The sequence below is a fragment of the Dyadobacter luteus genome (assembly GCF_003383615.1).
GTDB lineage: Bacteria > Bacteroidota > Bacteroidia > Cytophagales > Spirosomataceae > Dyadobacter > Dyadobacter luteus.
This window is the reverse complement of record NZ_QNUL01000021.1, coordinates 1-57,671: the sequence shown is the minus strand read 5'-3', so window position 1 is coordinate 57,671 and position 57,671 is coordinate 1. Positions and strand designations below refer to the sequence as shown.

General features: G+C 43.3%; 49 protein-coding genes and 1 tRNA gene (1 of these 50 running past the window's edge). 26 read left to right on the top strand and 24 right to left on the bottom strand.

Features of this window, described 5'->3' with window-relative positions; genetic code table 11:
• Positions 1–799 carry the end of a translocation/assembly module TamB domain-containing protein gene (locus DSL64_RS21165; protein ID WP_115832932.1) on the top strand. It extends 3,782 nt beyond the left edge of the window, so only the last 799 of its 4,581 coding nucleotides appear in the window; its start codon lies beyond the left edge, outside the window; the stop codon is at positions 797–799.
• Here DSL64_RS21165 and DSL64_RS21160 read toward each other — a convergent pair.
• Together DSL64_RS21160 and DSL64_RS21155 are read right to left on the bottom strand one after the other, a co-directional pair.
• Positions 789–1,316, bottom strand: a complete 528-nt coding sequence (locus DSL64_RS21160) for an acyl-CoA thioesterase (protein ID WP_115832931.1) — start codon at positions 1,314–1,316, stop codon at positions 789–791. The genes DSL64_RS21165 and DSL64_RS21160 overlap by 11 nt on opposite strands.
• A gap of 45 nt (positions 1,317–1,361) precedes the next feature.
• On the bottom strand, positions 1,362–1,754 hold the full coding sequence (locus DSL64_RS21155; protein ID WP_115832930.1) for a hypothetical protein: 393 nt from the start codon (positions 1,752–1,754) through the stop codon (positions 1,362–1,364).
• A gap of 266 nt (positions 1,755–2,020) precedes the next feature.
• Between DSL64_RS21155 and DSL64_RS21150 the strand changes: the two genes are divergently transcribed.
• The 3 genes from DSL64_RS21150 (at position 2,021) to pafA (DSL64_RS21140) (ending at position 8,386) form a co-directional block, all read left to right on the top strand.
• Complete coding sequence (locus tag DSL64_RS21150; protein ID WP_115832929.1) at positions 2,021–4,831, top strand: M16 family metallopeptidase; 2,811 nt, start codon at positions 2,021–2,023, stop codon at positions 4,829–4,831.
• A gap of 188 nt (positions 4,832–5,019) precedes the next feature.
• On the top strand, positions 5,020–6,687 hold the full coding sequence (gene pafA / locus DSL64_RS21145; RefSeq protein WP_115832928.1) for an alkaline phosphatase PafA: 1,668 nt from the start codon (positions 5,020–5,022) through the stop codon (positions 6,685–6,687).
• A 43-nt stretch (positions 6,688–6,730) separates the two neighbouring features.
• Entirely contained in the window at positions 6,731–8,386 is a 1,656-nt protein-coding gene (gene pafA, locus DSL64_RS21140; RefSeq protein WP_115832927.1) for an alkaline phosphatase PafA, read from the top strand.
• Positions 8,387–8,463: 77 nt separating this feature from the next.
• On the opposite strand, the gene DSL64_RS21135 is transcribed toward pafA (DSL64_RS21140), so the two are convergent.
• The 3 genes from DSL64_RS21135 to DSL64_RS21125 form a co-directional block, all read right to left on the bottom strand.
• Positions 8,464–8,904, bottom strand: coding sequence for an NfeD family protein (locus DSL64_RS21135; RefSeq protein WP_115832926.1), 441 nt, complete (start codon positions 8,902–8,904; stop codon positions 8,464–8,466).
• Positions 8,905–8,907: 3 nt separating this feature from the next.
• The gene (locus tag DSL64_RS21130; protein WP_115832925.1) at positions 8,908–9,819 is read right to left on the bottom strand and encodes an SPFH domain-containing protein; all 912 of its coding nucleotides are present in this window, start codon (positions 9,817–9,819) and stop codon (positions 8,908–8,910) included.
• A gap of 122 nt (positions 9,820–9,941) precedes the next feature.
• Complete coding sequence (locus tag DSL64_RS21125; RefSeq protein ID WP_115832924.1) at positions 9,942–11,108, bottom strand: acyl-CoA dehydrogenase family protein; 1,167 nt, start codon at positions 11,106–11,108, stop codon at positions 9,942–9,944.
• A 203-nt stretch (positions 11,109–11,311) separates the two neighbouring features.
• Here DSL64_RS21125 and DSL64_RS21120 point away from each other — a divergent pair, with 203 nt between their 5' ends.
• Together DSL64_RS21120 and DSL64_RS21115 are read left to right on the top strand one after the other, a co-directional pair.
• Positions 11,312–12,628, top strand: a complete 1,317-nt coding sequence (locus DSL64_RS21120) for a UDP-glucose dehydrogenase family protein (protein WP_115832923.1) — start codon at positions 11,312–11,314, stop codon at positions 12,626–12,628.
• A gap of 39 nt (positions 12,629–12,667) precedes the next feature.
• Positions 12,668–13,660: a UDP-glucuronic acid decarboxylase family protein gene (locus DSL64_RS21115; RefSeq protein ID WP_115832922.1), complete on the top strand. Its 993-nt coding sequence runs from the start codon at positions 12,668–12,670 to the stop codon at positions 13,658–13,660.
• Between the two features lie 66 nt (positions 13,661–13,726).
• Here DSL64_RS21115 and frr read toward each other — a convergent pair whose 3' ends face one another.
• The 4 genes from frr to dusB form a co-directional block, all read right to left on the bottom strand.
• A complete protein-coding gene (gene frr, locus DSL64_RS21110; RefSeq protein WP_115832921.1) occupies positions 13,727–14,287 on the bottom strand; it encodes a ribosome recycling factor in 561 nt (186 codons plus the stop codon).
• A 23-nt stretch (positions 14,288–14,310) separates the two neighbouring features.
• Positions 14,311–15,030, bottom strand: coding sequence for a UMP kinase (gene pyrH, locus DSL64_RS21105; RefSeq protein ID WP_115832920.1), 720 nt, complete (start codon positions 15,028–15,030; stop codon positions 14,311–14,313).
• A gap of 64 nt (positions 15,031–15,094) precedes the next feature.
• Positions 15,095–15,616: an acyl-CoA carboxylase biotin carboxyl carrier protein subunit gene (locus tag DSL64_RS21100; RefSeq protein WP_115832919.1), complete on the bottom strand. Its 522-nt coding sequence runs from the start codon at positions 15,614–15,616 to the stop codon at positions 15,095–15,097.
• Positions 15,610–16,599 (bottom strand): tRNA dihydrouridine synthase DusB, encoded by a 990-nt coding sequence (gene dusB, locus DSL64_RS21095; protein ID WP_115832918.1) that lies wholly within the window; start codon positions 16,597–16,599, stop codon positions 15,610–15,612. Before dusB ends, DSL64_RS21100 begins: the two co-directional genes overlap by 7 nt.
• 107 nt (positions 16,600–16,706) lie before the next feature.
• On the opposite strand from dusB, the gene DSL64_RS21090 reads away from it, so the two are divergent.
• The 4 genes from DSL64_RS21090 to DSL64_RS21075 all read left to right on the top strand — a co-directional run bounded on the left by DSL64_RS21090 (position 16,707) and on the right by DSL64_RS21075 (position 19,601).
• Entirely contained in the window at positions 16,707–17,660 is a 954-nt protein-coding gene (locus DSL64_RS21090) for a CPBP family intramembrane glutamic endopeptidase (RefSeq protein WP_115832917.1), read from the top strand.
• Between the two features lie 37 nt (positions 17,661–17,697).
• Complete coding sequence (locus tag DSL64_RS21085) at positions 17,698–17,910, top strand: putative signal transducing protein (RefSeq protein ID WP_115832916.1); 213 nt, start codon at positions 17,698–17,700, stop codon at positions 17,908–17,910.
• A complete protein-coding gene (locus DSL64_RS21080; protein WP_115832915.1) occupies positions 17,891–18,724 on the top strand; it encodes a phosphatidate cytidylyltransferase in 834 nt (277 codons plus the stop codon). The genes DSL64_RS21085 and DSL64_RS21080 overlap by 20 nt, the downstream gene beginning before the upstream one ends.
• Before the next feature lie 139 nt (positions 18,725–18,863).
• A complete protein-coding gene (locus tag DSL64_RS21075) occupies positions 18,864–19,601 on the top strand; it encodes a carboxypeptidase-like regulatory domain-containing protein (protein WP_115832914.1) in 738 nt (245 codons plus the stop codon).
• Positions 19,602–19,608: 7 nt separating this feature from the next.
• Here the strand turns inward: DSL64_RS21075 and DSL64_RS21070 are convergent, their stop codons facing one another.
• On the bottom strand, positions 19,609–20,409 hold the full coding sequence (locus tag DSL64_RS21070) for a UDP-2,3-diacylglucosamine diphosphatase (protein ID WP_115832913.1): 801 nt from the start codon (positions 20,407–20,409) through the stop codon (positions 19,609–19,611).
• Between the two features lie 420 nt (positions 20,410–20,829).
• On the opposite strand from DSL64_RS21070, the gene DSL64_RS21065 reads away from it, so the two are divergent.
• Positions 20,830–21,561 (top strand): hypothetical protein, encoded by a 732-nt coding sequence (locus DSL64_RS21065; RefSeq protein WP_115832966.1) that lies wholly within the window; start codon positions 20,830–20,832, stop codon positions 21,559–21,561.
• 51 nt (positions 21,562–21,612) lie between these two features.
• Here DSL64_RS21065 and DSL64_RS21060 read toward each other — a convergent pair whose 3' ends face one another.
• Complete coding sequence (locus DSL64_RS21060) at positions 21,613–22,119, bottom strand: DUF4494 domain-containing protein (protein ID WP_115832912.1); 507 nt, start codon at positions 22,117–22,119, stop codon at positions 21,613–21,615.
• Positions 22,120–22,400: 281 nt separating this feature from the next.
• Here DSL64_RS21060 and DSL64_RS21055 point away from each other — a divergent pair, with 281 nt between their 5' ends.
• From DSL64_RS21055 to DSL64_RS21025, 7 genes are all read left to right on the top strand, one after another.
• Positions 22,401–23,051, top strand: a complete 651-nt coding sequence (locus DSL64_RS21055; RefSeq protein ID WP_115832911.1) for a hypothetical protein — start codon at positions 22,401–22,403, stop codon at positions 23,049–23,051.
• Between the two features lie 108 nt (positions 23,052–23,159).
• Entirely contained in the window at positions 23,160–24,983 is a 1,824-nt protein-coding gene (locus tag DSL64_RS21050; RefSeq protein ID WP_229217172.1) for a hypothetical protein, read from the top strand.
• 9 nt (positions 24,984–24,992) lie between these two features.
• A complete protein-coding gene (locus DSL64_RS21045; protein WP_115832910.1) occupies positions 24,993–25,757 on the top strand; it encodes an exodeoxyribonuclease III in 765 nt (254 codons plus the stop codon).
• A 78-nt stretch (positions 25,758–25,835) separates the two neighbouring features.
• A complete protein-coding gene (locus DSL64_RS21040; RefSeq protein ID WP_199539462.1) occupies positions 25,836–26,420 on the top strand; it encodes a Uma2 family endonuclease in 585 nt (194 codons plus the stop codon).
• 36 nt (positions 26,421–26,456) lie between these two features.
• Positions 26,457–27,050: a pseudouridine synthase gene (locus DSL64_RS21035; RefSeq protein WP_115832909.1), complete on the top strand. Its 594-nt coding sequence runs from the start codon at positions 26,457–26,459 to the stop codon at positions 27,048–27,050.
• 163 nt (positions 27,051–27,213) lie between these two features.
• On the top strand, positions 27,214–29,853 hold the full coding sequence (gene mutS, locus DSL64_RS21030) for a DNA mismatch repair protein MutS (RefSeq protein WP_115832908.1): 2,640 nt from the start codon (positions 27,214–27,216) through the stop codon (positions 29,851–29,853).
• Between the two features lie 86 nt (positions 29,854–29,939).
• Positions 29,940–31,130, top strand: a complete 1,191-nt coding sequence (locus DSL64_RS21025) for a nucleoside permease (protein WP_115832907.1) — start codon at positions 29,940–29,942, stop codon at positions 31,128–31,130.
• A 76-nt stretch (positions 31,131–31,206) separates the two neighbouring features.
• On the opposite strand, the gene rbp is transcribed toward DSL64_RS21025, so the two are convergent.
• From rbp to DSL64_RS21005, 4 genes are all read right to left on the bottom strand, one after another.
• Complete coding sequence (gene rbp / locus DSL64_RS21020; protein ID WP_115832906.1) at positions 31,207–31,731, bottom strand: RNA-binding regulator; 525 nt, start codon at positions 31,729–31,731, stop codon at positions 31,207–31,209.
• A gap of 43 nt (positions 31,732–31,774) precedes the next feature.
• Positions 31,775–32,605 carry a strictosidine synthase family protein gene (locus DSL64_RS21015; protein WP_115832905.1) on the bottom strand — a complete coding sequence of 277 codons (831 nt, stop codon included), beginning with the start codon at positions 32,603–32,605 and terminating at the stop codon, positions 31,775–31,777.
• A 158-nt stretch (positions 32,606–32,763) separates the two neighbouring features.
• A complete protein-coding gene (locus tag DSL64_RS21010; protein WP_115832904.1) occupies positions 32,764–36,210 on the bottom strand; it encodes a 3-keto-alpha-glucoside-1,2-lyase-like domain-containing protein in 3,447 nt (1,148 codons plus the stop codon).
• Between the two features lie 60 nt (positions 36,211–36,270).
• The gene (locus DSL64_RS21005) at positions 36,271–37,545 is read right to left on the bottom strand and encodes a Gfo/Idh/MocA family oxidoreductase (RefSeq protein ID WP_115832903.1); all 1,275 of its coding nucleotides are present in this window, start codon (positions 37,543–37,545) and stop codon (positions 36,271–36,273) included.
• Positions 37,546–37,964: 419 nt separating this feature from the next.
• Here DSL64_RS21005 and DSL64_RS21000 point away from each other — a divergent pair, with 419 nt between their 5' ends.
• Together DSL64_RS21000 and DSL64_RS20995 are read left to right on the top strand one after the other, a co-directional pair.
• Complete coding sequence (locus DSL64_RS21000) at positions 37,965–41,018, top strand: SusC/RagA family TonB-linked outer membrane protein (RefSeq protein ID WP_115832902.1); 3,054 nt, start codon at positions 37,965–37,967, stop codon at positions 41,016–41,018.
• A gap of 39 nt (positions 41,019–41,057) precedes the next feature.
• Positions 41,058–42,638 (top strand): RagB/SusD family nutrient uptake outer membrane protein, encoded by a 1,581-nt coding sequence (locus tag DSL64_RS20995; protein ID WP_115832901.1) that lies wholly within the window; start codon positions 41,058–41,060, stop codon positions 42,636–42,638.
• A gap of 57 nt (positions 42,639–42,695) precedes the next feature.
• Here DSL64_RS20995 and DSL64_RS20990 read toward each other — a convergent pair whose 3' ends face one another.
• Complete coding sequence (locus DSL64_RS20990) at positions 42,696–44,255, bottom strand: acyl-CoA carboxylase subunit beta (RefSeq protein WP_115832900.1); 1,560 nt, start codon at positions 44,253–44,255, stop codon at positions 42,696–42,698.
• Between the two features lie 88 nt (positions 44,256–44,343).
• Here DSL64_RS20990 and porQ point away from each other — a divergent pair, with 88 nt between their 5' ends.
• The gene (porQ, locus tag DSL64_RS20985) at positions 44,344–45,435 is read left to right on the top strand and encodes a type IX secretion system protein PorQ (RefSeq protein ID WP_115832899.1); all 1,092 of its coding nucleotides are present in this window, start codon (positions 44,344–44,346) and stop codon (positions 45,433–45,435) included.
• On the top strand, positions 45,432–46,238 hold the full coding sequence (locus DSL64_RS20980) for an MOSC domain-containing protein (RefSeq protein WP_310587862.1): 807 nt from the start codon (positions 45,432–45,434) through the stop codon (positions 46,236–46,238). The genes porQ and DSL64_RS20980 overlap by 4 nt, the downstream gene beginning before the upstream one ends.
• A 49-nt stretch (positions 46,239–46,287) precedes the next feature.
• Here the strand turns inward: DSL64_RS20980 and lpxA are convergent, their stop codons facing one another.
• From lpxA to DSL64_RS20960, 4 genes are all read right to left on the bottom strand, one after another.
• A complete protein-coding gene (lpxA, locus tag DSL64_RS20975) occupies positions 46,288–47,094 on the bottom strand; it encodes an acyl-ACP--UDP-N-acetylglucosamine O-acyltransferase (protein WP_115832898.1) in 807 nt (268 codons plus the stop codon).
• The gene (locus DSL64_RS20970) at positions 47,091–48,482 is read right to left on the bottom strand and encodes a bifunctional UDP-3-O-[3-hydroxymyristoyl] N-acetylglucosamine deacetylase/3-hydroxyacyl-ACP dehydratase (RefSeq protein WP_115832897.1); all 1,392 of its coding nucleotides are present in this window, start codon (positions 48,480–48,482) and stop codon (positions 47,091–47,093) included. Before DSL64_RS20970 ends, lpxA begins: the two co-directional genes overlap by 4 nt.
• 81 nt (positions 48,483–48,563) lie before the next feature.
• Entirely contained in the window at positions 48,564–49,613 is a 1,050-nt protein-coding gene (gene lpxD / locus DSL64_RS20965; protein WP_115832896.1) for a UDP-3-O-(3-hydroxymyristoyl)glucosamine N-acyltransferase, read from the bottom strand.
• 94 nt (positions 49,614–49,707) lie between these two features.
• Entirely contained in the window at positions 49,708–50,940 is a 1,233-nt protein-coding gene (locus tag DSL64_RS20960; protein ID WP_115832895.1) for an HD domain-containing protein, read from the bottom strand.
• A 214-nt stretch (positions 50,941–51,154) separates the two neighbouring features.
• Between DSL64_RS20960 and DSL64_RS20955 the strand changes: the two genes are divergently transcribed.
• The 3 genes from DSL64_RS20955 to DSL64_RS20950 all read left to right on the top strand — a co-directional run bounded on the left by DSL64_RS20955 (position 51,155) and on the right by DSL64_RS20950 (position 52,175).
• Positions 51,155–51,228 (top strand) — tRNA-Ile (locus DSL64_RS20955).
• A 258-nt stretch (positions 51,229–51,486) separates the two neighbouring features.
• The gene (locus tag DSL64_RS28845; protein WP_147300394.1) at positions 51,487–51,675 is read left to right on the top strand and encodes a hypothetical protein; all 189 of its coding nucleotides are present in this window, start codon (positions 51,487–51,489) and stop codon (positions 51,673–51,675) included.
• A gap of 293 nt (positions 51,676–51,968) precedes the next feature.
• Positions 51,969–52,175 carry a hypothetical protein gene (locus DSL64_RS20950; RefSeq protein ID WP_115832894.1) on the top strand — a complete coding sequence of 69 codons (207 nt, stop codon included), beginning with the start codon at positions 51,969–51,971 and terminating at the stop codon, positions 52,173–52,175.
• Positions 52,176–52,237: 62 nt separating this feature from the next.
• On the opposite strand, the gene DSL64_RS20945 is transcribed toward DSL64_RS20950, so the two are convergent.
• From DSL64_RS20945 to DSL64_RS20930, 4 genes are all read right to left on the bottom strand, one after another.
• A complete protein-coding gene (locus DSL64_RS20945) occupies positions 52,238–53,410 on the bottom strand; it encodes a glutathionylspermidine synthase family protein (RefSeq protein WP_115832893.1) in 1,173 nt (390 codons plus the stop codon).
• A gap of 62 nt (positions 53,411–53,472) precedes the next feature.
• A complete protein-coding gene (locus DSL64_RS20940; RefSeq protein ID WP_115832892.1) occupies positions 53,473–54,087 on the bottom strand; it encodes a Cj0371 family chemotaxis-regulating polar lipoprotein in 615 nt (204 codons plus the stop codon).
• A 202-nt stretch (positions 54,088–54,289) separates the two neighbouring features.
• On the bottom strand, positions 54,290–55,576 hold the full coding sequence (locus tag DSL64_RS20935; RefSeq protein ID WP_115832891.1) for an aminotransferase class V-fold PLP-dependent enzyme: 1,287 nt from the start codon (positions 55,574–55,576) through the stop codon (positions 54,290–54,292).
• 84 nt (positions 55,577–55,660) lie between these two features.
• A complete protein-coding gene (locus tag DSL64_RS20930; RefSeq protein WP_310587861.1) occupies positions 55,661–56,449 on the bottom strand; it encodes a M23 family metallopeptidase in 789 nt (262 codons plus the stop codon).
• A gap of 129 nt (positions 56,450–56,578) precedes the next feature.
• Between DSL64_RS20930 and DSL64_RS20925 the strand changes: the two genes are divergently transcribed.
• The gene (locus DSL64_RS20925; protein WP_115832890.1) at positions 56,579–57,550 is read left to right on the top strand and encodes an aldo/keto reductase; all 972 of its coding nucleotides are present in this window, start codon (positions 56,579–56,581) and stop codon (positions 57,548–57,550) included.
• Positions 57,551–57,671 lie beyond the last annotated feature (121 nt).

Genomic DNA, 57,671 nt, shown 5'->3' with positions numbered 1-57,671 from the left:
GCTGGTTTCCTTGTTAGGTGTACTTCCAAATACCTCAGGCGATACCAAACAATTTGAGAATCTCAACCGGCGATATCCTGTGGAAGTTACGATTGGTTTGTCTGACCGGCTCATGTCTCCTCAAATCCGTTACGACCTGAAAGTGCTTGAAAATCCATCACTGAATAATGTGAGAGGGCAATTAGAGGCTTTTGAAAATAAACTTCGCTCGGATGAACAGGAATTGAGCAGACAGGTAAGTAGTTTACTGGTAATCAACCAGCTTCAACCGGAAAGTAGCGCTGCGGCTGCCAATACAAGCATTATCGGGAATAGTATCAGCGAGCTCGTTTCCAATCAGATCAGCCGTTGGGCATCGGGAATTAATGAAAATCTGGAGGTGGGTGTATCAGGACTTTCGCTGGATCAGAACGCGCTTAATAATCTACAGCTACGATTCTCTTACCGGTTCCTGAATGACCGCTTCAGGGTTACCCGCGACGGACGTATCAGCTCAGGTACAAATGGTACGGCTGTACAATACGATGCGGCAAGTTTATTGGGAGAATGGACACTGGAATACTGGCTGAATCCTAAAGGATCAGTTCGTGTAAAGGCATACAACCGTAATATTCAAAACCCGTTTTCACTCAATAACGTCGTAACAACGGGTGGATTCAGTATGCAGTTTACGCATAGCTTCAACAGGTTTGTACCTATAGCCAAGCCGGAAATAAAAATCCCTTACGTGCCGATGGACTCAACAGTAAGGGATTCTTTGGACAAGAAGTTTTTATCGAAAAAGGAGCCTACCCCTTAGCAGCAAGTGCCAGCTCCTCTTTAATTGCATGAATCCGCGCATTAAAGTCCAGCCTGGAAAAATCAATATCGGGCACGCAGGTAGCTTTCAGATAATCCATTACTTCCTGCGGATGCGGCGTTCTCTTTCCATTGATCACACTGACATGCTTGGAAGTAGTCCAGAGTACCGTCTTAAGCTCAGTTCTGCGATCGTTCGTCATAAAGTACTCCGTCACCATGGTATCTTCATCATAATGAATAACCCGGGAAGTAATGCGAACCCACTCGCTGATTTGGGCAGGGCGCACATAGGCAATCTGATGCTGATAGACCACCCAACTTGTACGCAGTTCCCGAAACATAGCTTCGAAACTAAAGCCATATAACTTGGAAACCTGGTCTTCCCGTGCGTTGAAGAAATAATCGAAATATTTAGAATTGTTCAGGTGCATCAGCGGATCACAATCCTGAAACCGGATGATCACCCTCGATTCAGCCTCAACGGGCATATTATTTAAATCTGCGGTAAATAGCATTGGATAAAGTGTTATTTGGTAGTCTAATATTCTGCCTCTGGAAAATTAATCTCCTCTGTATCGGACAGCTATCCCATTCAGCATATATCCTTCTTTTTTTGCAGAAGTATAATACTTGTACTTCACGTTAATGATCGCATCAGCACCAATCTTCTGTGCTTTCAAAACAAGCTTTGCTTTCAGCAGTTCCTTTGTTTTGGCATCATTACCTCGTTGCATCATACGATTATCACGGGTTTGCTGCGGTGTAAGCGTATCTTCATCAGTGATTTCAATAAAACCTATTTCAGAATAGGGCCGTTCCAGCATTTGCCCTTCGTATAACACCTCAATAGGATACTTTTGGGACGTGGAAATAGGTATTCCGCTTGCACATCCTGCCAGGATACCTACGATAAGAATAAGTATGCAGCCGGCAGTTTTGGTATTTCTGATCATGGATTATTTTGTAATAATAATTTAAACAACAGAACCGTGTTTCCGAATCTCTGTATGTATTTAAATGCAAAGATAACACCGTTCTATTCCACAATACCATCAAATTGACAGCTGCTGTTGCACGCTTTCCTAAATAACCGTAAAGTACTGGCTAATTTCTGTTTAAATATCTTTCTTTACCGTTTATCATGAACTGGTTGCTTTCTCACCGGAGCTATTTTATTTTCATACCCTGTGTCCAATAATCTAAACAAAATCTATTTGGAATGACAATTATCTCTAAAAGGATAAAATCCGGCTCCTTCAAAGTGGTAGCGGGTTTCTTCATCACAGCGATTCTGGCCGGCCCTCTTACTGCTCAGGATTTACCGAAAGGTGTAAAAAAAATCACTTCTGTTGAGGGAATCACAGAATACAATCTTGAAAACGGGCTGAAGGTGCTCATGTTCCCCGACCCTTCCAAACCTACCATTACCGTAAACATTACGTATCTGGTAGGTTCACGCCACGAAGGCCTGGGTGAAACAGGGATGGCTCACTTGCTGGAGCACATGGTATTTAAAGGAACGCCGAAGCATCCGAATATTCCTCAGGAACTTACCGCTCACGGAGCAAGACCAAACGGTACAACCTGGTACGACCGCACCAATTACTACGAAACTTTTGCAGCCAATGAAGAAAACCTGAAATGGGCACTTGATCTTGAATCCGACAGAATGATCAACTCTTTCATTGCAAAAAAAGACCTTGACAGCGAATTCAGTGTTGTACGCAATGAGTTTGAGTCCGGAGAAAATAATCCTTTCAGAGTATTGATGGAGCGTGTACTTTCTGGAGCATTCCTTTGGCACAATTACGGAAAATCTACGATTGGTAACAGATCAGATATAGAAAGAGTACCTATAGAAAATCTTCAGGGCTTCTACAAAAAATATTACCAGCCCGATAACGCAGTACTGACTGTAGCAGGTAAGATTGACGAAGCAAAAACCATTGCACTTGTCAATGAGTATTTTGGTAAAATTGCTAAGCCGGAACGCATTCTTCCAAAGTCCTACACAATCGAGCCTACACAGGATGGCGAACGCTTTGTAGACTTGAAAAGAACCGGCGATACGCAGATGCTGATGGCGGCTTATCACATTATGCCAGGTTCACATGCAGACTATCCTGCGATGGAGGTTCTGACAGAAGTCTTGACCTCAGAGCCTAATGGAAAGCTTTACAAAAATCTGGTTGATACGAAAAAAGCATCTTCGCAATTTGGCTTCAGTTTTCAGTTATTTGATCCCGGCATTGTCTTGTTCGGAGCGGAGATATTGAAGGAAAAATCTCTTGATGAGGCAAAACAAGCATTCCTTGCAACATTGGATTCGGCAGCCATTAAAAAGCCGTCTGTTGAAGATGTGGAACGCGCCAAAACTACCATTTTAAAAAACTGGGATGTTGAGTTCCGTAATTCTGAAAGTGTCGGACTCAGTATCAGCGAATCAATTGCGACTGGCGATTGGAGACTTGCATTCTTGTTCAGAGACAATGTTCGTAAAGTAACTGCAGACGATGTTTTCCGGGTAGGGCAACATTACTTCAGACCTTCCAACAGAACTACCGGTACTTTCATACCGGAAGCAAACCCCGTGAGAGCTGAAATTCCGTCAGCTCCTAATGTTGCGGATCTTGTTAAGGGTTACAAAGGTGAGGCAGTGATTGCCGAAGGAGAGGCTTTTGATGCATCCCCTGCTAATATTGAAAAAAGAACCGTACGTACAGAGAAACCCAATACAATCGAAACTGCTCTTTTGACCAAAAAGACACGTGGCAATGTGGTTTCTGCAAAAATTACTTTGCGCTATGGCGATGAGAAAAGTCTGGCGAACAAGGCTACAATTTCTGATCTGACGGGCTCAATGCTTGACAAGGGTACCAAGACCAAAACCCGTCAGCAACTCAAAGACGAGTTTGACAGACTAAAAGCGAAAGTGAGCTTCTTCGGAGCCGGGAACCAGGCTGGTGCCAATATCGAAACGACCAGAGAAAACATGCCTGCTGTGATCAAACTGGTTGCAGAAGCACTAAAAACACCTGCTTTTGATGAGAATGAGTTTGAGAAATTAAAACAGGAAGAGCTGGCTGGTATAGAATCGCAACGCAGCGAACCCCAGGCAATTGCATTCAATCAATATCGTCGTATTACTTCTCCTTATCCAAAAAGTGACGTACGCTACGTAGGTACATTCGATGAAGATGTGGCTAATGTAAAGGCAACGACAATTGATCAGCTTAAGCAATTCCACAAAGATTTCTACGGCGCGAATAATGCATCAGCAACCGTTGTAGGGGATTTCGATCAGGCTGAAGTACAAAAAGTACTTAATGCTGAGTTTGGCACATGGAAGAGTGCAAAAGCATTCACACGTATCGCTTCGCCATATCAGGTGGTAAAGGCTGAAAACAAAGCGATCGAAACACCAGACAAGGCCAACGCCATGTTCGTGGCCGGTATGGGCATGCCTCTTCAGGATACCGATCCTGATTATCCGGCACTGATTCTTGGCAATTACATGCTTGGAGGCGGATTTCTTAATTCACGTCTGGCCACCCGTATCCGTCAGAAAGAAGGATTAAGCTATGGTGTAGGTTCGCAATTCTCTGCGAGTTCGCTGGACAAAAACGGAACATTTATGTCTTATGCTATTTACGCTCCTCAGAATGCAGAGAAATTGGAAGCCGCATTTAAAGATGAAATCGAAAAAGTGTTGAAAGACGGCTTTACTGCTGAAGAAATTGCTTCTGCAAAGTCAGGTTATCTGCAGTCCCGACAAGTTGGACGCGCGCAGGATGCTGGTCTTACCAATACTTTGACCAACAACTTATACCTGAACAGAACCATGCAATGGGATGCTGATTTCGAGAAAAATCTTGAAGCATTAACACCGGAAAAAATCAAAGCTGCCATGCAAAAGCATATTGATTATTCGAAACTGGTGATTATCAAAGCAGGAGATTTCGCAAAAAGTAAATCAGGTGCTCCGGTAGAAAAAGCACCGGCTGCCGTAGGTGGTTCAGAGAAAAAATAAGTCAAATAAACTGAACAGGAAACCGGGTTGCTGGAAAGCGATCCGGTTTCTTTTTTTAACAGTAGTATGAATTGAGCTTACTACCGTAATTGATATAAAGTATTTATTAAAATAAAATTAAATAAAACATTGATGGGCATTCACTGAGGGGCGTCCCTTATATTTATCTTTTTATTTTTCCACGAAATATGAAACAGATATTACGGTTACTACTTCATCTCACCTTCGTCTGGTCCATCATCTCCACTACTGCAACAGGCCAGACTCAGGAGAAAAAACAAACTGGTAAACTTGCCCGCCCAAAACTTGTCGTGGGTATTGTAGTAGACCAGATGCGCTACGATTATTTGTACCGTTATTACGATAAATACAAAGAAGGCGGGCTGAAAAGATTGATGAACGACGGCTTCAATTGCCGGAATAATCATTATCACTATGCGCTTACAGTTACAGCCGCAGGACATTCGGCGGTGTATACAGGCGCACTACCTGCGATAAACGGTATTGTTGGCAACGACTGGTACGACAAAAGCACAGCCGCTAACGTTTACTGTACCGACGACAAAACTGTTGCCACTGTGGGCAGCAACAACGTAACAGTTGGAAAAATGTCGCCACGGAATCTGCTCGTTTCTACAGTAACGGATCAGCTTCGTATCGCTACCAATTTCAGATCCAAAACCATAGGTGTCGCGATAAAAGACCGCGCTTCTATTCTTCCGGCAGGACATGCAGCAAATGGTGCTTATTGGTTTGATTCAAAAACCGGAAACTTCGTAACCAGTACTTATTACGCGCAGGATTTACCACAATGGGTAAAAGATTATAATGGCAAAAAAATGCCAACTGAATATATGAGACGCGGCTGGAATACGCTGCTTCCAATCGAGCAATATACCCAAAGCTCTCCTGACGATGTTCCGTGGGAAGGAACCTTGTCCGGAGCTAAAAAACCTGTATTCCCACATGAGCTGATCGGTACGGCGGGTGATGCGTTTGGGGTAGTGACTACTTCTCCATGGGGAAATACCATGACAAAAGATATGGCCATTGCTGCCATCAAAGGTGAGAATCTTGGAAAAGGAACTGATACCGATTTCCTTGCTGTCAGCTTTTCTACACCTGATCGTATTGGCCATGCATTTGGCCCGAATTCAGTGGAGCAGGAAGATAATTACCTGAAGCTTGATATGGAATTCGCCGACCTTTTCAACTTCCTGGATACCTGGACCGGCAAAGGCAACTACACTGTTTTCCTTACGGCTGATCATGGTGCCATGGACGTTCCGGCTTTCTGGCAGGAGCATAAGTTACCAGCCGGACTGATGAATCCTACTACGCTGACAAGAACGATTGTAAAGTCACTCAATGAGGCATTCGGAGAAGGTGAGTATATACAAGGCTTTGAAAATTACCAGCTTTACCTCAACAATGCATTGCTGAAAGAAAAGAAAATATCAGTAAAAGATGTACATGAGGTTATCCGCACTACCCTACTATCCGTGCAAGGCATAGCTGATGTTATCAATCTGACTGATATTAATAATGCTCCGCTCAATACTTACCAGCTTGAACTTTATAAAAACAATATCAATGCCAAACGCAGCGGAGATATTCAGGTGATCGTCCAGCCAGGCTGGTTTGCTTCGTCCTACGGAACAGGTACCGATCACGGAACACCATACAACTATGATACACATGTTCCTTTCCTGCTGTATGGCTGGGGAGTGAACAAGGGAGAAACACTCAGACGCACTACTATTGCTGACATAGCACCCACTATTTCTGCTTTGCTGCATATTTTACCCCCCAGCGGAAACGTGGGAAATCCCGTAGAAGAAGCGTTAAAAAAATAGTAGCCAATCTGATATTTTTTATTTTAAACCTAAAACCTGAATTGTGAAAAAACTATCCCTATTTGTCGCAGGTGCATTTTTATTCTGTAATGTGCAGGCGCAAACGGTAAAGAAAACAGTTGCCAAGCCGACTGCATTAGCACGTCCTAAGCTAGTGGTTGGTATAGTTGTGGATCAGATGCGCTACGATTATTTGTATCGCTATTATGACCAATACGTAGAAGGCGGTTTTAAACGCATGATGAATGAAGGGTTCAATTGCAGAAACAATCATTACAGCTACGCTATCACCGTAACTGCTGCCGGGCACGCATCAGTTTACACAGGCTCCGTTCCGGCTATCAATGGTATTGTCGGAAATGACTGGCATGACAAGATCTCAGATCGTGGTGTTTACTGTGTGGAAGACAGTACTGTTACAACTGTCGGCAGTAGTAATGGCAGCGTAGGAAAAATGTCGCCACGCAATCTTCTGGTAAGCACCGTATCTGATCAGTTACGTATTGCAACGAATTTCCGCAATAAAACCATCAGCGTTTCTATTAAGGACCGCGGAGCGATACTTCCGGGTGGGCACACTGCCAATGGCGCCTACTGGTTTGATTCAAAAACAGGCAACTGGGTAACCAGCACCTATTATATGAACGATCTTCCTCAATGGGCGAAAGATTACAATGCGAAAAAAATGCCATCGGAATATCTTAAAAAAGGATGGCAGCTCTTACTTCCGGCTGATCAGTATACCCAAAGTTCCCCTGACGATGTGCCTTGGGAAGGAAAATTACCGGGTGCTGCCAAACCGGTATTCCCATATGAACTTGCCGGCCTGGCGGGTGACGCTTTTGGTGTAGTAACCAATACGCCATGGGGAAATACAATTACCAAAGAAATGGCGATTGCTGCAGTAAAAGGTGAAAATCTTGGAAAAGGGAAGGATACTGACTTTCTGGCAATCAGTTTTTCTACACCTGATAAAATCGGACATAGCGTAGGACCGAATGCGGTGGAACAGCAGGATGACTTTCTTCGTCTGGATCGTGAATTTGCTGACCTTTTCAATTTCCTGGACGGGCATGTAGGTAAAGGTGAATATACTGTTTTCCTGACAGCCGATCATGGTGTTGTGGATGTACCGGGATTTGCCAAAGAGCATAAGTTACCAGCAGGACTGGTAGACCGTAAATTGGTAACAGCTGCTGTTAAAAACTCTTTGAGTGAAGCTTTCGGAGAGGATAAATATGTTATCGCTACGGACAATAACCAGCTTTATTTCGACCACAATCTATTGAGAAAGAAGAAACTGAAAGTAGCCGATCTTTATTCCGTTCTCAGAAATGCATTGCTTAAAGTTCCGGGTATTGCCGATGTGCTTGACCTGACCGACATGGGCAAGGCATCTTTGAACACCTATCAGCTGGAGCTATTCAAAAACAACGTGCATGCTAAAAGAAGTGGTGATATCCAGATCATTTCAGAGCCTGGATGGTTTTATGGCAGCTCAACAGGTACATCACACGGAACGCCATACAACTATGACACCCAGGTACCTTTCGTCATGTTTGGTTGGGGTGTCAATAAAGGTGAAACATTGAAAAGAACATCCGTATCGGACATCGCTCCTACAGTAGCATCATTGCTGCATATTCTTCCTGCCAGCGGAAATATAGGAGTACCAGTTCAGGAAGCGCTAAAAAAATAAGCATATAGTAAAAAAGAGAGGGAGCCGGAGCAAAATGATATTGCCCGGCTCCTTTTTCTATTGCTGATGAAAATTTCTTAGATCGATTCTTCCACGATCAAAACAATGCCATCTGTCTGCTTGATGACTACCTTACTGCCGGCAGTGATGATTTCATTATCTGATGATATAGCCTTCCATTCTGCTCCACGGTAATATATTTTCCCTTGTCCGCTTACAGGAATATCTCTGATTACCAGTGCTGTCTCTCCAACGAACTCATTGTATTCATGATGTTTGCCGCGGTTATCGAGCAACTTTCTGGCTTGCTTGCGAAGGATCAGCATTGATATAATAGAAATAGCCGAAAATGCTATAATCTGCGTTTCAATGTCGGGCAGAATACCAAAGCTGGCCAGCAAAGCCGTCAGAAGTGCTCCGATTGCAAAAAATATAAAGACAAGCAATACGCTGACAAGCTCTGCTAAAAGCATCACCAAACCTATGATCAGCCATATTTGGGCAAGCGACAAATCCATATCCTATTTCTTTTCTGTAGACTTAACAACGGTGAGTGCAGAGGCCACCAGGGAGCCCATATCTGCCAGGTTCGCAGGAAGAATTAGCGTGTTACCTGCCTTGGCTACTTTACCAAACTGCTCAATATAGTTCTCTGCTACTTTAAGCTGAACCGCCTCAGCTCCCCCCTCTCTTTGTATCGCTTCTGCAACAAGCCTGATACTCTCAGCTGTTGCCTCTGCCACCGATCTCAATGCAGCCGCTTCACCTTCCGCCTCATTGATTTGTCTTAACCGCAAACCTTCGGATTCAAGAACAACTTTCTGTTTTTGTCCTTCAGCAACATTAATCGCTGCCTGCTTTTCACCATCTGACTGCAGAATCACAGCACGACGTTCACGTTCAGCCTGCATCTGTTTTTCCATCGCATTCAGTACACTTTGCGGCGGAGTAATGTTTTTAATTTCATAACGAAGGACTTTCACACCCCAACCTATCGCTGCCTCGTCAATACTTTCCACCACAGCACGGTTGATGGTCATACGTTCTTCAAATGTTTTATCAAGATCCAGCTTACCAATCTCACTTCTCATGGTAGTCTGCGCAAGTTGCGTTACAGCGAAGGTATAATCTGCAATTCCGTATGCAGCTTTTTTCGGATCAATCACCTGAATAAAGATTACACCATCCATGCGTACCTGGACGTTATCGCGGGTGATACAGATCTGCTCAGGGATATCTACAGCAGACTCCTTCAATGTATATTTGTATGCAATCCTGTCAAAAAAAGGAATGATGAAGTTGATCCCGGGCTGAAGTACAGCATAAAACTTACCCAAACGTTCGAGGATATAGGCCGTTTGTTGTGGAACCACTTTTACGGTCATTAGCACGGTAATGACGACAAGAACAAGAAGTACAATTAACGGAGTCATAGTTAGCCGGATTATGGTTTCTTGCGAAAATAGCCACAGCGGCCCTCTGTTCCTAGTTTTGTGGTACCAACGAGCAGCTTACACCGCTCGTCGGCTCAATAGGGTGATGAATGGCTAACCGCCTACCCATTCAGTATTTCTTTGGAAATGACCATCTTCTGAATTTCGCTTGTTCCCTCTCCTATTGTACAAAGTTTGCTGTCCCGATAGAATTTCTCAACCGGATAATCTTTTGTAAAGCCGTAGCCACCGAATATTTGTACTGCGTCGTTTGCGACTCTCACAGCCGTCTCCGATGAGTGATATTTCGCTACCGCACTGTGCAGCGTTACCTTTTCACCCTTGTCCTTGAGTGCAGCAGCATGATAGGTAAGCAAAGAAGAAGCCTGAATATCGGTAAACATATCTGCCAGTTTGAACTGTATTCCCTGGAACCCCGCTATCGCCTTTCCGAATTGCTCCCGCTGTTTGGAGTAAGCCAAAGCAGCTTCATAAGCGCCTTGTGCAGTCCCAACTCCCAAAGCTGCAATGGAAATACGGCCGCCATCCAATACTTTCAGTGATTGAATAAACCCATCTCCGATTTCTCCTATTCGCTGACTATCCGATACCCTGCAATCCTGAAATATCAGTTCGACGGTCTCAGATGCTCTCATTCCCAGCTTATCCTCCTTTCTTCCGGAAGAAAACCCCGGCGTACCATGTTCAATAATAAAAGCAGTAGCACCATGCTTATCACCAGGCTCACCGGTTCGGGTGATCACGACAGCTACATCGCCGCTTTTCCCATTGGTAATAAAATTTTTGGAACCGTTGATTACCCAATCATTTCCATCCTTCACGGCAACAGTTCTCATATTTCCTGCATCCGAACCGGTATTGGGCTCAGTAAGTCCCCAAGCTCCAATCCATTTCCCTGTTGCGAGTAAAGGAAGGTACTTATCCTTTTGTTCATCCGACCCGAAAATCAATATATGATTGGTACATAAAGAGTTATGCGCTGCCATAGAGAGACCAACGGATGGATCTACCTTAGACAATGCTACAATAGCCGTAACATATTCACGGTAACCAAGTCCGGCTCCGCTATAGTTTTCAGGAACCAGCATGCCCATTAATCCCAATTCTCCTAATTGATTAAAAACCTGTTTAGGAAAAAATTGAGAGTCATCCCATTCACGTACAAATGGTGTTATATATCTGGTAGCAAAGTCATGTATTGTTTCTTCTATGAGCTTACATGCTTCCTGTCTCTGGTCTTCGATTTCTGAATGTGTATGCTGTGTCATGTTGATGATTTCAATTTGATATATTCAATAATAAGAAGAAATAAACATATTTCACCGACCATACGAAAACAAATCAGAAAATGTCGGGTACTGATTCGCCTAAAAAAATTACTTTTGCCCGATACTCTGGGAATCGGACTTGGTTAAATACAATCTGTCGTTCTTTTGAGATTCCATCACAACTATATACTTTAAACACATTTATGAAAATTGCCGTTGTAGGAACAGGCTATGTGGGATTGGTTACCGGAACATGCTTTGCGGAAACGGGTAATCAGGTTACATGCGTTGATATTGATGTAAGAAAAGTGGAAAGGTTGCAAAAAGGCGACATTCCTATCTACGAACCTGGATTGGATGTTCTTTTTGACCGTAACGTGGCTGAAGGACGTCTTCAGTTTACTACCAATCTGGCAGAGGGTATTCAGGATGCTGAGGTTATTTTCCTGGCATTACCTACTCCTCCGGGAGAGGACGGATCTGCAGATTTGAAATACATTCTTAAAGTGGCTGACGATCTCGGACATATTCTTGATCATTATGCTGTGATCATAGATAAAAGTACAGTACCCGTAGGAACTGCAGAAAAGGTACACGCTGCTATTGTTAAGAATATAAAAGTTGATTTCGATGTAGTTTCCAATCCGGAATTCCTGAGAGAAGGAGTTGCTGTTGAAGACTTTATGAAACCTGACCGCGTTGTGGTAGGGACCACTTCTGAGAAGGCGAAGAAAGTGATGGAAAAGTTGTATGCTCCACTTGTTCGTCAGGGCAATCCGGTCATCTTCATGGATGAGCGCTCAGCGGAAATGACCAAGTATGCAGCCAATTCATTCCTTGCGATGAAGATTACCTTCATGAATGAAATTGCTAATCTTTGTGAAAAAGTAGGTGCCAATGTCGACGATATTCGTCGTGGTATCGGTACAGACAGCCGCATTGGTAAGCGATTCCTTTTTGCAGGTATTGGTTACGGAGGAAGCTGCTTTCCAAAAGATGTACAGGCGCTTGCTAAAACATCCGAAGATTATGACTACGATTTCCGTATTCTGAAATCTGTAATGGATGTTAATTACGATCAGAAGAAAAAATTGCTTCCAATGGTCAACAATTACTTCGGCGGAGATCTTAAAGGAAAAACAATAGCGGTCTGGGGACTTGCTTTTAAACCCTACACTGATGATATCCGTGAAGCTCCTGCATTGGAAAACATAGAAGCGCTACTTGAAGCAGGTGCAACCATCACAGCCTATGATCCTGAAGCGATGAACAACGTGAAGGAAATACTGGGAGATAAAATTACTTTCTGCCACACGCCATATGCTGCCCTGGATGATGCGGATGCATTGATGATCTTTACAGAGTGGCCTCAGTTCCGCACGCCGGAATTTGATAAAATGGCTAAACTTCTTAAAAATAAAGTAGTTTTCGACGGCAGAAACTTATATGAACTGGAACAAATGCGCGAGATGGGTTATACTTATTACAGCATCGGACGCGAAAAAGTTGTTCCAGCCTGAACATTCTAAAATAATTTTCATTTAATCATCTCACTATTAATGAAGCGTGTATTAATAACAGGAGCTGCGGGCTTTTTAGGTTCCCATCTCTGTGAACGATTCTTGAAAGAGGGTATGTATGTAATCGGGATGGATAATCTTATCACCGGTGACATGCGTAATATTGAGCATCTGATGCCCAATCCTAACTTTGAGTTCAACCACCACGATGTGACCAAATTTGTGCATATTCCGGGAGAACTGGATTATATCATGCACTTTGCATCACCAGCCAGCCCGATTGACTACCTGAAAATCCCTATTCAGACATTGAAAGTAGGTGCGATGGGTACGCACAACCTGCTTGGCTTGGCAAGGGTTAAAAATGCACGTTTTATCATCGCTTCTACATCTGAAGTGTACGGTGATCCATTGGTACATCCGCAAACTGAAGATTACTGGGGACACGTAAACCCGATTGGGCCACGTGGATGCTACGATGAAGCAAAACGTTACCAGGAAGCGATTACGATGGCTTATCACCGCTACCACAATCTGGAAACACGTATTGTACGTATTTTCAATACCTATGGTCCGAGAATGCGACTCAATGACGGACGCGTACTTCCTGCATTCATCGGTCAGGCGTTGCGTGGAGAAGACATCACCATTTTTGGAGATGGTTCTCAAACTCGCGCATTCTGCTATGTGGATGATTTGGTTGAAGGAATTTACAGACTGTTAATGAGCGATTACGCCCTGCCTGTAAACATCGGAAATCCTGGTGAAATCACGATTAAGGAATTTGCAGAAGAAATCATTGCATTGACCGGAACAGACCAAAAAGTGGTTTATAAAGATCTTCCTCAGGATGATCCGAAACAACGTCAACCGGATATTACAAAAGCGAAAGAAATACTTGGTTGGGAACCAAAAGTTTCCCGTGAAGAAGGACTTCGTATCACATACGACTACTTCCGTAGCCTACCAAACGACAGACTTTACGAGGAAGCAAATCACCGCGGATTCGAAGGATTTTCAGGAGGAAAATAAAAATGAAGGCAATAAAAAATCCCGCTGTGAAGGCGGGATTTTTTATATAAATACGATAAATGCAACCTACACTTCCATGATTTCCTTTTCCTTCATAGCATAAATTTGCTCTACTTTAACCACGTATCCGTCTGTTAGTTTCTGAACGCGTTCCTCGCTTTGCTTTACAAGATCTTCGGAAACACCTTCTTTCGTTAGCTTGCGTAGCGAGTTGTTGGCATCCTGGCGGATATTTCTGATATTGATTTTCGCCGTTTCGATTTCTCCTTTCGCTCTTTTAGCCAACTCACGACGACGCTCCTCGTTCAACGGCGGAACTGAAATACGGATCATCTCTCCATCATTAGAAGGAGCAAAACCCAAATTACCGTTGCGGATTGCTTTCTCTATATCGTTAATGATTTTCTTTTCAAATGGTCGGATCGCAATAGTTCTTGCATCCGGCGTATTGATCGTAGCCACGTTCTGAATAGGCGTCATTGATCCATAGTAGTCGATCTGAAGGCCTTCCAACATTTGAGGAGAAGCTTTTCCGGCACGTATCTTGCCTAGTTCGATAATAAGGTGCTTAATAGCCCCTTCCATAGTATCACGAGCGTCTTCGAGATATAATTCTATTTCTTCCATAAATTTAAACTGGATATTTTCTACTAATTCGATATCAATGTACCAACCTCTTCACCCATTACCAGATTATACAGGTTACCCGACTTGTTCATATCAAAAACGATAATCGGTACATTATTTTCTTTGCAAAGCGTGAATGCTGTCAAATCCATAATCTTAAGATTTTTAGACAAAGCTTCATCAAAACTCAGTTGATTATATTTCACCGCAGTAGGATCTTTTTCAGGATCAGCAGTATAAACACCATCTACTCTTGTTCCCTTCAACACTACCTCAGCTTCCGACTCAATAGCTCTCAATCCGGCTGTAGTATCTGTAGTGAAATAAGGATTACCTGTTCCTGCTCCGAAAATAACAACACGGCCTTTTTCTAGGTGGCGCACTGCTCTGCGGCGGATCAATGGCTCACACACCTGCTCCATTTTTATGGCCGACATCAAACGTGTCGTCATGTTATGCTTTTCAAGTGAACTCTGAATTGCCATTCCGTTGATTACGGTAGCCAGCATTCCCATGTGATCACCCTGCACGCGGTCAATTCCTGACTTTTCAACCGATGCACCACGGAAAATATTCCCACCTCCGATAACGATGGCAATCTGTACTCCTACTTCTGCAATTTTTTTGATTTCCTGTGCATACATTTCAAGAATGTTGAAATCAATTACCTGGGCTTTATCGCCACCATTAAGTGCTTCTCCGCTGAGTTTGAGAAGTATACGTTTATATTTTGGTTCCGGCATGGTTTGTAATGTAGGTGATTTTGTGCGCAAAAATACACGCTGAGATATTAGATAAACAAGTTATTTATTCAAACTCTAACATTACCTGATTTTTTTCAACAGTTTGACCAGCAATAATCTTCATCGATTTCACAATTCCGTCTCCCGCAGCTCTGATCACATTTTCCATTTTCATCGCCACCAGTACCAGCAAAATATCACCTTTGGTAACTTTATCACCTTCCTTCACAGCTACCGACTGAATCAATCCGGGCATAGGTGCTTTCAAATGATTTATTTTATTAGTCACTTTGGCCTGCAACCCCATTCCTTCCAGTAAAAGATCTATCCGATCCTTTGTTACGGTAGCGTATTTCTGCCCGTTTATAACCAGAGATAAGGTCTTGGCAGAAATATTCTGCTCCGTAACCTCAATGAGATAAGATTTATAATTCCAGATAACATGGTATTTATTTTCTGACAGCTTCGCAATGTCTCCGTCAAAAGCCTGACCGTTGATCAGCCATCGCCCCTCCTGACTTTCAAGTTCAAAAGACGAGCTTTCTTCCTGAGATCTCCCATCGCTCTGTACAGAAACTTTCAGCATACCTGTTCGCTATATTCATGAATAATCTCATTCAGCACGCCATCCAGTTCATCATAGGACATACCTTCAACCAATCTCATCCGGAATGGCTTGAAATTTTCCAGTCCACGGAAATAATTGGTGTAATGTCGACGCATTTCGAAAACACCTGCAATTGGTCCTTTCCATCTTATTGAAAACTCCAGATGTCGCCTGCAAACGGCAACCCGTTCTGCCAAAGTCGGAGGTGCCATACGGATTCCCGTTTTCATATAATGTTTGATATCATTAAATATCCATGGGTTACCTATCGTAGCACGACCAATCATAATGCCGTCCACTCCGTAGAGGCTTTTGTATTCCAATGCTTTCTCCGGCGTATCCACATCACCATTCCCAAAAATCGGAATAGTAATACGTGGATTTTCTTTGATTCTGGCAATCAGTGTCCAGTCGGCTTGTCCCTTGTACATCTGCACCCGCGTTCTGCCATGCACTGAAAGTGCCTGAATACCTATATCCTGTAACCGCTCTGCAACTTCCTGAACATTTTTGGTATTCTCATCCCACCCCAACCGGGTTTTTACAGTTACAGGTAAATGTGTTGATTTTACCACTGCCTCAGTCATTTTCACCATTTTAGGTATGTCCTGAAGTAAAGCCGCACCTGCCCCACGGCAAGCCACATTTTTCACCGGACATCCATAATTGATGTCGATCAGGTCCGGATTCACTTTTGATGCGATTTCAGAACAAGATCCCATTGTTTCTATATCACTCCCGAAAAGCTGGATACCTACCGGACGCTCATATTCAAATATGTCGAGCTTTTGTACGCTTTTGGCTGCGTCACGGATCAAACCCTCTGATGATATAAATTCTGTGTACATCAGATCTGCACCATTTTCCTTACAAACCGCACGGAATGGCGGATCACTCACATCTTCCATAGGTGCAAGCAGCAAGGGAAACTCTCCCAATTCTATATTTCCGATCTTTACCATTTATGACGTCGACGTCCTCTCTAAATCACCTCAAACATGCAATTGAAGCGCTTATAGCAGGTCGCCATTATTTTAAATTGACAATAAACTGTAAATTTACACCAATTATGCAAAAAAATAATTCGGAGTTGGTGGAATCACGTGTACCGGGTACCTGGGGGAGTTTATTGGTTTTGGTTGGTTTTATGCTGATTGGCATGGCCTTAGGTAATGTAATAGCGTTGGGAATACTTGCGATTTACTATTCTGCAGACGCCAGCACCATTACAGTTTTACTTACTCAATTGATTTCTGATCCAAGCCATGTTCCGAACGGCTGGAGTGCTATGATGATCCTGCAAGGGACAGTTCACTTTTTTTCTTATCTGTTACCTGCCCTGCTCTACTGGTTTTACATTGAACGAAAATCTTTTTCCGACTTTGAGATTAAGCGCGTAGCTACACCCAAACTCCTGATACTTGCATTTCTGCTCGTGATGGTTTTCATGCCTCTTAACAGCAAATTTATTGAATGGAATGCCGCCATGACTTTTCCGGAATCTCTATCGGGCATCGAAACATGGATGAAACAAAAAGAAGAACAACTGGCTATGCTCACTGAGTTTCTGACCAGTTATGACCAGCCTGGTCAATTAATAGTCGCTCTTTTTGTAGTTGCATTCCTGCCTGCCTGGGGTGAAGAAACTTTGTTTCGCGGAATCATTCAACGCAAACTTTTCAAGAAAACAGGCAACATACATGTTGCAATATGGCTCTCTGCTGCTATCTTCAGCGCCATCCATTTCCAGTTCTATGGGTTCATTCCCCGCATGCTGCTTGGCGCAGTGTTCGGATATTTGTATTATTGGACGGGAAGTCTTCGTCTGGCCATATTTGCACATTTTGTAAACAACGGTTTTGTACTTGTCATGATGTACCTGTACAATGTCAAGCTGTTGACGATAAATATCGAAGAAATGAAAAGCATGCCGTGGCCGCTGGTTATTGCGTCCGTAGCCGGAACGTTTTTCATCTTATTTTCGCTGCGTAAGCAAGCCTCAGGAGAAAAAGCAATAAGTTAAAAAAAGTTAAAATTGAAAATATAATCTGTAGTCTGACATGGATGAAAGTTGGTCAAAAGCCTTTCAAAGCGAACAAATAATAAAGGCCGAAGTGGCACGCGAACTTCTGGATCAAGCCGGAATAGCAGCGGTAATTGTGAACAGAAAAGACAGCAGCTATCCTATTTTTGGTACGTGTGAAGTTCACGTGCCCACTCATGATCTGGAAAAGGCACTAACAGTACTAGCGAATGCAGAAGAGTCTAAATAACCTTAGTAACCTTCAACAAAGAACCATTACTGCCCTTGCGGGGGTATTTGTAATCATCAGCGGTATCGTGTACAGCGATTGGACCTGCTTGTTAGTACTTTGTGTAATCAGTTCGCTAACGCAACTTGAATTTTACAAGCTACTAGGGCTCGACGGAAACCAGCCACTTACTTATTACGGCACATTCTGTGGCACAGTCATGATGCTTCTTGCGTATCTGATAGAAAAAGAAATAGTCCCTTTCGAAAACTATTTCATCATTACGCCATTGTTGTCCATGATTTTCTTTATCAAACTGTACAAAAAAAACGACCTCAAACCGTTTACCAATATCGGATTTACTTTCCTTGGAATCATTTACGTGGCATTGCCTTTTGCACTCATTGTAGCAACAGCCATGAGAGGGGGAATCTATAATTATGAGATCGTATTGGGTAGTTTGCTTTTACTCTGGGCATCCGACATCGGCGGCTATTTTGCAGGAACCAAGTTTGGCAAACGTAAATTGTTTGAGCGGATTTCTCCTAAAAAATCATGGGAAGGAGCCATAGGGAGTGCCGCCTTTGCAGCAGTGATCGCCTTTGTTTTGGGGCAATATTTCCTTACATTCGAACCCTGGAAATGGTATTGTATAGGTGCTATAATTGTCGTTGTAGGCACCTATGGCGATCTGGTAGAGTCACTGTTCAAAAGGAGCATTGCCATTAAGGACTCGGGGAGTAGTATTCCCGGCCACGGAGGTTTTCTGGATCGTTTTGATGGTTTGCTGCTATCAGCACCTTTCATCATTACCTTCTTAAAGTTATTCTCCTGAAAGCAACGACGTAATGTTTCTTTATCAGAAACATTCTCAAACAGGAATGATTTTTGAACATGACTGCATAAGCAGTTAAAATCTTAGTAATTAAATACAATGCTGTGCTCAATTGAGCCACGGGCAAAACCCTGAACGAATGAAAAGGAGCCTTTTAATTATATTATTGATACTTGCAGCAGTTGTTTCCGGCTACGATAGTTTTGCGCAGGGAGAGAAAAAAGCGATTATTTTTAGTGGTATCGTGGTAGCCGGCAAATCCAGTGAACGCCTTCCGGGTGCTGCGATTTATATCCCCAAAGCAGGAAGAGCTACTTTGGCCCAATCGGATGGTTCTTTTACTATTGCAGTCTTCCCTGGTGATAGTATTGTTTATAGCTACCTCGGTTATAAAAAGCAGTTTCATTTGATCCCCCGTAATTACAACTCTGATACTTATTCGGCGATCGTGGCGATGCAGGAAGATGCTACACTTCTTACTGAGGTGAAGATTTATCCATATTCTACGGAAGAAGAATTTAAGAAGGCATTCCTTGCTCTTAAATTACCGGATCAGGCTGACAGAGAAGCTTTGGCTAAAAGTACAGACATAGATTACATCAACAAGATGGCGGCATCCATGCCGAACAATGCCCAGACGAACTATCGATATACGATGGATCAACAGTTGTTCGGAAGAGAAGCAGCGGGAAATAAAAATTTCGCTACCACTTTCCCATTCCTGAACCCGTTTGCCTGGAACCGCTTTATCAAGTCTGTTAAAAACGGAGATCTTAAACAAAAGGAATACCGCAAAGATCTGGGGAATACGCCTCGTGAAAATATTACCCAAAAGGATTTTATTCCGGCCGTAGAGACTGATAAAACGAAAAATTAAAAACTTTTTATTCAAACCTGGAAAGTGACATCTCCTGCCCGTCATAGGTAGCGAATGTCTGTAATGTAACCCATTCTCCCAGATTGATATAACGGCTCCGATCATTTACCGCAAGATCAAGCCTTAAATGTCTGTGCCCGAATATGTAGAAATCAAAGTGCTGTTGCGCTTCAACTTCTTTGCAATATTGAAGCAACCATTCTTTATCCTCTCCCATAAACTGCTCTTCGCCTTTCTCCACATTTGCGGCACGGCTCCTCTTGGACCATGTTTTGGCGATCCAGATGCCTATATCAGGATGCGCCAGACGGAACAATAACTGGAAAAATGAGTTTTCAAAAACCCGTTTGAGTATTTTGTAAGTTTGGTCGCCAGGGCCAAGTCCATCACCATGGCCTACCAAAAAATGCGACGTGTCTCCGTTGCTATTTACAAATTCAAAATGAACAGGATTCCGGTATACCGAAGCCCCCAGTTCATCGGTGAGATAACCAAACATCCACATATCATGGTTACCAGTAAACACGATCAACTCCACTCCGTTATCCGATAACTGAGCCAGCTTACCTAATACGCGTACAAAACCTTTCGGAACGGCATGCCCGTATTCGAACCAAAAGTCAAAAATATCACCTACCAGGAAAAGTACCTGAGCATCATGTTCCACTGATTCCAGCCAGCGAACGATCAGCCTTTCGCGCTCCTGGCTTTCTTTCACATTAGGCACTCCCAAATGGTAATCCGAAGAAAAATAGGCCTTCCGACCTTCCTGTAGAACAATTCTTTTCTTTTGAAAACTAAAACGCATATACCAGTTTCTAATACGCTGCAATTTACAATCTTCCCGGTAAAAAAGTCCATTTAACCGCAAGGGGCGCAATGAGCTATCCTCTGAATTTCAATCTTGCGTCCATTGCGTAACCCATAGCGTCGATTGCGGTAAAAACCCGATTTAACCGCAAGGGGCGCAATGGTCTATCATTTGAATTTTATCCTTGCGTCCATTGCGTAACCTATAGCGTCGATTGCGGTAAAAACCCGATTTAACCGCAAGGCTCACAATGGTCCCGCAAGACGCGCAATGACAATAATGTGAATTTCACTCATGCGTCCATTGCGGTTAAAAATAACATATCAAACCTCCAAAATATCTGCGTTAAAAATCACCTCCGGATTCGTACTTTTACCCCCATTTACGACAATGCATCAACGCAAACTTACCAATACAATGCATAAGAAACTTACAGTACTGTTGTTCCTGACGCTTACTGCCTGTTCTCTCCTATCTCAGGCGCAAGGAATCAAAAAAATCACTCCGGATAAACAACGTGCCCTTCAGTGGAAGCCTGATAAAGGACAATATTACTTCAGCCATTCAATTGTGATGACTTATGAAAATGCTGCTGAGAAGACAAAGGGGGAGATAAAGATTCACCTCGACCCTGTGACAGGCACCATGTGTTTTAAGAGAGAAAGCAGCTTTCAGGAGGAGACTTTTGATTTTATCATCGCATTTTCAGACGGTCGCTACTTTCACTACGGAACCGATGAGGATGGCAAAAAGATCAAAATTTCGGAGAAAGTAGAGGACGTCAAACCTGATGCAGAAACGCAGTCGCAGCAGAAAGAAAACTTTGCAACATACTGTGCGCCAACGGGAAATAAAAGAGTAGATTTTGGATTTGAGAGTCTGGAATACGACCTCTCTTATGCAACATCGGAGAATAAAGACAAAATCTGGATCACGACTTTGCCGTTCAATACATATCCCATTTATGGTTTTGAACTAATTGAAGTTCCCGCGAGTTTACCGGTGTCCATTGATTATCTGTATTTGCTGAGCTCAAATCAGCTTATTTCTGAGATCAATGCAGGAGGTATCAAACTCAAATTATCAGGCATTAATCCTGATCCGTTCCTGGCTGTGACAAAGCCGTATCAGGAAGTTAAAATGGATTAATGAAAGTATTACTAATAGCCCGGACCAGGAACGATCCGGGCTTTCAATACATTAAATATCTTCAGCAGCCGCACGTTCTGCCATCACCTCAGAAAGAGGCCTCATGTTAGCAGGAATTTCTACTTCATCTTCTTCGGCCGAATACGGGAATACGTCCAGAATCGCTGTCAGGTTAATATCCGTCACTTCATAAGGAATCAGGAAATTACGCATGCTTTCTTTGATACGTTCAAGTGCCTGATCAATTCCGTCGGCATTCAGCAACATATAGTTAACTACTTTCTTCTCTTTCCCGCTCTTTTCATCCACAGAGAAATAAATCACCTTGATTTTGAACCACTGCTCTCCTTCTTCATAGGCAAAAAGATCTGCCAGGCGCATACGTGTGATGCTCGCCACGCTGAAATCTGTAGCTCCCGTAACGATTTGTTTGTACAATCTGGCTTCCGATTCCGTATAGGAGATGGCATCAACAAGATACACTTCACTAATCGTCTTCAGACTCCCTGCTTCATCTTCCTTTTGATATTTTATTTTCCCCAAATACCAGCTTGCCATGATTGATGTGTTTTTAAATCCTGAAAAATTACGGCTGCAAAGGTATGTTTCCGGCTGAATGCATGCAAGAATTCTAATTTCAAAAAATTGATGGAACAGCTCTACCCCTAATCAGGACTTCTGTCTTCAATTTGTGACGGATATACGACTGTTCGTCCTACCACTGGTTTGTAAAATAGCAAATCGCAGAAGGGTGTACAAAATTATCAGACTGTAAATAATGAAGCCGGTCGGGTTGCGTTGTGTTACCATCTGCTTAACTTTGAAAAAATTAATTTATAATGAAAAAGCAAATTCTTCTTACCTCTGTCCTTGTTCTGCTGGCTATGGCCGCTTCCGCTGTTTTTATTAGTTGTGGTGTAGGCAAGCAGGTTTCCGAGGTGAAAACTTTTGGGGAATGCAAATATGACCTCGCTTCGGTTGACAGCGTGTACGTTGCAGGAATTGATATCCGCGAATTCAAAAACATAAGAGGTTTCAATGATCTGGATCTGGCCAAATATCCGGGACTTGCCATTGCCTTACTTCGCAAAAACGTGCCACTGGATCTGCGTGTGAATATGGACATCACCAATCCTACGAGAAATCGTGCAGCAATCAATCAACTGGAATACAAGGTATTGTTAACCAAAAGTGAAATATTCAGCGGATTTCTTAACCAAAGAATTGAAGTGATGCCGGGAACTGCGAGTACCCGCGTCCCTATTAAACTTAACGCCAATGTTTATCAATTGCTCAATAATAACGAGACAAGAGATGAATTTGTAAATATGGTAATGGCACTAACCGGCAAATCTGGTGCGAATCCTTCCAAATTCACTGTAAAAGTGAAGCCGACATTGGATCTGGCGGGTAAACAACTGAACTATCCCGGCTACATCACTTTTGAGAAAGAAATCACCAGTAATATGCTGACCGGCTCTATTAAATAGCTGTTTTTTGCAACTAAGTCTGGTAAGTATTACCTTGCCAGACTTAGTTATTTCAGACACTCCGGCGAACAAATTGTTCGCACTTGTATCAACAAAAAACTCATCGATTTGGATAACTATCTGCTTCACAATCCTTTTCTTTTTGAATACTTCGGGTTAATTCTCGTCCTGCTTCTGTTATTCGGAGCAACTTTTGTATCAGACAAACTTAAAGCATTACGTCCCTGGGTAGCAGGCGGACTCATTATTGCTCCGGTTGTCTATTTCTATCTGATTCTGAGCGCTCACCTCGTCAATGTCCCTTTCACTGACGACTACAATCTGCTTGAAACGATTTATAAATTCCGCCAGGAAACGAATTTTGTTGAATCCATGAAATTCCTTTTCGAGCAGATCAACCAGCATCGGTTTCCGTTTGAACGGACTATTATGTTGATTATGGTCTTTTTCACTGGAACTGTCAATATTAAAGTGCAGATTCTGGTGGGTAATATGTTCATGCTCGGAATTCTGTTTATGTTTTTCCGCTCGCTGAAAAAAGAGGATATTTCCTGGTACTATTTTATTCCTGTCCCCTACATTCTTTTTAACCTTGTTTACTTTGAAAATGCCTTCTGGGGGATAGCAGCAATACAAAATACTCCGCTTCTGTTTTTTGCATTTCTATCTGCATATGGTTTGGGGCGTAACGATCAGAAAGGTCTCGTAATTGGTATCGTTGCAGCTATTGTCACAACCTATATCAGTGGTAGTGGTATGCTTACCTGGATATCCGGCGCACTCATTCTGATTCTGCAACGACGATTTTCACTGCTTTTTCAATGGGCGATTGCAGCTGCTGCAGTGATTGCATTTTACTTCCTTTTCGATTATCATTTTATCACTTCCGAAGCTGAAAAGCCTTGGAAACATCCGATCTATAACCTGATTTTCGCTTTAGGTTTTTGGGGCAACGCATTTTATCTGGATATTCCTCATCCTTCAATTCCCGGTTTTTATACGGATATGATACTCTGTGTACTTGCAGGAGCTGTCATCGGCCTGATCATGCTGATGTGGTTACTCCGCTCGCTGTCCAACGCACGATTGCATTGGACACACTGGTTAATACTGGGAGCACTGATGTTCGTAATTGGGACCGGGTGCATGTTTGTCCTCAGCAGACCGTTGAGTAACTGGATGATGCACGGCGGAAAGCTTCTTTCCAGACGTTACATGATTTTCGGAATAGCGGGACTCGCTACTGCTTATGTTGCCCTCATAATTATGACAAAAGGTATCAGGCAATTACAACCAGGTATAGCCATTTTCTCCATGCTAGTCTTTTTGTCTCTGCATGTCGTCAGCTATTTTAAATCTATACCACAGTTAAGAAAGCAGTATGAGGAGCTATCCCTGGACGGTTACTTTTTTCAGAACTTTTCCACTTTCCTGACTACCGGTAATAATTTCGGAGATATACCTTTCTGGAATCATCCTACCAGAATGAAAGAACTGGTTAGTTCCATCGAAAAAGATGGGCTAAGCAAGTTGTATGAATCCAATCAATTTCCTGCACAACAGCTTTTAATCAAAAAAACAGGTAACAGACAACAGTCCTATCAAGCCAAAACAGGAGTGAGTGTATTAATGAGAGCCAACGAAGAAGCACTACCGCCTAAATCTATTTGTCTTTCAGCTGAAAGCCAAAATGGAGTAGCCCCGTCTTACTTCGTTCTGAATTCAGATAAGTATACAATCTTGCTGCCGGCGCTACCGGTGCCTCATTCCGTTTCAGATTTCCTGACCACCCGAACTTATTACCAACCGCTTTACGAGTATACCTTGTTCCGGAATAAACTACCCGCAGGCAATTTCTCATTGTGGATGATGTCGAAACAGGAAGGGAAATGGATCTCGAATCCTACCGGAAAAACACTTTTATTATATTGATATCTGATCATGCAAATACTGACTTATAATCTGAACGGAATTCGCGCAGCCCTGAAAAACGGACTTCTGGAGTGGCTAAGCGACAAAAGTTTTGATATACTTTGCTTTCAGGAAGTAAAAGCTACTCCTGATGTGGTTGATCTCAGCGGTTTCGAAAAATTAGGTTACGAACTGATTGGCTGGCATGCAGCAGAAAAGAAGGGATACAGCGGAGTGGCCATTTTTTCAAAGATCAAACCTGACTTCGTTTCCATCGGAGCCAATCTGCCGGTCTATGATATTGAAGGCCGTATTCTTCGCGCAGATTTTGGTGACATCACTATCTTAAACTGCTACTTCCCATCAGGTACGAGCGGAGAAATTCGTCAGGGTGTTAAAATGAGTTTTCTTGCCGATTTCTACGAATGGGCAGATGAATTGCGTAAAGAACGGCCGAACCTGATCATATGCGGCGACTATAATATTGCGCATACTGAAAATGATATTCACGATCCGGTTAGAAACAAAAAATCCTCCGGTTTTCTTCCGGAAGAAAGAGCATGGATGACCAAATGGTTTGAAAATGGATATACCGATGCCTTCCGACACATGAATCCGGATCTCAGGGAATATTCCTGGTGGACGTATCGCGCGGGTGCAAGAGCCAACAACAAAGGCTGGCGTATCGATTATATTTCTGTTGCCAATACAATCAAAGACAGGATTGTAGCAAGCAGACAGTACAATGATGCTGTACACTCGGATCACTGTCCGGTATGGCTGGAAATCAAGTAGAAACAGCTGTGTTATCTTTTCTATATCCTGTTTTTATTTCGTATTTTTGATCAGGTCTGTAAATAAAACCTCGGAGTTATGAATATCGAAATGCCGGTAACATTGAAAATGGGTGAACTGATGAGTGAGGATGAGTTTTTTCAGTTTTGCCAGATGAATGACACACTAGAGTTCGAAAGAGACTCAAACGGTAATATCATAGTTATGTCTCCAACAGGATCATTTACCGGAAATTTTAATTCTCGGATTTCAGGTTATTTATTTATCTGGAATGAAAGTACAGGTTTAGGTGAAGTATTCGACTCTTCAGCGGGCTTCACGTTACCAAATGGCGCTGTTCGTTCTCCCGATGTTTCATGGATTAAAGAAGAAAAATGGGCAGCACTCAGTCAGGCGGATAAAGAAAAATTTGCTCCTGTATGTCCTGACTTTGTTGTTGAAATCCGTTCCAAATCAGATGATATCAAATATCTTCAGAATAAAATGGGCGAATATATCGACAACGGCACTCAACTGGGCTGGCTGATCGATCGCTTCGATAACAAGGTTTATATTTACAGTTCCCGCAAAACCATGTTCGTTCATGATACGCTTCACCTCCAATTATCCGGCGAGGAAGTACTTCCCGGATTTGAGCTTGATCTGGGCGCTTTAATCAAATAATAATCAGGGCAAGTAAGTCCCTATTTCAATTTAACATTGTTTCAGTACTTTCTTATTTACAAGCCTTTTGGAATGCTTTCACAATTTACCCATGAAGGCGACCATGCTACGCTGGCTGATCTTGATTTTGATTTCCCGAAAGATGTATATCCCGTAGGCAGGCTTGATGCCGACAGTGAAGGATTACTTTTGCTTACCAACGATAATGCCCTTAAAACCAAACTGCTTGAACCCCGTTTCAAACATAAAAGAACCTATTACGTTCAGGTAGAGGGCCAGGCCACGCAGCAAGCATGCAATGCCATGAGTGCAGGTGTGGTAATTTCTATCAATGGCAAAAAATACCAGACCTTGCCTGCCAAAGTTACACTGCTCGAAGAACCTGAGTTGCCTGAGCGCAATCCACCTATCCGGTTCAGGAAGAATATTCCTACATCCTGGATTTCGGTCATCTTACACGAGGGTAAAAACAGGCAGGTTCGCAAAATGACAGCAGCCGTTAATTTTCCTACGCTCAGGCTGGCGCGCTGGGCAATCGGAGATATATCTCTTGCCGATTGTCCTGTGAATATTTCTCCCGGAATTGTTTGGGAACTAGCTCCGGCAGAGATTACTCGTCTTCTCCGATAACTTTTCAGGCATTACTTAAATGACTCGCCCGGCTATTGACAAACCAGGGAGAAGCGTTATTTTTGTAGATATCCGTTATTCTTATTTCAGAAACAGATACACCACAAGGTCACATCAGACAGTGATAATGTGGTGAGCATATACTATTTTAACCTACAATTAGTTGGCAAAGGAACGCAAGGAAACTCCGCTTAATAAACAATACAACCAGATAAAGGCAAAATATCCCGGGGCATTACTGCTGTTCAGGGTGGGTGATTTTTATGAAACCTTCGGAGAAGATGCCATACGTGCTTCTAAAATCCTGGGTATTGTGCTTACCCGCCGTAACAATGGTGGCGCACATGAAGAGCTTGCCGGCTTCCCTCATCACTCGCTTGATAACTATTTACCGAAGCTCGTAAGAGCAGGAGAACGCGTAGCCATTTGCGATCAGCTGGAAAACCCTGCGGAAGCAAAAGGAATCGTCAAACGAGGTGTTACAGAATTAGTAACGCCCGGCGTATCGCTGAATGATAATGTACTAGATGTCAGAAAGAATAACTATCTGGCGGCCGTGCATGTAGGAGATGACGACGCATATGGAGTAGCCTTCCTCGATATCTCCACCGGTGAGTTCATGACTTCGCAGGGTAACGCTGCCTATGTCGATAAAATGCTTCAGGGATTCAGTCCTGCCGAAGTGCTTTTTTGCAAAAAACATAAGAAAGAGTTCAATCAGCTTTTCGGTGGTAAATACCATACCTTTCAGTTAGAAGACTGGTGTTTCGGATATGAATATGGCTATGATCAGCTGATTTCGCATTTTCAGACTACCACTTTGAAAGGGTTCGGAATTGAAAACCTTTCACTAGGAATTGTAGCTGCAGGTGTGATTCTTCATTATTTGCGTGAAACCGAGCATAAAGAAGTAAGTCACATCAGCCGTGTTACCAGACTTGAAGAAGAAAAGTATGTATGGCTCGACCGGTTTACGGTACGTAATCTGGAATTGATATATCCTCAACAGGAAGGCGGAATCCCGCTGATTGAAATTCTGGATCAGACGGTTACACCAATGGGGGCACGCATGCTCCGTAAATGGGTCGTATTGCCACTTAAAGACAGGCATCCTATTGAGGAGCGGCTGAATACTGTTGAGCAGTTTTTGAAGAATGAAGACTTTCATGAAACGATCACTCAACACCTCAAACACATCGGCGACCTCGAACGGCTTATCTCCAAAGTTGCAGTAAGAAGAATTAACCCGAGAGAACTGGTTCAGTTGAAAAAATCGCTCAAACAGATCGCTCCGATTAAAGATCTGATTTCCTTCCTATCCAAGGAAAAAGGATCAAAAAAAGATCTTTTTGGCGACAGTGCGATTTTACATAAATATGCCGATCAGCTCAATCCATGTAGTGTTTTGGTTGACGAAATTGAAAATAAACTTCGTGACGATGCTCCTGTACTCTCCAATCAGGGACGAATGATCAAAAGCGGCGTGGATGCAGAACTCGATGAGTTACACGCCATATCCTATGAAGGAAAAGATTTTCTGCTGAAACTTCAAAACAGAGAAATTGAAAGAACAGGAATAGGATCGCTCAAAATCGCCTATAACAAGGTTTTCGGCTACTATCTAGAGGTGACGCATGCACATCAAAACAAAGTGCCGGCAGACTGGATCAGGAAACAAACATTGGTGAATGCAGAACGCTATATCACTCCCGAACTTAAAGAATACGAAGAAAAAATTCTGAATGCAGAGGATAAGATTTCTTCAATCGAATTCAGGATTTTCAATGAAGTCGTTCAGACGGCTGCCGAGTATGTAGCTACCATACAGCAAAATGCTCTAATCATTTCTACGCTTGATGCACTGGGTTCATTTGCCACCATTGCGCGTAAAAACAAGTATGTGAAGCCGGTGATTACCGACGGTAAAGAGCTGGATATCAAAGACGGGCGCCACGCTGTAATAGAACAGCAACTACCTCTTGGAGAAACCTACGTGCCTAATGATGTGTATCTTGACAACACCAGACAACAGATCATTATCATTACCGGGCCTAACATGGCCGGTAAATCCGCATTGCTTCGACAAACAGCGCTAATCGTTTTGATGGCCCAAATGGGTTCCTATGTTCCTGCCAAATCGGCACATATGGGGCTTGTGGATAAAATATTTACCCGTGTAGGAGCAAGTGATAACCTGAGTCGCGGAGAGAGTACGTTCATGGTGGAAATGACCGAAACTGCCAGTATCCTTAACAACCTCAGCGACCGCAGTCTCGTACTGATGGATGAAATTGGCCGGGGAACAAGTACTTACGACGGCGTTTCTATTGCATGGGCTATTACAGAATACCTGCACAGCCAGCCCGACGTACGCCCAAAAACACTTTTTGCAACACATTATCATGAACTTAATCAGCTTGCTGATGACTTCCCACGCATCAAAAACTTTAATGTAGCCGTAAAGGAAGTAGACGACAAGATTATTTTCCTCAGAAAACTTAAACCCGGTGGCAGTGCCCACAGCTTCGGTATACATGTGGCGCAGATAGCCGGAATGCCGCAACCTATTGTCCTGCGGGCAAGCGAGATCATGCAGCATCTGGAGAAGGATCATGTGACCGCCGCGCAGAAGAAAAAGGTACGCGAGATACCTAAGAACAATTTCCAGTTGAGCATATTCGAGCCTGCCGATCAAAGTCTGGAAGAACTGAAGGAGAAAATGAGTCAGGTTGATGTCAACACCTTATCACCTATTGAAGCGTTGCTTAAATTGAATGAATTACAGAAAATAATTAAAAAATAGAGGAATAAGTGCAGATATGAATAACAGGATTTTATTCATTAGTAAACCAGAGTAAATTTAGATTTTAATTAACCTATATCCCGATAATGAAGAATACTACGCGTTTTCAATTAATGGGCATGATGTTCCTGCTGTACTTTGTATGGGGAGCATGGTATGGCCAAATGAGTAAGTATATGTTTACAAGTCTCGGCGCCACCGGGACACAGGTTGGGAATGCGTATGCCGCCTTTTCTATTGCGATGATTATCGCACCATTTTTTGTCGGAATGATCGCCGACCGTTATTTTGCTGCACAAAAAGTGCTTGGAGTTTTCAGTCTTGTAGGTGCAGCTTTACTTTATGTCATTACCGGAATAACAGATCCGGACACTTTCTTTTGGGTGATTCTGGCATACTGTATCTCTTTTGCCCCGACGATGGCTCTTACAACCTCCATCGCCATGCAACACGTTAAAGATTCAGAAAAAGACTTCCCACCTATTCGTGTAATGGGTACAGTGGCATGGATTGTCGTTTCCAATATCATTGGCTATTACGGTTTCGGGGATAGTGTAACCATCTTCAGACTGTCAATGGTTGCTGCCGCACTTCTTGGTGTGTATTCTTTCTTTTTACCCAATACGCCTCCAAAACCAAGCACAAGTACTTCTTTCTCAGATATTTTGGGACTTGATGCATTCAAATTGTTTAAAGACAGATCATTTGCTGTTTTCTTTTTCTCGTCCCTGCTGATCTGTATTCCGTTGTCATTTTATTATGCCATGGCCAATCCATCTCTGACTGATGCGGGGATGACCAATGTGGAAAATAAAATGTCTTTAGGGCAAGCTTCTGAATTTGTATTCATGTTACTGATCCCCTTTGCATTCCGTAAATATGGAGTGAAATGGATTCTGATTGTAGGATTAATTGCCTGGATCATACGCTTCATGGCCTTTGGTTATGGCAACCTGCAAAGTGAATGGCTACTTTATATTGCTATTGTATTACACGGTGTTTGCTACGATTTCTTCTTTGTTACAGGTCAGATTTATACCGATAGCAAAGCGGGGGAAAAATACCGCTCATCTGCGCAGGGATTGATTACATTGGCAACACACGGAATCGGAATGGGGATCGGATCTTGGATCGCCGGTGTTGTAGCAGACATGTATACTGTGAATGGTGTTAAAGACTGGACATCGATCTGGATGGTTCCTGCCGGAATCGCTGCTGTCGTTCTCGTCCTTTTCGTATTCCTCTTTAAGGATAATAAGGTCAAGGCGACTGCCTGATTCAGATATTCATATAAATTAAAAATGGTCAGGAAGCTAAGCTCTCTGACCATTTTTAATTTATCCAAGTAGTATTCTACCATTCATCTCTGTCTTCACCTCTTCTGGAAGATCCTCCACCACCTCTTTTATAATCTCCTCCTCTACCCTGATCTCTTCCTCCGAAACGATCTCCTCTGCTCTGCTCAGATCTGCCTCTTCCTCCCCCATCTCTCCCTCCGTAGCCACTGTTACCACCACTATAGCCTCCGCTGTTGCCACCGCTACTATAACCACCACCGCCAGACGGCCGATCTCTGTTGAAACTCCGTGGAGCGTCGTCACGCGATCTCCCTGAGTCTGCCGGCTTTCCACCTGTTTCTTTCCCTTTTGATTCATTTACTACCAAAGGGCGACCATACATTTCTGTTCCGTTCAATTCACTGATTGCAGTACGAGCCTGCGATTCATCAGGCATTTCTACAAACCCAAAACCTTTACTCTGACGAGTGATCTTGTCAATAATAATTTTTGCGGAGCTTACTTCGCCGAATTTTTCGAAAGCTTCACGCAACTCGCTTTCTTTTAACTTAAAAGAAAGGCTCCCAACAAAAATGTCCATAGAAATGCCTGTTTTTTTAGATGATTTGAAGTTATAAATTTATTTATTTTAACTGATAAGCTACAACACTGTTCTTCATGAATGTGGGAACATACACAATTTTCTTTGCTGAGTCATATCCTATGTCCGCTGAATTGATTTTATCAGCACTTGTATCAAGCAGTTTCTCCGCTCCTTTGTCCGTTACGTAGTAGACCACGCCCGCCCAACAGGACACAATGTATTCTCCTGGCTTTACCTGCTCTATACCATCTGTACTTTTGTCCATCCCTTCGGCAATTATCGTAATTTTCTTGTCTGCACTTAGTCGCTTCAATGCACCACTATCCGCTATAAGCAGGTCAGAACCTACAGCCAGCAAGCCGTTCGGTCTGGTCAGATCATCAAAATAAGTCGATATTTTCCCATCTTTAATCAGATGAACTTTCTTCGTATCCGAATCCGAAACATAGATATTTCCTTTTGAGTCAATCGTAAGGTCATTCAGGAATTTAGCACCTTCCACTTCGTGCTTTTTAATGATCTTGCCATTACGCGCATCAATTTCCACAACCGCAGTAACATCGGCGACATAAAGTTTATCTCCTATTTTACCCATGCCTTTTGGAGCATCCAGGCCCGTCACCCAATCCTGAGCGATGATTTTTCCATCGGTTCCTACTTTAGCAATTCCTCCCTTTCCATCCTTTTCTCCGGGTTTGCCATCAATCTGAGCCACATACAGAAGCTTATCTTTTGCGTTGTAGAGAACAGATTCCGGAATTGGAAGCTTTGCTTCTGTTTCCCAAAGTTTGTGCAGAGAATGTTGCGCTTTTGCATACATTACTGAAAATGTAGCCAATGCGGCTGTAAAGATTAATTGCTTGTTTTTCATATTATCTCTTTATGTAACTAAACCAATGAAAGCCCTTGAAACAGGAATTTATACTATACTTATTATATAAAAAATATGCCTGTTAAGAGTTAAAATCAAACATGCTCACATAAAAAATCGGCCTGATCAGAAATACTGACCAGGCCGATAGCTATTCTTTATTTTTTCTTGTTCTTCTTTTTTGATTTTACTTCCGGCTCAGGTGCTGAAACGACAGTCAAATCTTTGATCCGGATATTTCTGAATTTCAACGGTGATCCATGCCCAAGGAATCCTAAGTGCCCTTTGTTACGGCTCAACCCCGGATGTTCCCGTTTATCGGCAGTACCATTTTTACTTGCTTCTGCCAGATCACCTTCGAGAATAACAGTGCCATTTAGTGTTACCTTAATTTTGGAACCTTCCACACGCACTTCCTGATAATTCCATTCTCCCAATGGTTTCAGAAAACCGCGTTTTGCAGGAATGATACCGTATGCGGATCCATGGTACTGATACTCTTTAAGATCTCTGTAAATTGGTGCATCGTTGTCCAGAATCTGTATTTCGGTTCCTACATAAGCTGCGTCTCCTTCCAATGGCGTACGAATTCCTAAACCATTATTAGCGCCTGGTGTAAGCTGGAATTCAAAACGAAAATCGAAATCAGAATATTCATCTTTGGAATACAAATTACCATTTCCTCCACGCTTCGGATCTACCATCATTTCACCGTTTTCAATAAAATAAGCTTTCGTATTCCCGATCCATTCGTGCATGTTGGTTCCGTCAAACAAAACTTTGAAACCATCTTTCTTCTCCTGATCGGACAAAACGAAAGGCTGTGCCTGAGGAATTTCTCTTACGTAAACATCCCGGTAATTGATCTGATTTCCATGCGCCTGCAGCTCAATCTGCTCCTTCAGGAAAATGGGTAGCTTACGGTCCCAGTAATTTTCCAGAATTACATTGTCCACCACATTCTCGCCATTGAGATCTACTGAAACCCGATCACCGATCATTGTAATATGGAATGTGTTCCAGTCTCCGATAGCGTTATCCGCCAGTTTGGATGGCTTACTCGGGTTTTTAGCGTTATTATACAATCCACCTGAGCCCACTTGTGCACCCACATCCACACGAGAAGTATCCCAGATCTGCACCTGCGGCGTACCTCTCAGGTAAATACCTGCATCACCATTTTTCTGTATTTTCCAGTCTACATACATTTCGAAATCGCCATACTGCTTCACAGTACAAAGGTTGTCGCCATGGCCTGAAAAAACCAATTCACCATCCTTTACATACCAGCCTGTACGAGCAAGTTCATCCGCCTTTTTTTGTTTGTATGCCAAAGAATCTGCACTCATTTTAGCACGTGCAATAGGATTCTCAACCAAGCCTTTCCAACCTGAAAGATCCTTTCCATTGAATAACGATACAAATCCCTCACCGGAAGGCAATTCAGACAAATGTCTGCGCAGAGATTCCTTCTGATAATCACTATCCTGTCCTTTCAATACTGCTATCGTCTTGTTGATCAGACCCTTTATTTCTTCACTATAAAAACCTTTATTGGCAAGAGAAATGCTCATGACAGCTTGCGCCGCTGCCTGTTGCACGCCCGCTTCATCCAGATATTTACCTGCAAAAAGCAATGCATTGAATGTTTTGTTTCTGGCCAGTTCTTTCAGAATCAATTCTTTTTGCACATCTGTTTTGGCAAGCGCCATGATATCACGAAGCATGATTACTTTGTTCACCGGCGTCTTTGCAGATTTCGATACAGCAGCCACATAGCCTGTGAGAGCAGAATTCAACTCAGCAGCGTCAGCAGTTTTACCGGCAATGGAAAGCAATTCAGAAGCAGCACTTGCATCTGACCAGTTGGAAAGTGCATAAATAGCAGCTGTTTTAGTCGCAGTGTCACCGGAATTATAAGCTTTTACCACCGAAGCGAGAGCAGATTTCCCTCCGATACTTGCCAAAACTGACAGGTAACGTGGTTGCGCTTCCGACCGAGCCGAGCTCATTTGTTTGAGAATTAAATCACTTTGTGCCGCTTGTGTACCCACTCCTTTCACACCAGCACTAATCGCCTCCTGAATTGCAGAGATATTTTGTCCTTCCGGTGCAGTATCAATCAATGTAAACAACTGAGGCAGATCATTTGCAGTTGCTGTTGACTTCAACGCTGCATAAGCTGCTTTTTTGACACCTGCATCGCTGCTTTTCAGCATTGATGCTACCAAACCGAACTGATCACTTGCAGCTCTTGCCGCCAATACATCAATCACAGCAGCCTGTGCAACAGGAGGGAATGTCATGATAGGAGCAGCAATTTTGTTCACAACACCGTTGCCTTTCATGGTAAGCAAAGCACCTTTCACCGCCTCAACCTCCTCAGCATTTCCTTTTTTAAGTACAGGAATCAGACTTTTAAGTGCACCTTCCTGGCCAATTTTTCCGGCAGCCCATATTGCCTCCAGACGTACCGACTTATCTTTCGCATTGAGAGATTTCAGTACAGCCGGCAAGGCGTCTGTCGACTCAGCTCGTCCCAGCATCGTAATAATTTCCGCCTGCACTTCAGGTTTTGATTTTGGCAAAGCTGTCAACCATGCTGCCGTACCATTGGCCATTGTATATTTTTGACCCAGTTTCAGTGCTGCAGCCCGATACTCCGGATCAGTACTTTCCATCGCCTTCACCAATACAGGCACACTTTCTCTTTTCTTACCATCCGCATAAATTTTGAGCGCCGCAGAACGGGTTGCAGTTTGTTCGGGAGCAGGTGTACTTTTAATCAACTCCAAAGCCGCTTTCTCACCCAATGCTTTTTCTCCGCGGTGTACCAAATTGGACAGATATTTCACATACACACCTGTTGCATCGGTAACGTCATATCTGAAAAGCGCCTTTTTAGCCGCGGCCTCCAATACAGGCGCCGATGAAGGCGAAGCAATTTCAGAAAGTGCAAACAAACTTACTTTACGTAATTTGACATTATCACTCGTTGCAGACTTTTCTATTGCGGGTACCGCCTCCTTATAACGCGTAGTTCCCAGTGCTTCGGTAAGTCCGACGAGAACGTGTCCTTCAGCTCCGGCTAAAGCTTGCAGCAAAGCAGCCCCGGCGGCAGGTGTGCCAATACGTGCCAATGCTCTGGAAGCAGGACCTGAAAGCCCTTCATGTGCCAAAAAGCCTTTCAGCACATCTACCGATTCATCCTTACCTACTGTCTGTAGCTGGTAAATCAGAAACGCTTTACTATCAGGATCACTCACTTTTGACAAAGCCTCGCCGTAAGCTTCTGCAGCCAGTTTGCGCCAGGCTTCTTTTCCCGACTGTGTAGCTGCGTAGGTAAATCCGCCGAGTGCGTACTGGATTTTAGCGTTATCACCTTTGCCGGGAGCAGTGAGCATAGAAGCTATCTGCACAATACCAGGTTTCCCCAGCTCGGCGATTTCTTCCATATTTTTGTTCAATGCCGAAGCATTCTCAGCAGGAACCTGAGCCAGCAAATCTGCAATGCGTGTAGCTGTTGTCCTGTTTTTATCAAGTTGCGCCATGCTCTTATTGAGCATCAGGCAGAGTATCAGTATAGAATAAAAGTATTTTTTCATATCGAAAGACCATCAATGCTGGTCTGAAAGAGATTAGCTTTACAATTAAGAAAAACAGTATTACATGGTCCACGGACCTCTCATAGGCTGATCAATGAGACGGTTGGCACCTTCATCATCAATGAATTCCTGCTTATCCGGATCAAATTTCAGAGATCGTCCCAAACGCAATGCGATCAATCCCATATTTACAATTGTACAGGACCGGTGACCGTTTTCTTCATTAAGCGCAAATTTCTTTCTGTTTTTCACTGCATCTACAAAATCAGTCACTTGTGGTTCAGGATCGGGGAAGGCTGCCAGCTTCTTTTGAAGATCAGGAATGTCGGATTGGAAATTCGGGTACAGTTTTCCTTTCGGCCCTTCTATGTAAGCCACTTTATCATCTTTTGCTTCTCCGTCCAGTACAATCTGACATCCATCTGCATAGGTGTAGGTAATTCGTCTCCATGTACCTACCGCTTCGGTATGTTGTTGAGGGGCATCTATTTCTACGCTTACCGGACTGGTATCGTCTTTACCGAGAAAATATTGAATAGGATCAATGTAATGCTGGCCCATGTCTCCCAGTCCGCCCCCGTCGTAATCCCAGTAACCACGGAAGGTCTGATGCACGCGATGAGCACTGTACGGCTTATACGGGGCAGGCCCCAGCCACATGTCATAGTCAAGCTCAGCAGGTACTTGCTGCGGCTCATTATTGGTTTTTCCAACCCAGTAAAACTTCCAGTCGAAACCAGTATGACGACTCACCGTTACTTTAAGCGGCCAGCCCAGTAATCCACTCTGAACAAGCTTTTTAATAGGTTTTACCGTCGTTTTCATTCCGTAGAAATTATCTTCAAACCTGAACCACGTATTCAGCCTGAAAACTCTTCCGTGCTGTTGCACAGCCTCTACCAATCGCTTTCCTTCCCCGATTGTACGTGTCATCGGTTTCTCACACCATACGTCCTTACCAGCTCTTGCAGCATCAGCAGCAATGATCCCGTGCCAATGCGGCGGCGTTGCTACGTGTACAATATCCACCTCCGGTAGTTGTATCAATTCGCGGTAATCAGAAAAAGTTTTAACTCCCTTTTCAACCATACCTACTGCTGTCTGCAGATGTTTTTTATCCACATCACAAAGTGCAACCACCTTTGTCCCTGCATACGGAATATGTCCCCGCCCCATGGAACCTACGCCTACGATTGCTTTGGTGAGCGTATCACTGGGAGGCAAAAATCCTTTTCCTAAAACATGACGTGGAACAATTGAAACTGTGGCGATTGCCGCAAGAGACCCCTTGATAAAGTTCCTCCTTGACGGAGAAGTACTTTCCTTTTCTTTCATCGGTTAACGGTATAACGGGAAATTAAAAAAATTTAAAAAGTAGGCCTGAAATTAGGACAATATTTAGAATCATACAAAGTTGATATTGGATTTCTCCATTTTATTTGATCATCCTAGATCAAATAAGCATGAATCGATCCTACGCGTCTGTCCACATTCTGTAAAATCATAAAATTACAGGCTTTTATTAGCTTAAATACTCCAAACTCCTACTATCCTACTACAAATCTTCCTGTTACCAAAGTGTTATTTTTTTCAAACGTTTGCGCCGGAATTGCAAACGTTTGCGTGCAAACAGGCCGGTTTTCTGTATTTTATTTTAAAAATACAATAAGTAAAATTGTGATTTCAATTGGACACTTTAAAGAAATAATTAAATATTTTCCACCAGTTACATCGCCAAATTTATCCCGATTTCTATGAACAAAACCATTACCTCTCTCAGCGTACTGGCCTGTTGCATGATTCAGCTTACTGCACCCAATTTATGGGCAGCTGTAAAACCTGAATTCAATATGGCGGCTATGCTGCCTTCGCAGGACGTCACCGTAAAAGGAAAGGTTACGTCTGCTACCAAAGAGGCGCTGCCTGGTGTTACTATACTTGTAGAGGGTACTTCCGCGGGTACTACTACGGATATAGATGGTAATTTCAGCATCAATGCTCCGTCCGAGGGCGTCATCATATTCAGCTATGTCGGTTATATCTCTCAAAAGGTACCGGTTCAAAACCGCGCAACAATCGATGTGGTACTGGAATCGGATACAAAGACACTGGGAGAAATAGTTGTAGTGGGATACGGAACATCTTCCCGCAAGAACCTTACATCTTCCATCTCCACCCTGAAACCGGAAGATCTTAACCGTGGAGCGATCAGCGATGTAGGTCAGTTGCTACAGGGTAAGGTTCCGGGATTGAACATCACCAGAAGTGGTGATCCTAACCGCTCCGCAGCCATTATCATGCGTGGTGCATCGACACTCAGAGAAGGAGCTCAATCTCCTCTTTTTGTAATTGACGGGGTTCCCGGTGCGGATATCTCTGTGATTGCGCCTGACGATATCGTATCCATGGACGTACTCAAAGATGCTGCAGCCACGGCGATTTATGGAAACCGGGCCGCCAATGGGGTGATCATGGTTACTACAAAACGGCCCGTAAAAGGACAACTGCAACTGAGCTATAGCGGCTATGTGTCGGTAGACAAAGTATCCAACCAGTATGACATGATGGATGCGAATCAGCTGCGTTCTTATCTGACGAAGAACGGCCAGGCTCTTGCTCCGGACGACGACCTGGGCGCCAATACCAACTGGCAGGATGCAGTACAGCGCCAGAGTGCTCTCTCCCACAACCATAATATCTCCCTGGGAGGAGGAACAGAACAAACACTTTACAGTGCAAGTCTTAACTATTTCGATCAGCAGGGGATATTAAAAACCAGTGCTTTGAACCGTGTGATCGCGCGTTTATCTGTAGAACAAAAAGCGTTTAAAGATAATCTGAAACTGGGCTTGTCGGTAACGAACTCTGTAAGCAATGCGGATCTGGTTCCCTACCGCAACACTGTTCTTTCTCAAATGCTGACCTACCTGCCGACTGTGCCTGTGAGAAATGCAGATGGTTCGTTCTATGATAACCTCACACGCACAGGATATTACAATCCGGTTTCGATGATGGAAAACGGAAAAGAAAATTCGAAGTACAAAAACCTGTTGGGAACATTTTCTGCACAGCTCAAATTACCCTTCGGCTTTACGTATGATGTAAATATGTCGTACCAGAACTATCAGTCCAATTTCGGAGCTTACTACAACAGCTACTACACCAGATACTACAATTCTGTTCGCAGCACACCTGATCCTCCTGCTAACCCTGGTAATATCAACCTGACAGGACAAAACGGTGTTGCTTCGCGTAACTCATACCAGAACACAGCCAAAATCCTGGAAACTTATGTAAGCTGGAACAGAACATTCGGAAACCATACTCTCGGAGCAGTATTAGGTTATTCATGGCAGGAAAATATCAACGGAGACGGCTTCCAGGCAACAAGTACCAACTTCCCTGTTGATAACGTGAGCTACTATAACCTGGGACTGGGAAATCCGTATGCGGTTCCTTCATTCCGCGTAGATTATGGTGGAGATAACTATCAACAAACCAGACTAATATCTGACTTCGCAAGGGTAAACTATAATTACAACGACAAATACCTGCTTCAGGCATCGGTTCGTCGCGACGGATCGTCTGTGTTCGGTATCAATGAACAATGGGGCTACTTCCCTTCTGTAGGGGGTGCATGGCGTATCAATCAGGAGAACTTTATGAAAAGCCAGAATCTTTTCAATGATTTGAAACTACGTGTGAGCTACGGGGTTACAGGTAACTCGGCAGGATTCAGCCCTTATACAACCAAACTCATTTACGGAAGTGTAGGTACATTTTATTACCAGGGCTCTCAGATTTCCGCCATTGGAGCATTACAAAACGAAAATCCGGATCTGAAATGGGAAAAGACTGCGACTTCCAACATCGGTCTTGACTTCTCTATCCTGAAAGGCAAAGTAAGTGGTAGCGTGGAGCTTTACAACAAAAAGACAACGGACCTGATCTGGAATTACCCTGTAAGTACTGTGCTTTATCCAAACGGAACGCTGACAGCCAACGTGGGTGAAATGAGTAACAAAGGAGTTGAAGTATCCCTGAATATCACTCCGGTTCAAACTGCCGACTTTACCTGGTCGACCAACATCAACCTGGCACATAACAAAAACAAAATTGTGAGCCTTTCCAGTCCAACACTCAAATCAGATTCGGTACTGATTGTACAACCTGATGGCGGCGGACAAACTGGCGAAACGGTTCAGGTGATTCTGCAGGGTTCTCCGATCGGCCAGTTTTATACCTACGAATATGCGGGTAAGAATGCTGACGGTGTATCTCAATACTACAATTCAAATGGTGAAGCCACTACCAACGTACAGGTGAAGAAAGACTACAAACTGGTAGGCAATGCACAACCTAAGGCATTGATAGGTTGGTCTAATAACTTCCGTTACCGCAATCTGGACCTGAATGTATTCTTCCGTTCTTCTTTGGGAGGCAAAATATTCAACGTAACCCGTGCCGATCTTTACAGACCATCAACTGCAAGGTTGAACAACATCCCTGTTGAAGTGGAAAATGAATCCGTGAACGATTACAACTCCTATCGTTATTCCTCACGTTTCATCGAGAACGGGAATTATGTAAGACTCGACAATGCAACACTCGGTTATAATTTCCGGAAAATCTCACCTGCTATAAAAAACCTGCGTCTTTACGTAGCGGTGAACAACCTTTTTGTCATTACCAAATACAGCGGTATAGATCCTGAAATCAACCAGGGAGGACTTGCTCCGGGTGTGGATGCGCGTAACTTTTATCCTAAAACACGGTCGTTCATGTTTGGTATAAACGCATCATTCTAAGGTAGGAAAATACAATCAGCTCAAATCAAGATATTCAAAATGAAAAATATAAAGCGTATATGTTTAGTGCTGGGTATGGGAACCTGGCTGTCTTCCTGCCACGATCTGGAAGTACCGGTTCTCACCCAGCTCACCCCGGAAATATTTCCGCAAACGGCTCAGCAGTTTATTCAGGCGGCGGGCCCTACTTACAATGCGTTCCGTCAGGGTTATGCAGTAGAATATTTCTTCCTGCAGTCAATCAGTACCGATGAGTCCATCATGCCTGCGCGTGGAGGTAACTGGTACGACAACGGCCGTTACGAACAACACCACAAACACAGCTGGAATGCAGACAACGCCCACGTAAACGGAACATGGAACTGGCTTACCTCTACTATCAGCACAGCCAATCAGAATATATTCCTGATCAGCAAAGGCGCCGACAGTCCTGCCAAGGCAACCAGTCTTGCGGAGTTACGTGTACAGCGCGCGATTTGTATGTTTTTCATGATGGATTTGTGGGGAAATATTCCTTTGAATACAACCTTCGGAGATACAACTGCTGCGACATTGAAGCCACGGGCGGAGGCTTTCGCTTTTATTGAAAAGGAAGTGAAAGAGTCTATTCCAAATCTGGATGCAACAATCGGTTCTCCTACTTACGGTCGTCCGAATCTGTATACTGCTCATGCTTTGCTGGCCAAAATGTATCTGAATGCTGAAGTGTACACCGGAACGCCACGCTGGAATGATGCTATTGCGGCATGTGATCAGATCATTAGCTCTGGTAAATACGCTTTGGAAAGCGACTATCTAAAAATGTTCTTTATTAATAACGGACCACAGATCAAGGAGTTTATTTTCGCTATTCCTTACGATGCTTCTACGCCTAACGGCTGGCAGCTGTATGCACGTTATTCTCTGCCGAGATCCTTGCGAGCCAAATACAGTCTCAACCATACGCCAAGTGCTCCTATGAGTACGCTGCCTGAGTATTACGCGCATTTCAATGACCCTAACGACGTCAGAAACAAGCAATGGCTGACAGGAAAACAATATTTACACAATGGTAGTCCGGTGATTGTAAAAACGACCAAACAAGGTTATGATGAAGATTACGACGGCGCTGACAAAGGGGCTTCTATCGATTACCACGTTGAGCTGACTCCACAGGTAATCATTAAAAAACCAGCGAGCTTTGACACCGGAAATGATGAAAAGTCATGGAACATGGGCTACCGCAACAACAAGTTTTATCCTGACAGCACTTCGGCAACACGTAACCAGAACAACGACGTACCGGTATTCCGCTATGCCGATGTCCTGCTTATGAAAGCAGAAGCTATTTTGAGAGGAGGAACTGCTACCAATGGACAAACGGCATTATCCTTGTCCAACGAATTACGTACGATTCGTAAAGCTGCTACCTGGACAACTGTGACGTTAGAAAACATTTACAGCGAACGTTGCCGGGAGCTGGCCTGGGAAACATGGCACCGCAACGACATGATCCGTTTCGGCAAATTCGAAGGTAAATGGGGAGTAAAAACCGATACTGATGTGCGCAAAAGGATATTCCCGATACCAACCAATGCGATTCAACTGAATCCTCAATTGAAACAAAATCCGGGTTATTGAGCGATTAGCATAAAATAGAAAAGCACGGCTCGTTTTAATCGAAGCCGTGCTTTTTACTTACAAAGGAATATTTCCATGCTTTTTCCTGGGAAGTGTAGCCACCTTATTTTCCAGCATTTCAAATGCACGAATGAGTTTGGCTCTGGTCTGCTCAGGATAAATGACTTCGTCAATATATCCCCGATGTGCTGCACGGAATGGATTAGCAAATTTACGGGTGTACTCATCTACTTTTTCACGCAACTTTTCTGCCGGATCTTCAGCTTCAGCTATTTCTTTTTTGAAAATGATCTCAGCCGCCCCACTTGCTCCCATTACAGCAATTTCTGCTGTAGGCCAGGCAAAATTCATATCAGCTCCGATGTGTTTGGAGTTCATCACATCATAAGCGCCCCCATATGCCTTTCGGGTAATGACGGTAATCCTCGGAACTGTTGCTTCACAAAAAGCATACAGAAGTTTGGCGCCATTACTGATAATCCCATTCCATTCCTGATCCGTTCCTGGTAAAAAGCCCGGCACATCTTCCAGTACCAGCAATGGTATATTAAAACAATCGCAGAACCTGACAAAACGCGCCGCTTTCTGGCTGGCATTGATATCCAGCACTCCTGCAAGCACAGCAGGTTGATTGGCCACAACGCCAATACTTCTGCCCGCAATACGCGCAAACCCAACTACTATGTTTTCTGCAAAATTAGCATGAACTTCAAAAAAGCTCTCCACATCCGTGATTTCCGAAATGACCTGCCTCATATCATAAGGCTGGTTGGGATTTTCAGGGATCAGATTGGTAAGAGCAGGACGGTTTTCATCAGCAGGGAGATATGTGGTGCGGGGTGGCTCCTCTTCACAGTTTTGCGGAACGTAACTCAGTAATTTTTTAAGCGCCAGAATACATTCCACCTCATTGGCAGAAACAAAATGCGTAACTCCCGACTTCACAGCGTGTGTCATCGCTCCACCCAGTTCCTCAGAGGTTACATCTTCGTGAGTTACTGTTTTTACCACATTTGGTCCCGTTACAAACATATAACTCGTATTCTCAACCATCAGTATAAAATCAGTGATCGCGGGAGAATATACTGCACCTCCTGCACAGGGGCCCATGATAGCCGAAATCTGAGGAATCACGCCGGAAGCCAACGTATTTTTATAAAATATATCAGCATAACCTGCCAGCGAAAGCACTCCTTCCTGTATGCGGGCTCCGCCAGAATCATTCAATCCGATCACGGGTGCCCCATTCTTCATAGCCAGATCCATAATCCGGATAATTTTTTCGGCATGGGTTTCTGAGAGCGATCCGCCAAAAACGGTAAAATCCTGTGCGAAAACGTACGTCAGTCTCCCGTTTATTTTTCCATATCCGGTTACCACACCATCACCCAGATAATGCTCTTTATCCAGACCAAAATCCTTACTCCTATGCATTACAAATCTGCCGATTTCTTCAAAGGAACCTTTATCAAGCAAAATTTCCAGACGTTCACGAGCAGTGAGTTTACCCTTAGTATGCTGCGCCTCAATCCGCTTTGCTCCTCCTCCCAATGCAGCTTCTGCATTTTTTTTGTCCAATATCTCCTTTTTTGAAAATGCAGCTGATTCCGGTTCCATCTATTACGTACGATATGGTTACTTTTGCTTTTGAACTGGTTATAAATATAGTGTCATTTTTACTGAATCAGGAAATAATTGCATTCTAATGAGCCGACTCTCTCTGCGTTTAGTCATTTTGATTTTGATCCTTCCCGGAATCAATAGCATCATGATGGCTCAGCCTGCCGGCGGCAGAACACGCATGGACTTCCTGCAATTACCTTCCCAAGCAAAAAATACTGCTTTGGGTACTCACCATTTCACTTTTTCAGGTCACGATCCTGCATTGCTATTCCAGAGTCCTGTTCAGGCAGATTCCAATATATCCGACAATGTATCTGTGAATCTGATGCCCTATTTTGCTGATACGCGCTTTGTCAATCTGGCTTATGGAAAAACGCTGAAAAAGACCGGCGGAACATGGGCTACAGGTATTCAATACCTCAACTATGGCACGATGAAAGAGACCGATGATGCCGGCAATGTGATGGGCGAGTTCAGGGCAGCAGATTACAGTATAGCGGCGGGTTATCATCATTACATTGGCCCTTTTGCTGTCGGAGCCACCGCCAAATTCGTAGCTTCCTCCATTGAATCCTACACAACCTGGGGAGTGGCGATGGATTGGGGAGCCACTTTCCGACATCCCGAAAAAGATATTGTCATTGGTATTCTGGCCAAAAATATAGGGTTTTTAAAACAGAACTATTATTCAGGAACGGATCTTTCATTACCTCTGGATCTGAGATTAGGCATTAGCTTTAAACCTCTGTACATGCCCATACGGTTTTCTGCTACCATTCATCATCTGAACAAATTTGACATGGTATATAACGATCCGCGTTTGTTTTATTCTTATGATCAGAATGGTATGAAAGTTGCCCGTAAAGTCGGACTGACAGAAAAAATGGCGCGTCATCTTTCATTGGGTTCTGAAATATTGCTGCATCGCCGTATCCGGATATTACTTGGTTATGACCACCTCAGGAGGCAGGAACTTCGTCTGACCGACCGCGGCGCGCTCGCTGGTTTCTCCTATGGTGCCTGGCTTGGGCTTGGTAAGTTTGAAATCAGCTATGGACGGGCTCAATTTGTACCGGGTTTTGGCAGCAATTCTTTATCTATTGTGATGAATCTGAAAAACGGTTTTAAGAGCGAAAAAAGTTACGATACATCTTCAAACAACAAAACAAAATGATCACTTTATCTGAAATATGGATATACCCGGTAAAGTCTCTGGCCGGCATCAGGCTTAGTGAAGCAGAAGTCCAGTCGCGGGGATTACGGTTCGACAGGCGTTGGATGATCGTGGATGAAGAAGGCGTATTTCTTACGCAGCGTACTTTTTCAAAAATGGCGCTGATTGATGTAACTCTGGAAAGCAATACCATCAGATTACACTCAAGAACTGACAAGAGTTTTATCGACATTCCTCTTCAGCCGGAACATCCACTGGAAATTTCAGTGAAGGTTTGGGATGATGTAGTTCCTGCGCTTACGGTAAGCAAAACAGCGGATGAATGGCTTAGTAAACAACTTGAAAAACAAGTTACACTCGTGGTTATGCCGGATTCAACTAAGCGGAAGGCCGATCCGAAATATGCTAAAAATGATGAAAATGTAAGTTTTGCAGATGGGTTCCCCTACCTGATCATTTCTCAGGCAGCACTGGATAACTTGAACAGAAAAATAGATAGCGACCTTGAAATGAAACGTTTCAGACCCAATTTTGTAATCAGTGGCACAGAGCCCCATGCTGAAGACAACTGGTCTTTGTTACAAATCGGAGATATAGAATTTGAAATAGTGAAGCCTTGCGCCCGCTGTGTACTCACAACAATTGATCCGGAAACCGGCATTAAGGGAGCGGAGCCGCTGAAAACACTGGCTGGTTACCGCCGAGTGAACAACAAGATCATGTTTGGGCAAAATGCCGTCGCCAAACAAAACGGACTGATCAGACAGGACGCTTTGGTATCTGTTTTAAAAACCTCGGAATAAAAAAATAACCCGTCTTTCGAACGGGTTATACAATCATATTTGCCGGGAATTATAACTCCGGCTCTCCTCCTCCATTAGACTGGAACGGACTTTTCATAATACCCCTCTCCGAATTGCGGATAAAGTTTACGATTTCGTCGCGCTCATCAGATGGCGGAGATTCAAGTTCTACTTTTTCAAGTGCTACTGCATTGTTAAATCCACGCATATATATCTGACGATAAATATTCTGAATTTCAACGATTTTCTCGTTGCTGAATCCTCTTCTTCTCAGCCCCACACTATTGATACCCGCATAGGATATCGGCTCTCTTGCTGCCTTGGTAAAAGGCGGAACATCTTTTCTTACCAGGGATGCACCTGAAATGAAAGAGTGAGATCCGATTTTAACAAACTGGTGTACAGCACTTAATGCACTGATGATTGCCCAGTCGCCCACATGCACGTGGCCAGCCATTTGTACATTGTTTCCAATGATACAGCTATTTCCTACGCGGCAGTCGTGTGCAACGTGTGCATAAGCCATAATGAGGCAATCCGAGCCAATTACGGTTTTCCAGTGTTCTTCTGTACCCCTGCTTATAGTTGCGTATTCTCTGATCGTGGTATTATCTCCGACAATAGTGAGTGTATATTCATTATTGTATTTCAGATCCTGAGGTGTGGCAGAAACCACAGCTCCAGGGTAAATACGGCAATTTTTCCCAATACGGGCACCAGCATTAATTACTGCATGCGATCCGATCCAGGTACCTTCACCAATCTCTACATCATGGTGAATCATTGCAAAAGGTTCAACTTCTACACCCTGAGCCAGCTTGGCATCAGGATGGATATATGCTAATGATTGTGTCATTTTTTCTTTACGAGGCTTGCGATCATATCGGCTTCACATACAAGTTGTCCGGCAACATAACCCCGGCCACTCATTTTTACAATACCTCTCTTCATTGGTGAGGTGAATTCGCACTTAAATATCACGGTGTCTCCCGGGAATACATTCCTACGGAAACGGCATGCATCAATCCCTATCAAATAAGGCCAGTAGTTATCAGGATCCGGCACACTTGTCAGTACAAGGATACCGCCCGTCTGTGCCATCGCTTCCAGCTGCAATACGCCAGGCATCACAGGATTTCCAGGGAAGTGACCAACGAAATACTCTTCATTGATTGTCACATTTTTCACACCCACCACACTATTCTCATCAAGAGCGATAATTTTATCGATCATCTGAAAAGGATATCTGTGTGCCAGAAGTTCACCGATCTGATTGATATCAAAAACAGGAGCTTTGTTAGGATCGTACTGAGGTATGTTTCCTTTTCCCGATTTGATGAGTTTTTTAATCTTCTTAGCTAGCGCTACGTTAGCTGCGTGACCCGGACGTGCAGCAAGTATCTGCGCCTTAATCGGACGACCAATTAATGCAAGATCCCCTATAAGATCCAGCAATTTGTGACGAGCCATCTCATTCGGATAATGCAGTTCTACATTATTCAGAATACCATTGGATTTGTCAACACTTACTTTTGGCTTGTTCAGTAGCTGCGACAGATGATCCAGCTCTCCGTCCTTCACCTCACGATCTACGATAACAATCGCATTCGTAACATCTCCGCCTTTAATCAGATTTTGCTTATACAAAGCTTCCAGCTCATGCAGGAATACGAATGTACGGCAGGAAGCGATATCATCTTTAAATAAGGTAATATCATTCAAAGAGGCATGTTGACTGCTGATCACCGTCGAATTGTAATCGACCATGACCGTAAGCCTGTAATCCGAAAGCGGCAAAGCAACCATTTCTGTACTTGTATCCGGATTTTTATAATGCACATATTCCGGAACTTCAAAATAGTTACGGTAGGCATTTTGTTCTTCGGTACCGGCATCAATCAGTGCATCCACAAATTTGATAGAGCTACCGTCCATGATAGGAGGTTCAGGACCATCCAACTGGATTAAAACGTTATCGATCTGAAGACCTACAAGTGCAGCCAGCGTATGCTCCACAGTGTGCACACGTGCGCCGTTTTGTTCTATGGTAGTACCTCTCGACAAATCTACAACGTTGTCTACGTCAGCATCCACAATGGGTTGACCTGGTAAGTCTACACGCTGAAACTTATAGCCGTGGTTCGCAGGTGCAGGTACAAAAGTCATCGTAGCTACGACACCGGTGTGTAAACCTACTCCGGTAACGGATACTGATTTAGCAATGGTTTGTTGTTTTTCGTTCATTATATATGCTCCTTATCTGCTTAAAGGCGACGGGGATTGCGCTTACAAAAGTATTGTCAGTTGATTTTATTTAAAATTGTATTAATCTCTCTGTTGAATTATTCCGACTTCCTGGCGTTGTTCCAGCTCGCTGAGACGCTTATCTATTTCAGGCAACCTTTTAACAAAAGCCATTGACCGTAAATGCTCATTCAGTTCTTTGGCGGGCGATCCTGAAAATGACAATCCCTCCTTCTTGATAGACTTGGAAAGACCTGACTGAGCCCCAACCTTCGTTTTATTTGCAACCGAAATGTGCCCTACTATGCCAACCTGACCTGCTATTACGCAGTTGTCTCCAATGCGTGTAGAGCCAGATACCCCGGCTTGTGCAGCAATAACAGTATTTTTACCGATTTCAACGTTATGTGCAATCTGAACCAGGTTATCTATTTTAGCACCGTTCCTGATGATTGTAGATCCCATGGTAGCGCAGTCGATGGTGGCATTTGCACCTATACTTACGTTATCTTCAAGTATAACGTTGCCCAATTGCGGAATTGTTTTATAGGTACCATCACTTTGCGGTGCGAAACCGAATCCGTCACTTCCTATAACCGTATTGGCAAAAACAGTACAATTTTTACCAATCACAGTATTATCATAAATCCTTACACCCGGATGAATCGTGCTATCGTCTCCGACAACAACATTATCGCCCAGATACGCATTAGGGTAAATTTTAACCCGGTCGCCTACCACACATTTTTTACCAATGTATGAGAATGCACCCAAATATACATCTTCGCCCAAAGTGCTTCCTTCACCCTGAAAACTGGGCTGCTCAACACCTCTTTTAATACTTGCCAGACGTTTGTGGTATTCCTCCAGAAGGATTGTAAAAGCCGTATAGGCATTTTCAACATAGATCAGAGTAGCAGAAAGCTCCTTTTTAGGAACAAAATCTTTATTAACAATTACTGCAGACGACTGTGTGGTATAGATATAAGGTTCATATTTATCATTGGCAAGAAACGAAATACAACCGGGCTGCCCTTCTTCAATTTTTGCAGCTGAACTGATTGTAACTTTTTCATCCCCAACAATAATTCCATCAAGCATTTGTGCAATCTCGCTGACAGTAAATTTCATATTTCTCGGCTAATTTCTGGTATTGTAGTTGGACGTATTAAAGCAACTTTGTGAAATCGAGTCATTTTACATCAGAAAAGAATTCACATCCTGACTAACCACGCAAAGATACATTTTTACCCCAACATACATAATACTTACGTACAATCTTGGTCAGGGCATCGATTGTTGGAATATCCGATGCCGCCGCAATATCCAGCAGCTTCCCATCCTTCATTTTCACCTGTATCGGATCCTGATCCTTCTCGTAGGCATAATTGGTCGTTTCGCCGGTAATGAGAAAATAAGGTAATTGGTCTTCCGACACCCCGCGATCCAGTAGTTGCTCACGTAAAGGATTCAGGACAGAATCATCGGGAGGAGTATCCAGAAAGAAAATTTTAAACAGTTTACGTTCCAGCAACATATTGCTCAACCGCGACAAAACAGGATCTGCATGTTTGGACCAGCCCTTTATCGAAGCCCATATATCATTGTCGTCCAACCCGTTAAACGCAGCCAGAAGATCGGGCTCTTTTTTAAAATCGATTAATGAGAAGCGATGCTGCAAAAACCTTTGAAAATCGGGTGTTGCAAACAATACCTCTCCTCTGTCAGAAAGTTCACGGGCGCGGTTCAACACCTGCGTAAGCATAGCCTGCGCACTCAAGAGCGTTTTATGAAGATACACCTGCCAGTACATAAGCCTGCGGGCATGAAGAAAGTTTTCAATACTCAAAAGTCCTTTCTCTTCTACCACCAAATGGTCGCCACTGAGGTCCAGCATTTTTATTAAACGGTCCGCGCCAATAGAACCTTCTATAACACCAGTATAAAAACTATCTCTTTTAAGGTAATCCATGCGATCCATATCCAGCTGACTGGATATCATCTGGTGAAAGAATTTACGCGGATAAGTACCCTCAAACATCTGAATCGCCATATCCAGCTTTCCTTTCATCTGCCGGTTCAGATCCTTCATCATAACCAGCGTAATCGATTCATGCGCAACGCCAGGCATCAGGACACTTTCCAGGACATGCGAAAATGGTCCGTGTCCAAGGTCATGCAACAAAATCGCGGCCTGAGCAGCTTCCACCTCCGGCTCCCAGATCTGATGCCCCTTTTCCTGAAGTGCCTTCAATGCCTGGCTCATCAGATGCATAGCACCCAATGCATGATGAAATCTCGTATGCAGCGCACCCGGGTACACCACATCGGCAAGTCCGAGTTGCTTGATACGCCTGAGTCTCTGAAAATAAGGATGTTCAACCAGATCGAAGAGCAGATCAGAAGAGATTGTAATAAATCCGTAGACCGGATCGTTGATGATTTTTCGTTTGTTCAAAGCTCTTTTTTTTACAAAAATAATAAACTTGCAACAGAGAAATCAGTTATTCTACTCAATATGATTTGGAGATTTAATCTGTTTTGCTAATTTTGCACTCCAAACTAGCTGATAGCTGATAGCTGATAGCTGATAGCTGATAGCTGATAGCTGATAGCTGATAGCTGATAGCTGATAGCTGATAGCTGATAGCTGATAGCTGATAGCTGATAGCGGGCCTATAGCTCATTCGGTTAGAGCAACTGACTCATAATCAGTAGGTGCCTGGTTCGATTCCAGGTGGGCCCACAACACGGTATAAAAACCGCCAATACACACTGTATTGGCGGTTTTTCTGCTTTCAAATCACTTTCAAATTGTCAAAACGTGCAAAAATCACCCTTGTACTTTCAAATTTATTACAATAAAAATCTGGCACAGAGCGACTGACTTGTAATCAGTAGGCCCTTTTAGGGAACATTTTCGGCATAAGGCGCGTCTTCAACAAATAAAAGCATTACCAATTCAAATTAAAGAATCATCTGAGATCAACTCAAATAATCCAACATGACAACAAACGAACAATTATTAGAATACATGGTCTCAATGACTAAGAAACAGGAAGAGATCAGCTTGAAACTGGATAAGGCAATCAGGGACATTGCAGACCTTCGTGCGCTGACTGATAAAACCGGTGATTTTCTTGGAGATGAGTTAGAAAGGATAGCCAATCAGATCGAAGAAAAACAGTTGTAATATCTATGATAAATATAAATAAATAGTACATACTTACTATTTATTTAGTTATTCCCAGCTAGTCCTACAATTCGATTACTATAAAAGTATTTCTACTACAACACTACTACTACTTCCCCGTTTACCAAAAAGCTGCACCCCTTATTTTTAGTTATACACCCATTCCGATTTCAGATTGACCACAAAAATATGCTCGCGTGAAAAGTTGTAAGTAGAATTGTATCATAATTCTGTGGGATACAGCTTGCTAACAGCCTGCAGATCTTCCTCACACTGAAAATCGAAGTACCGGAATGAAAACAGAGAGTATTTATTTAGATGAGATTAACCGTTTGCTTGCTGACTATCTGAAAGAGATTGAAAATTCAAATCTCAAACCCTTGTCGGCGCAAGTATATCAGGTACAATCCAAAAATTTTGTAAGGTGGATTAACGACGAATTTGTGCCTGGAGAAGTAAAGAAAAAGACACTCAAAGATCGTGCTGAAAAGAAAAAATAAGGAATTTAAAAATGCCGCATTAAGCGGCATTTTTAAATTCTTAGAAAATAATCCCACGTATCTCAGTCAATCACGTGACCCACAAACTGGGCTGTATTGTCCAGAATTTTGCCTCCTCTTCTAAAGCCCAACGCACAAGGTTCTCCTGCATAGAACACACCTGCCTGATAGGACCTTCCTGAGGCATCAACCGGAAACTCAATATATTCCTGGTAAATTTTTGCCTGATCAGCATATTCCCCATCGACTTGCTCCGCTACCTCACCTCCTCTTTCCAGGATAGACACATTCGCTCCTTCCCGTCCAAACAGCACTTTACTCACAGACTTTTTATGCGGCAGCACATAACGCTCCGTTTGCAGCAGCAATGGATGATAAGGAAACAAATCCCACAATACTTTCAGAATATATTTTGACTGAAATAGCAGCGTGTATGCAGGATTTAGGATCACAGCTTTTCGATTTTTCACAATTGTAGTGAGCGTAGAAGCTAATTCCGGTTCATCATAGCCTATATACTCCCATGGAACCAGCTTAAACCAGAAGTCAAAGCGAATGAACGTACCATTCTCAGGATCTTGCTTGAATACGCCTTCACCGTTGGAAAATTCCACTTCATCTACATAAGCAAAGTCCACATCAAAACCTGCCTCTTTCGCAGCCTCGGACAAGATCGAGACATTTGTGTCATCCTCAGGATACCCACGCATTGTGGAAAACAGAATCGAAGGTGTCAGGTCGGTATTTCCTCTTTTGATATACAGGAACTGAGCGACCAGCGATTCATATAACGTATTAAACTGGCTGGATTCATCCAGGCCATTATTTCGCAAATGCGCCCATTGCACTACAGCACTTTCCGGAATACAGGTAGCCGTGTCCGCATTAAACTCTATGAACTTTACAGGCTCACCGTTTATCCCTCCTGCCAGATCAAACCGACCATAAAGATGTGTATGTCGATCGTCCTCCCATGAAAATTTAATCAAGTCAATCAGATTCTCAGGAATGCCCATTTCTTTGAACAAATCGTGGTCGATGACGTATTGGCCTGCTTCTATCAACATGTCGTACAAATCAGCCGCAGCCTGATAATATTGATTTGCTTCGGCCTCTTTCACAACAACCACATCGCTGGTTACATAGGCAGCAGTGTCTGTACCTAACATCCAGTTCCATCCTACTTTCTGCAGGGCTTTTTCGGGTGTTTCGGCGAGAGATTTAAGATTAATCATAATATGCTATTGATTCACAATCAGATTTTGTGAATGGATTTTTAGTCTGAAAATATTTAAAATTATCCGCCGCTTCTTCCGGAAGATCTACCAAAGAATCCGCTTCTGCCGCCCGAAGGACGCGTATTAACTACTCTTGTGGAACGCGTATTATGCACTTCCTGAACAGCACTTTGTGATTTGCTGTATGCGCCCGGATTAGCATAAAATCCACGTGTATCACGGTCGCGTTCACGATAGTTATTGATGTAACCATTATTCATGTTACGTCCCAACATATAGCCCATCCCACCGTATAGTAACATACTTGATAGTCCGCTGTGATGCCCGATGCCCGAATGATTTGTTCGTATTTCGTCATCAATCAGTGCTTTGGCAGCCGTTGTACTCAGGGAGTCTGTATGTCCGTCAAGATAAGTGACGATAGCTACAGATTTCTCCGGATCCACAGTTTCTTCATCTGTAATTTTAAACTCTCCCGGTTTTACTTCTTTAATGTGTGAACGGATACCTTTCGAATAGGTTGTTTCTTCGTAACTGTAGTCTGACTCATCCTCCTGATTACCCGAGCATCCCGGCATCATAAGTCCGGAGGACAATAGTGCCAGGGCAAGTGCCCCGTTAATGCTGATATCTTTGGCCTTTTTTATAAAGGCTCCCTTCCTCAAATTTATCATAGTATTGGGTTTTGTAACGATCCGATTTTCAAATTTACTACTGACCTGATAAACAATGGCTCAGATTATTTCGGATGGCAGAATAACCGGATCAAAAATCTATTATGCAGATAAATGGTGCTAACAATATAGAAAGAACGGAACACATCAGCAACCGTACAGGTTCTCATCAATGTCCCGTTCTTCTGTCAGTTATCTGCTGTCAGGCTTTCTTTGCAATTTTTTCAAGTCCTTCCAAAAGCCTGTCCAGATCACTGAGCTTGGTATAAACGTGAGGTGTAACACGCACTGCATGAATGTTTTCCCAGTTGATACCTACTGTATGAATCTTGTATTCTTTAAACAACCTGGAATCAACCTGCTCGGGCTTCAGCCCTTCCACACTCACACCGGCAATGGCACAGGAAAACTCCGGTTTAAGAGAGGTATGTATTTTGACGCCCGGTATTTTCTGCGCCTGCTCTGCCCAGTATTTTTTAAGAAAATGTACCCTTTCCTGCTTTCTTCTATTGCCAATTCCCTCCTGAAAATTGATAGCCTCACCAATCGCCTGTTCGATACAAAAGCTCCTTGTACCCAGGGTCTCAAATTTTCGAATGTCCTTTCCCTGTGGGACGCTGTTGCATAGAAGTGGCCATATCTTTTCAATCTTATCTTTTTTAATCCACATCATACCGCTTCCCACAGGTGCACTCAGAAACTTGTGAAGACTCGTTCCGAAATAATCACATTCAAGTTCCGGTATTGTATAATCGAGCAAACCAAACGTATGCGCTCCATCCACAACCACTTCTATACCTTTAGCATGCGCCATCCTGCATATTTTGCGCACAGGCATGATTTGTCCCACCCAATTAATAATATGCGTTACATGGAGGATTTTTGTACGGGGAGTAATCGCATCTTCGAATGCCTTCACAATTTGCTCGTCATTTTCAATCGGGAATTCAAATGACAACTGCTTATACACCAAGCCGTCCCGCATTTCGCGTTGTTTCCAGGCTTGTATCATATTGGGATAATCCTGAATAGTTCCCACCACCTCGTCCCCTTTTTGCAATGGCAATCCGAAAATAATGGTATTCAGGGCTTCGGTAGCATTTCGGTTTATGGCGATTTCTTCCGCATCGCAGCCCGCCAGTTTAGCAAGCCTCTGCCGAAGCGGCTCCCGTCCTTTGTCCATCACCCGCCACATATAGTACGATGGCCCCTGGGCTGCCTGCCGGTTGTATTTATCCAGTGCTTCCTGGACTACCAGCGGAGAAGGAGATACGCCGCCATTATTCAGAATCACAATATCACTTTTGCTGGCTGTGTAGGCATCCTGAATCACTTTCCAGTACTCTTCATTGTTATCACTGGCGGGATTCCAGTATTCTTCGGCGCGGGCAAAATCCGCTGCATGCATTTGGTTAAAAAGGCTGTTAAAGCCAAAAGCACCCATACCGAGCGCAGCACTTCTTCTGAAAAAGGATCTTCGGTTGTTCATTCAACTATAGTGGAAAGGATATCAGGAATTTACGATAACTCAATATCGGCATTATCCACCATAAAACGTAATTCTTGCAGAACCTTACTCAATAATCCGGGAGTTGAGTAGCCATTGATAAGTATTCCCCGGTTCAGGATTACCGCCTTCGTCTAGACTAAGATACATCAGATGCAAATGCGTAGGCGAGCGTTTCTGGTAAGCATTATACCCCGAACGCCCCATTTCTGCAATCTTATCACCGGTATTCACCCATTGTCCTGTGGTCACATTCACCACATTATTGTGTGCATAAAAGAACAAACCATCCAGACAGGGATCATAAATCCAGATCCAGTTTCCTCCTCTTAGTTCACTGTCGTACTTCCAGCTGTTTTCAGTAGCAACTACCAGTCCGGATGTAAAAGCAAGTACATCCACTGGTTGCCATGTCCGGTCATCAAGATTATCCTGATTTTTGTCACGCACGAAAATATCCTGCGCCGGATGGCTTCCTTTCACATTCATATCAAACAGATCAAAACCATTGGGCTTATATCCCCGTCCTTTGCCGCCGATAGATTCCCGAGGGCCGTAGTTTCGAACAGGAAATGTGAAATAGGCAGAATCAATAGCCACGCACGAATCACGGTTATATAGGGTTCTCAACTTGTGTACTACAGTTCTGAAGGCGTAACCAGCAGAATCAGGAGTGATGACGCCATCACGGATATCGATCTGAATCTGACGAAAGGCGTTACAATATTCCAGAGTTTTCTCCCTGTTTCCGGTACTGCAAACCATACCTGAAACACAAAAAATCAGCAATATCCCTACTACCCCTTTCACAGTCATTTGTAATACCTTTTTTGTCCCAGATTCTGATTTAATCACTTTATATTTAAATTTTAAACGAACTGCAAACCGCCTCTCTAAAAATAATAAATTGCAACAAAAGTAATCTTATTACATTAAAAACGTGCCCAAAACGTCTTTGGTCACCATCACTAAAACATTAGGAAAATGCAATATCGTCGTTTTGGACGTTCGGAATGGAACGTAAGTGAAATCGGGTACGGAATGTGGGGTTTGGCCGGCTGGACTGGCTCAGACCGGAAAGAAACCGATGACTCTCTTGATCTGGCTGTCGAATCGGGTGTAAATTTCTTCGATACGGCATGGGGTTATGCTGAAGGATTGAGCGAAAGAATTCTTGGAGAACTTATTAAACGGAATCCCGACAAGAAGCTATATGCTGCGACCAAGATCCCCCCTAAAAACAGAATATGGCCTTCGCGTCCGGAATTTACACTGAACGAAGTATTTCCTGCAGACTATATTATTGAATATGCCGAAAAAAGCTTACAGAACCTTGGAACAGAAAAAATAGATCTACTCCAATTTCATGTGTGGGAAGATAGCTGGGCGCAGCAGGACGAGTGGAAAGAGGCGGTACAAAAACTGACAAAAGAAGGCAAGGTAGAACGCTGGGGAATCAGCGTGAATCGCTGGGAACCGGACAATGCACTTGAAACCATCAAAACCGGATTGATTGATAGTGTACAGGTAATCTACAATATTTTCGACCAGGCTCCGGAAGATAACCTTTTTCCCCTTTGCAAAGAATTGGATGTTGCTGTAATCGCACGCGTGCCGTTTGACGAAGGAACACTAACCGGCCTGCTTACCAAGGAAACAACTTTCCCGGAAGGAGACTGGCGCAAAACTTATTTTGTACCGGAAAACCTGAATTCCAGTGTAGATCATGCAGAGGCCTTACGCAAGGATATTCCTGAAGGGATGACCATGCCTGAACTTGCTCTAAGGTTTATCCTGAATAATCCTGACGTACATACAACCATTCCGGGTATGCGTAAATTGCCGCACGTAAGATCCAATGTGGCTGCAAGTGACGGTGTAAGACTTACCAACGAAGTAGCTGAAAACATGAAAAACCATCGCTGGGATCGTAAACCCACGGAATGGTCGCAGTAGATTCTGATAGTTGACATCACTTCGACAAGCCTTTAGATTAGCTAAAAAAAGAGAAAGAGTAATTGGGGTAAATTTTCGTAAGTTAATTTGTCCTAAGTGGGAAACAGGAGCAACCTATTCG

Coding starts and splice junctions, on each gene's coding strand:
- DSL64_RS20945 (WP_115832893.1), bottom strand. CDS start 53,410: ATGATTAATCTTAAATCTCTCGCCGAAACACCCGAAAAAGCCCTGCAG.
- DSL64_RS21000 (WP_115832902.1), top strand. CDS start 37,965: ATGAACAAAACCATTACCTCTCTCAGCGTACTGGCCTGTTGCATGATT.
- DSL64_RS21120 (WP_115832923.1), top strand. CDS start 11,312: ATGAAAATTGCCGTTGTAGGAACAGGCTATGTGGGATTGGTTACCGGA.
- DSL64_RS21125 (WP_115832924.1), bottom strand. CDS start 11,108: ATGACACAGCATACACATTCAGAAATCGAAGACCAGAGACAGGAAGCA.
- DSL64_RS21040 (WP_199539462.1), top strand. CDS start 25,836: ATGAATATCGAAATGCCGGTAACATTGAAAATGGGTGAACTGATGAGT.
- DSL64_RS20970 (WP_115832897.1), bottom strand. CDS start 48,482: ATGAACGAAAAACAACAAACCATTGCTAAATCAGTATCCGTTACCGGA.
- DSL64_RS21135 (WP_115832926.1), bottom strand. CDS start 8,904: ATGGATTTGTCGCTTGCCCAAATATGGCTGATCATAGGTTTGGTGATG.
- lpxA (WP_115832898.1), bottom strand. CDS start 47,094: ATGACACAATCATTAGCATATATCCATCCTGATGCCAAGCTGGCTCAG.
- DSL64_RS21005 (WP_115832903.1), bottom strand. CDS start 37,545: ATGAAAGAAAAGGAAAGTACTTCTCCGTCAAGGAGGAACTTTATCAAG.
- DSL64_RS20925 (WP_115832890.1), top strand. CDS start 56,579: ATGCAATATCGTCGTTTTGGACGTTCGGAATGGAACGTAAGTGAAATC.
- DSL64_RS21155 (WP_115832930.1), bottom strand. CDS start 1,754: ATGATCAGAAATACCAAAACTGCCGGCTGCATACTTATTCTTATCGTA.
- DSL64_RS21070 (WP_115832913.1), bottom strand. CDS start 20,409: ATGCGTTTTAGTTTTCAAAAGAAAAGAATTGTTCTACAGGAAGGTCGG.
- DSL64_RS21010 (WP_115832904.1), bottom strand. CDS start 36,210: ATGAAAAAATACTTTTATTCTATACTGATACTCTGCCTGATGCTCAAT.
- DSL64_RS21150 (WP_115832929.1), top strand. CDS start 2,021: ATGACAATTATCTCTAAAAGGATAAAATCCGGCTCCTTCAAAGTGGTA.
- DSL64_RS21060 (WP_115832912.1), bottom strand. CDS start 22,119: ATGGCAAGCTGGTATTTGGGGAAAATAAAATATCAAAAGGAAGATGAA.
- DSL64_RS20950 (WP_115832894.1), top strand. CDS start 51,969: ATGAAAACAGAGAGTATTTATTTAGATGAGATTAACCGTTTGCTTGCT.
- DSL64_RS21015 (WP_115832905.1), bottom strand. CDS start 32,605: ATGAAAAACAAGCAATTAATCTTTACAGCCGCATTGGCTACATTTTCA.
- DSL64_RS21130 (WP_115832925.1), bottom strand. CDS start 9,819: ATGACTCCGTTAATTGTACTTCTTGTTCTTGTCGTCATTACCGTGCTA.
- frr (WP_115832921.1), bottom strand. CDS start 14,287: ATGGAAGAAATAGAATTATATCTCGAAGACGCTCGTGATACTATGGAA.
- DSL64_RS20980 (WP_310587862.1), top strand. CDS start 45,432: ATGATCACTTTATCTGAAATATGGATATACCCGGTAAAGTCTCTGGCC.
- DSL64_RS20935 (WP_115832891.1), bottom strand. CDS start 55,576: ATGAACAACCGAAGATCCTTTTTCAGAAGAAGTGCTGCGCTCGGTATG.
- porQ (WP_115832899.1), top strand. CDS start 44,344: ATGAGCCGACTCTCTCTGCGTTTAGTCATTTTGATTTTGATCCTTCCC.
- lpxD (WP_115832896.1), bottom strand. CDS start 49,613: ATGAAATTTACTGTCAGCGAGATTGCACAAATGCTTGATGGAATTATT.
- DSL64_RS21085 (WP_115832916.1), top strand. CDS start 17,698: ATGGATGAAAGTTGGTCAAAAGCCTTTCAAAGCGAACAAATAATAAAG.
- pyrH (WP_115832920.1), bottom strand. CDS start 15,030: ATGCCGGAACCAAAATATAAACGTATACTTCTCAAACTCAGCGGAGAA.
- rbp (WP_115832906.1), bottom strand. CDS start 31,731: ATGGACATTTTTGTTGGGAGCCTTTCTTTTAAGTTAAAAGAAAGCGAG.
- DSL64_RS21080 (WP_115832915.1), top strand. CDS start 17,891: ATGCAGAAGAGTCTAAATAACCTTAGTAACCTTCAACAAAGAACCATT.
- DSL64_RS21115 (WP_115832922.1), top strand. CDS start 12,668: ATGAAGCGTGTATTAATAACAGGAGCTGCGGGCTTTTTAGGTTCCCAT.
- pafA (WP_115832928.1), top strand. CDS start 5,020: ATGAAACAGATATTACGGTTACTACTTCATCTCACCTTCGTCTGGTCC.
- DSL64_RS21065 (WP_115832966.1), top strand. CDS start 20,830: ATGCATAAGAAACTTACAGTACTGTTGTTCCTGACGCTTACTGCCTGT.
- DSL64_RS21045 (WP_115832910.1), top strand. CDS start 24,993: ATGCAAATACTGACTTATAATCTGAACGGAATTCGCGCAGCCCTGAAA.
- DSL64_RS21055 (WP_115832911.1), top strand. CDS start 22,401: ATGAAAAAGCAAATTCTTCTTACCTCTGTCCTTGTTCTGCTGGCTATG.
- DSL64_RS20995 (WP_115832901.1), top strand. CDS start 41,058: ATGAAAAATATAAAGCGTATATGTTTAGTGCTGGGTATGGGAACCTGG.
- DSL64_RS21100 (WP_115832919.1), bottom strand. CDS start 15,616: ATGCTGAAAGTTTCTGTACAGAGCGATGGGAGATCTCAGGAAGAAAGC.
- DSL64_RS28845 (WP_147300394.1), top strand. CDS start 51,487: ATGACAACAAACGAACAATTATTAGAATACATGGTCTCAATGACTAAG.
- dusB (WP_115832918.1), bottom strand. CDS start 16,599: ATGGTAAAGATCGGAAATATAGAATTGGGAGAGTTTCCCTTGCTGCTT.
- DSL64_RS21160 (WP_115832931.1), bottom strand. CDS start 1,316: ATGCTATTTACCGCAGATTTAAATAATATGCCCGTTGAGGCTGAATCG.
- DSL64_RS21025 (WP_115832907.1), top strand. CDS start 29,940: ATGAAGAATACTACGCGTTTTCAATTAATGGGCATGATGTTCCTGCTG.
- DSL64_RS20990 (WP_115832900.1), bottom strand. CDS start 44,255: ATGGAACCGGAATCAGCTGCATTTTCAAAAAAGGAGATATTGGACAAA.
- DSL64_RS21090 (WP_115832917.1), top strand. CDS start 16,707: ATGCAAAAAAATAATTCGGAGTTGGTGGAATCACGTGTACCGGGTACC.
- DSL64_RS21075 (WP_115832914.1), top strand. CDS start 18,864: ATGAAAAGGAGCCTTTTAATTATATTATTGATACTTGCAGCAGTTGTT.
- DSL64_RS20940 (WP_115832892.1), bottom strand. CDS start 54,087: ATGATAAATTTGAGGAAGGGAGCCTTTATAAAAAAGGCCAAAGATATC.